General features: G+C 70.4%; 53 protein-coding genes and 2 pseudogenes (2 of these 55 only partly in view). 24 read left to right on the top strand and 31 right to left on the bottom strand.

The genetic code is table 11. From position 1 onward, the window contains the following. From ACF08B_RS30350 to ACF08B_RS30315, 8 genes are all read right to left on the bottom strand, one after another. A protein-coding gene (locus ACF08B_RS30350; protein WP_392320340.1) for an FAD-binding protein crosses the window boundary here: on the bottom strand, positions 1-638 show its 5' portion. It extends 796 nt beyond the left edge of the window; only the first 638 of its 1,434 coding nucleotides appear in the window; it begins with the start codon at positions 636-638; its stop codon lies beyond the left edge, outside the window. A 54-nt stretch (positions 639-692) separates the two neighbouring features. Continuing rightward, positions 693-1,283, bottom strand: a complete 591-nt coding sequence (locus ACF08B_RS30345) for a YciI family protein (protein ID WP_392320339.1) — start codon at positions 1,281-1,283, stop codon at positions 693-695. Positions 1,284-1,367: 84 nt separating this feature from the next. Further along, positions 1,368-2,357 (bottom strand): NAD(P)H-dependent flavin oxidoreductase, encoded by a 990-nt coding sequence (locus ACF08B_RS30340; protein WP_392320338.1) that lies wholly within the window; start codon positions 2,355-2,357, stop codon positions 1,368-1,370. Positions 2,358-2,668: 311 nt separating this feature from the next. Further along, the gene (locus tag ACF08B_RS30335; RefSeq protein ID WP_392320337.1) at positions 2,669-3,697 is read right to left on the bottom strand and encodes a LysR family transcriptional regulator; all 1,029 of its coding nucleotides are present in this window, start codon (positions 3,695-3,697) and stop codon (positions 2,669-2,671) included. A gap of 115 nt (positions 3,698-3,812) precedes the next feature. Next, positions 3,813-4,442, bottom strand: a complete 630-nt coding sequence (locus tag ACF08B_RS30330; protein ID WP_392320464.1) for a TetR family transcriptional regulator — start codon at positions 4,440-4,442, stop codon at positions 3,813-3,815. 84 nt (positions 4,443-4,526) lie between these two features. Then, positions 4,527-5,228: an HAD family hydrolase gene (locus tag ACF08B_RS30325; protein WP_392320336.1), complete on the bottom strand. Its 702-nt coding sequence runs from the start codon at positions 5,226-5,228 to the stop codon at positions 4,527-4,529. Next, entirely contained in the window at positions 5,225-6,421 is a 1,197-nt protein-coding gene (locus ACF08B_RS30320; protein ID WP_392320335.1) for an oxidoreductase, read from the bottom strand. Before ACF08B_RS30320 ends, ACF08B_RS30325 begins: the two co-directional genes overlap by 4 nt. Further along, complete coding sequence (locus ACF08B_RS30315) at positions 6,415-7,401, bottom strand: ScbA/BarX family gamma-butyrolactone biosynthesis protein (RefSeq protein WP_392320463.1); 987 nt, start codon at positions 7,399-7,401, stop codon at positions 6,415-6,417. The genes ACF08B_RS30320 and ACF08B_RS30315 overlap by 7 nt, the downstream gene beginning before the upstream one ends. A gap of 187 nt (positions 7,402-7,588) precedes the next feature. Here ACF08B_RS30315 and ACF08B_RS30310 point away from each other — a divergent pair, with 187 nt between their 5' ends. Continuing rightward, the gene (locus ACF08B_RS30310; protein ID WP_392320334.1) at positions 7,589-8,236 is read left to right on the top strand and encodes a ScbR family autoregulator-binding transcription factor; all 648 of its coding nucleotides are present in this window, start codon (positions 7,589-7,591) and stop codon (positions 8,234-8,236) included. Positions 8,237-8,340: 104 nt separating this feature from the next. On the opposite strand, the gene ACF08B_RS30305 is transcribed toward ACF08B_RS30310, so the two are convergent. Beyond that, positions 8,341-9,606, bottom strand: a complete 1,266-nt coding sequence (locus ACF08B_RS30305) for an MFS transporter (protein WP_392320333.1) — start codon at positions 9,604-9,606, stop codon at positions 8,341-8,343. 112 nt (positions 9,607-9,718) lie between these two features. Here ACF08B_RS30305 and ACF08B_RS30300 point away from each other — a divergent pair, with 112 nt between their 5' ends. Then, entirely contained in the window at positions 9,719-10,096 is a 378-nt protein-coding gene (locus ACF08B_RS30300; RefSeq protein WP_392320332.1) for an ArsR/SmtB family transcription factor, read from the top strand. A gap of 175 nt (positions 10,097-10,271) precedes the next feature. Here ACF08B_RS30300 and ACF08B_RS30295 read toward each other — a convergent pair. After that, positions 10,272-10,792 (bottom strand): annotated as a pseudogene (locus tag ACF08B_RS30295) (hypothetical protein); the annotation flags it as partial. Between the two features lie 217 nt (positions 10,793-11,009). On the opposite strand from ACF08B_RS30295, the gene ACF08B_RS30290 reads away from it, so the two are divergent. The 4 genes from ACF08B_RS30290 to ACF08B_RS30275 all read left to right on the top strand — a co-directional run bounded on the left by ACF08B_RS30290 (position 11,010) and on the right by ACF08B_RS30275 (position 13,659). Next, entirely contained in the window at positions 11,010-11,363 is a 354-nt protein-coding gene (locus tag ACF08B_RS30290; RefSeq protein ID WP_392320331.1) for an antibiotic biosynthesis monooxygenase family protein, read from the top strand. Between the two features lie 176 nt (positions 11,364-11,539). Next, positions 11,540-11,902 (top strand): MarR family transcriptional regulator, encoded by a 363-nt coding sequence (locus ACF08B_RS30285; RefSeq protein WP_308015619.1) that lies wholly within the window; start codon positions 11,540-11,542, stop codon positions 11,900-11,902. Next, on the top strand, positions 11,899-13,332 hold the full coding sequence (locus tag ACF08B_RS30280; RefSeq protein ID WP_392320330.1) for an MFS transporter: 1,434 nt from the start codon (positions 11,899-11,901) through the stop codon (positions 13,330-13,332). Before ACF08B_RS30285 ends, ACF08B_RS30280 begins: the two co-directional genes overlap by 4 nt. A gap of 33 nt (positions 13,333-13,365) precedes the next feature. Next, positions 13,366-13,659: a DUF1330 domain-containing protein gene (locus ACF08B_RS30275; RefSeq protein WP_392320329.1), complete on the top strand. Its 294-nt coding sequence runs from the start codon at positions 13,366-13,368 to the stop codon at positions 13,657-13,659. Between the two features lie 360 nt (positions 13,660-14,019). On the opposite strand, the gene ACF08B_RS30270 is transcribed toward ACF08B_RS30275, so the two are convergent. The 3 genes from ACF08B_RS30270 to ACF08B_RS30260 form a co-directional block, all read right to left on the bottom strand. Continuing rightward, entirely contained in the window at positions 14,020-14,376 is a 357-nt protein-coding gene (locus ACF08B_RS30270) for a hypothetical protein (protein WP_392320328.1), read from the bottom strand. A 54-nt stretch (positions 14,377-14,430) separates the two neighbouring features. Continuing rightward, positions 14,431-15,264: a PIG-L family deacetylase gene (locus ACF08B_RS30265; RefSeq protein ID WP_392320327.1), complete on the bottom strand. Its 834-nt coding sequence runs from the start codon at positions 15,262-15,264 to the stop codon at positions 14,431-14,433. A gap of 183 nt (positions 15,265-15,447) precedes the next feature. Continuing rightward, positions 15,448-16,689, bottom strand: coding sequence for a hypothetical protein (locus tag ACF08B_RS30260; protein WP_392320326.1), 1,242 nt, complete (start codon positions 16,687-16,689; stop codon positions 15,448-15,450). Positions 16,690-16,742: 53 nt separating this feature from the next. On the opposite strand from ACF08B_RS30260, the gene ACF08B_RS30255 reads away from it, so the two are divergent. Further along, the gene (locus ACF08B_RS30255) at positions 16,743-17,297 is read left to right on the top strand and encodes a hypothetical protein (protein WP_392320325.1); all 555 of its coding nucleotides are present in this window, start codon (positions 16,743-16,745) and stop codon (positions 17,295-17,297) included. Here the strand turns inward: ACF08B_RS30255 and ACF08B_RS30250 are convergent. The 3 genes from ACF08B_RS30250 to ACF08B_RS30240 all read right to left on the bottom strand — a co-directional run bounded on the left by ACF08B_RS30250 (position 17,228) and on the right by ACF08B_RS30240 (position 20,125). Further along, positions 17,228-18,577, bottom strand: a complete 1,350-nt coding sequence (locus tag ACF08B_RS30250) for a PQQ-binding-like beta-propeller repeat protein (protein WP_392320324.1) — start codon at positions 18,575-18,577, stop codon at positions 17,228-17,230. The two genes, ACF08B_RS30255 and ACF08B_RS30250, sit on opposite strands and share 70 nt — an antisense overlap. Then, complete coding sequence (locus ACF08B_RS30245; protein ID WP_392320323.1) at positions 18,574-19,125, bottom strand: SigE family RNA polymerase sigma factor; 552 nt, start codon at positions 19,123-19,125, stop codon at positions 18,574-18,576. Before ACF08B_RS30245 ends, ACF08B_RS30250 begins: the two co-directional genes overlap by 4 nt. Positions 19,126-19,315: 190 nt before the next feature. Continuing rightward, a complete protein-coding gene (locus tag ACF08B_RS30240) occupies positions 19,316-20,125 on the bottom strand; it encodes a hypothetical protein (RefSeq protein ID WP_392320322.1) in 810 nt (269 codons plus the stop codon). 70 nt (positions 20,126-20,195) lie between these two features. Here ACF08B_RS30240 and ACF08B_RS30235 point away from each other — a divergent pair, with 70 nt between their 5' ends. The 5 genes and pseudogenes from ACF08B_RS30235 to ACF08B_RS30215 all read left to right on the top strand — a co-directional run bounded on the left by ACF08B_RS30235 (position 20,196) and on the right by ACF08B_RS30215 (position 24,612). Then, a complete protein-coding gene (locus ACF08B_RS30235) occupies positions 20,196-20,906 on the top strand; it encodes an ArsR/SmtB family transcription factor (RefSeq protein WP_392320321.1) in 711 nt (236 codons plus the stop codon). A gap of 369 nt (positions 20,907-21,275) precedes the next feature. After that, positions 21,276-22,367 carry a PP2C family protein-serine/threonine phosphatase gene (locus ACF08B_RS30230; protein WP_392320320.1) on the top strand — a complete coding sequence of 364 codons (1,092 nt, stop codon included), beginning with the start codon at positions 21,276-21,278 and terminating at the stop codon, positions 22,365-22,367. A gap of 60 nt (positions 22,368-22,427) precedes the next feature. Next, a pseudogene (locus tag ACF08B_RS30225) lies at positions 22,428-22,622 on the top strand (DUF3592 domain-containing protein); the annotation flags it as partial. A 132-nt stretch (positions 22,623-22,754) separates the two neighbouring features. Then, entirely contained in the window at positions 22,755-24,155 is a 1,401-nt protein-coding gene (locus ACF08B_RS30220; RefSeq protein ID WP_392320319.1) for a DEAD/DEAH box helicase, read from the top strand. Positions 24,156-24,369: 214 nt separating this feature from the next. Further along, on the top strand, positions 24,370-24,612 hold the full coding sequence (locus ACF08B_RS30215) for a DUF5302 domain-containing protein (RefSeq protein ID WP_392320318.1): 243 nt from the start codon (positions 24,370-24,372) through the stop codon (positions 24,610-24,612). A gap of 189 nt (positions 24,613-24,801) precedes the next feature. Here ACF08B_RS30215 and ACF08B_RS30210 read toward each other — a convergent pair whose 3' ends face one another. Next, entirely contained in the window at positions 24,802-25,605 is an 804-nt protein-coding gene (locus ACF08B_RS30210) for an SDR family oxidoreductase (protein WP_392320317.1), read from the bottom strand. Next, positions 25,602-26,609: an NADP-dependent oxidoreductase gene (locus ACF08B_RS30205; protein WP_392320316.1), complete on the bottom strand. Its 1,008-nt coding sequence runs from the start codon at positions 26,607-26,609 to the stop codon at positions 25,602-25,604. Before ACF08B_RS30205 ends, ACF08B_RS30210 begins: the two co-directional genes overlap by 4 nt. 270 nt (positions 26,610-26,879) lie before the next feature. Here ACF08B_RS30205 and ACF08B_RS30200 point away from each other — a divergent pair, with 270 nt between their 5' ends. Together ACF08B_RS30200 and ACF08B_RS30195 are read left to right on the top strand one after the other, a co-directional pair. Then, positions 26,880-27,416, top strand: a complete 537-nt coding sequence (locus ACF08B_RS30200) for a DUF485 domain-containing protein (protein ID WP_392320315.1) — start codon at positions 26,880-26,882, stop codon at positions 27,414-27,416. Then, positions 27,413-29,029 (top strand): cation acetate symporter, encoded by a 1,617-nt coding sequence (locus tag ACF08B_RS30195; protein ID WP_392320314.1) that lies wholly within the window; start codon positions 27,413-27,415, stop codon positions 29,027-29,029. Before ACF08B_RS30200 ends, ACF08B_RS30195 begins: the two co-directional genes overlap by 4 nt. A 106-nt stretch (positions 29,030-29,135) precedes the next feature. On the opposite strand, the gene ACF08B_RS30190 is transcribed toward ACF08B_RS30195, so the two are convergent. The 5 genes from ACF08B_RS30190 to ACF08B_RS30170 are packed head-to-tail and all read right to left on the bottom strand — an operon-like array spanning position 29,136 to position 34,012. Beyond that, positions 29,136-30,413: an ABC transporter substrate-binding protein gene (locus tag ACF08B_RS30190; protein ID WP_392320313.1), complete on the bottom strand. Its 1,278-nt coding sequence runs from the start codon at positions 30,411-30,413 to the stop codon at positions 29,136-29,138. 5 nt (positions 30,414-30,418) lie between these two features. Beyond that, the gene (locus tag ACF08B_RS30185; protein WP_392320312.1) at positions 30,419-31,567 is read right to left on the bottom strand and encodes a branched-chain amino acid ABC transporter permease; all 1,149 of its coding nucleotides are present in this window, start codon (positions 31,565-31,567) and stop codon (positions 30,419-30,421) included. Next, the gene (locus ACF08B_RS30180) at positions 31,564-32,445 is read right to left on the bottom strand and encodes a branched-chain amino acid ABC transporter permease (RefSeq protein WP_392320311.1); all 882 of its coding nucleotides are present in this window, start codon (positions 32,443-32,445) and stop codon (positions 31,564-31,566) included. Before ACF08B_RS30180 ends, ACF08B_RS30185 begins: the two co-directional genes overlap by 4 nt. 5 nt (positions 32,446-32,450) lie before the next feature. Then, positions 32,451-33,257, bottom strand: coding sequence for an ABC transporter ATP-binding protein (locus ACF08B_RS30175; protein ID WP_392320310.1), 807 nt, complete (start codon positions 33,255-33,257; stop codon positions 32,451-32,453). Next, a complete protein-coding gene (locus tag ACF08B_RS30170) occupies positions 33,254-34,012 on the bottom strand; it encodes an ABC transporter ATP-binding protein (RefSeq protein ID WP_392320309.1) in 759 nt (252 codons plus the stop codon). Before ACF08B_RS30170 ends, ACF08B_RS30175 begins: the two co-directional genes overlap by 4 nt. 188 nt (positions 34,013-34,200) lie before the next feature. Between ACF08B_RS30170 and ACF08B_RS30165 the strand changes: the two genes are divergently transcribed. From ACF08B_RS30165 to ACF08B_RS30155, 3 genes are all read left to right on the top strand, one after another. Continuing rightward, on the top strand, positions 34,201-35,496 hold the full coding sequence (locus tag ACF08B_RS30165) for a PucR family transcriptional regulator (protein ID WP_392320308.1): 1,296 nt from the start codon (positions 34,201-34,203) through the stop codon (positions 35,494-35,496). Between the two features lie 62 nt (positions 35,497-35,558). After that, on the top strand, positions 35,559-36,158 hold the full coding sequence (locus ACF08B_RS30160) for a TetR/AcrR family transcriptional regulator (protein ID WP_392320307.1): 600 nt from the start codon (positions 35,559-35,561) through the stop codon (positions 36,156-36,158). A gap of 1,082 nt (positions 36,159-37,240) precedes the next feature. Next, positions 37,241-38,131, top strand: coding sequence for a glycoside hydrolase family 19 protein (locus ACF08B_RS30155; RefSeq protein WP_392320306.1), 891 nt, complete (start codon positions 37,241-37,243; stop codon positions 38,129-38,131). Here the strand turns inward: ACF08B_RS30155 and ACF08B_RS30150 are convergent. Continuing rightward, on the bottom strand, positions 38,128-38,418 hold the full coding sequence (locus tag ACF08B_RS30150) for a hypothetical protein (RefSeq protein WP_392320305.1): 291 nt from the start codon (positions 38,416-38,418) through the stop codon (positions 38,128-38,130). The two genes, ACF08B_RS30155 and ACF08B_RS30150, sit on opposite strands and share 4 nt — an antisense overlap. A 523-nt stretch (positions 38,419-38,941) precedes the next feature. Continuing rightward, the gene (locus tag ACF08B_RS30145; RefSeq protein WP_392320304.1) at positions 38,942-40,150 is read right to left on the bottom strand and encodes an Ig-like domain-containing protein; all 1,209 of its coding nucleotides are present in this window, start codon (positions 40,148-40,150) and stop codon (positions 38,942-38,944) included. A gap of 1,717 nt (positions 40,151-41,867) precedes the next feature. Between ACF08B_RS30145 and ACF08B_RS30140 the strand changes: the two genes are divergently transcribed. From ACF08B_RS30140 to ACF08B_RS30130, 3 genes are all read left to right on the top strand, one after another. Then, on the top strand, positions 41,868-43,085 hold the full coding sequence (locus ACF08B_RS30140) for a hypothetical protein (protein ID WP_392320303.1): 1,218 nt from the start codon (positions 41,868-41,870) through the stop codon (positions 43,083-43,085). Then, a complete protein-coding gene (locus ACF08B_RS30135; RefSeq protein WP_392320302.1) occupies positions 43,082-45,178 on the top strand; it encodes a tetratricopeptide repeat protein in 2,097 nt (698 codons plus the stop codon). Before ACF08B_RS30140 ends, ACF08B_RS30135 begins: the two co-directional genes overlap by 4 nt. A 198-nt stretch (positions 45,179-45,376) precedes the next feature. Beyond that, on the top strand, positions 45,377-46,204 hold the full coding sequence (locus tag ACF08B_RS30130) for a MarR family transcriptional regulator (RefSeq protein ID WP_392320301.1): 828 nt from the start codon (positions 45,377-45,379) through the stop codon (positions 46,202-46,204). On the opposite strand, the gene ACF08B_RS30125 is transcribed toward ACF08B_RS30130, so the two are convergent. Continuing rightward, a complete protein-coding gene (locus ACF08B_RS30125) occupies positions 46,170-46,502 on the bottom strand; it encodes a hypothetical protein (RefSeq protein WP_392320300.1) in 333 nt (110 codons plus the stop codon). The two genes, ACF08B_RS30130 and ACF08B_RS30125, sit on opposite strands and share 35 nt — an antisense overlap. A gap of 84 nt (positions 46,503-46,586) precedes the next feature. Beyond that, positions 46,587-47,705 (bottom strand): FAD-dependent oxidoreductase, encoded by a 1,119-nt coding sequence (locus ACF08B_RS30120; RefSeq protein ID WP_392320299.1) that lies wholly within the window; start codon positions 47,703-47,705, stop codon positions 46,587-46,589. 53 nt (positions 47,706-47,758) lie between these two features. On the opposite strand from ACF08B_RS30120, the gene ACF08B_RS30115 reads away from it, so the two are divergent. Beyond that, a complete protein-coding gene (locus tag ACF08B_RS30115) occupies positions 47,759-48,451 on the top strand; it encodes a TetR/AcrR family transcriptional regulator (RefSeq protein ID WP_392320298.1) in 693 nt (230 codons plus the stop codon). A gap of 156 nt (positions 48,452-48,607) precedes the next feature. Here the strand turns inward: ACF08B_RS30115 and ACF08B_RS30110 are convergent, their stop codons facing one another. The 4 genes from ACF08B_RS30110 to ACF08B_RS30095 all read right to left on the bottom strand — a co-directional run bounded on the left by ACF08B_RS30110 (position 48,608) and on the right by ACF08B_RS30095 (position 52,221). Continuing rightward, positions 48,608-49,480, bottom strand: a complete 873-nt coding sequence (locus ACF08B_RS30110; protein ID WP_392320297.1) for a YhjD/YihY/BrkB family envelope integrity protein — start codon at positions 49,478-49,480, stop codon at positions 48,608-48,610. Between the two features lie 143 nt (positions 49,481-49,623). Further along, positions 49,624-50,004 carry a glycine cleavage system protein GcvH gene (gene gcvH / locus ACF08B_RS30105; RefSeq protein WP_392320296.1) on the bottom strand — a complete coding sequence of 127 codons (381 nt, stop codon included), beginning with the start codon at positions 50,002-50,004 and terminating at the stop codon, positions 49,624-49,626. 359 nt (positions 50,005-50,363) lie between these two features. Continuing rightward, positions 50,364-50,960: a hypothetical protein gene (locus ACF08B_RS30100; protein WP_392320295.1), complete on the bottom strand. Its 597-nt coding sequence runs from the start codon at positions 50,958-50,960 to the stop codon at positions 50,364-50,366. Between the two features lie 340 nt (positions 50,961-51,300). Further along, entirely contained in the window at positions 51,301-52,221 is a 921-nt protein-coding gene (locus ACF08B_RS30095) for a Rieske 2Fe-2S domain-containing protein (protein WP_392320294.1), read from the bottom strand. Between the two features lie 165 nt (positions 52,222-52,386). Between ACF08B_RS30095 and ACF08B_RS30090 the strand changes: the two genes are divergently transcribed. The 3 genes from ACF08B_RS30090 to ACF08B_RS30080 form a co-directional block, all read left to right on the top strand. After that, complete coding sequence (locus ACF08B_RS30090) at positions 52,387-53,298, top strand: GNAT family N-acetyltransferase (protein WP_392320293.1); 912 nt, start codon at positions 52,387-52,389, stop codon at positions 53,296-53,298. A gap of 710 nt (positions 53,299-54,008) precedes the next feature. Further along, entirely contained in the window at positions 54,009-55,271 is a 1,263-nt protein-coding gene (locus ACF08B_RS30085; protein WP_392320292.1) for an MFS transporter, read from the top strand. Further along, on the top strand, positions 55,210-55,705 hold the start of the coding sequence (locus tag ACF08B_RS30080) for an amino acid adenylation domain-containing protein (RefSeq protein ID WP_392320291.1). Its footprint extends 3,281 nt past the window's final position; the window shows 496 of its 3,777 coding nt (coding positions 1-496); its start codon is at positions 55,210-55,212; its stop codon lies off the right edge, out of view. Before ACF08B_RS30085 ends, ACF08B_RS30080 begins: the two co-directional genes overlap by 62 nt.

Genomic DNA, 55,705 nt, shown 5'->3' with positions numbered 1-55,705 from the left:
CGGGTGAGCATCTCGGTGTTGCCCTCGAAGCCGCCGCACGCCAGGACGACGGCGTGGCCGGACAGGCGCTGGGTGCGCCCGTCGGAGGTACGAACCAGCACGCCGTCGACGGAGCCGTCGTCGGAGGTGGTCAGACGCAGTGCCTCCGTCTCGTAGCGGATGTCGACGCGCGGGTCGTTCTCCAGGGCGGCGCCCAGGTGTTCGACGATCGAGGCACCGCCGCCGCGGGGGCTGGCCGGCGGCGTCATGGACGGGGTGCCGCCGTCGAACGTGTGGGGCAGCGGGAAGTCCTCGAAGGCGATCTCGACGCCGTGCTTCTCGATGAAGTCGAGGGTCTGGGGGGTCTCACGCTCGACGGTGCGGCAGTACTCGATGTCGGCGAGGCCGCCGGAGACCCGGCTGACGTGCTCGGCCCAGTCGGTGTCCAGGTTCCTGTCCTGGGTGATCCGCAGGAACGCGCCGGTCCAGCGGGTGGCTCCACCGCGCTCGTCACGGCCGGCGCGCTCGAGGACGGCGATCCTCGCCGGGGTCTCGCGGTGTGCGGTGGCCTCGGCGAAGGACAGGGCGGCCGACAGGCCTGCCGCGCCGAACCCGATCACGATGAGGTCGTACTGCGGCGGGGTGTTCGAGCCTGACATGGTTTCTCCTCGGAAGAAGGCGGAAAGCTGTGGGTCCGTCGTGGGGGAGTGGGCTCAGCGGTTGGGCGTGATCACCCGGCTCGTGCGGTAGAGCCGGTACTTGGCGCCGGTCGTGGTCTCGGCGAACGCCTGGTAGCGGCGGGTGAATTCGGGGTCCTCGAAGATCGCGTCGAAGCGCTCCTGGTTCGTCCACGCCGCGAAGTTGACGATGGCGTCGCCGTCGACGCTCGTCAGCAGGCGGGAGCCGCGGAAGCCGTCGGCGGTGGCGGAGACGTGATCGACGGCGGAGGCGAGCGCCGCCACACTGGCCGCGGCGTCGTCGGTGGTGGCCACATTGATGAGCAGCACGCCGTCGTCCGGCTCCGGGGCGGTGATCACGCCCGGGCTCGCGTTGCGGCCCTCGAAGGAGAGCTGCTCGTACGAGGCGATGCCGAGCTTGTGCCAGGGGTCGCTCTCGATCAGCTCGCGCACCCGGGTCTCGTCGAGGTCGGCGGTCACGATGACGGCGCCGCCCTCGGGCCGGGGGCCGCTGAGCAGGATCCGGCCCTGGTCCGCGTGCTCGCGCAGCCAGGCCTTGTGCTCGGCCATGTGGGCGACGACGGTCTCACGCGGCGTGAGGTAGGTGAGGGTCAGTACGTGGATCATCGGGTCCTCTGCTTGGTAGGGGAGAGATCGGCGGATCGAACAGAACTGGGGGGACCGGCGGAAGGGGCGAGGAGGCCGGCCAGGTCAGGCACTGGGAACGCCGGCCCGGCGGGCGAGGTGGGCGAGGATCGCCTCGGCATCGGCCACGACGTCGTGGACGACCTGGGCGGCGGGCTGGATGTCCTGGATCAGGTCGAGGACCTCACCGGCGAACATGGCGCGCTGAGTGGTGTCGTCACGGGCGACGGCGGCGGTCCACTCGGGCTCGACCGTGGCCCGCTGGGCGGCGAGTTCGGCGTCACGGCCGGTCCAGGTGCGGGTGAACTCGTTGCTCACGGAGCGGGCCTGGTAGGCCTCGTCCCACGGGATGCCGCGCACCACGTCGAACGAACGGGTGTCGACGGTGTCCGCGGTGTGCGATGAGACCAGGTGGGACTTGAACCCGGCGGTGGCCAGCGACTCTTCGGTGGCGGCGAACCGGGTGCCCATCATCACCCCGTCGGCGCCGAGCGCGAGGGCCGCGGCCAGACCGCGGCCGTCCGCGATCCCGCCGGCCGCGACCACCGGCACCGCGCCCTGGGTGACGTCGAGTACGGCGGGGATGAGGGGCAGGGTCGCCAGCGACGCGTGGTGGCCGCCGGCCTCGGCACCCTGGGCCACGAGCACGGAGGCTCCGGCCCGCACGGCGACCTCGGCCTGCCCGGCGTCGTGCACTTGGACGATCACGTGGGACCCGGCGTCGGCGGCGGACGCCACGTACTTGTGGACCTGTGCCGCGTCGCCGAAGGAGAGGGCGATGACCGGCGGGGCGTAACCGAGCACCTTGTCCCACAGACCGGGCCGGGTGTCGAAGGTGAACATGACGCAGCCGACGCCCCAGACACCACCGGTCTCCGCGGCCCGCGCCACGTGCTCGTCGATGAACGCCGGGTCGCCGTAACTGACGCCGACGAGGCCGAGGCCGCCCGCCCGGGTGACGGCGCCGGCGAGCCGGCCACCGGACACGGAGCCCATCGGGGCGCAGACGACCGGGTGGTCGATGCCGAGCAGTTCGGTCAGCTTGGTCGAGATCACGATGCTCCTTGGTCGGGTCGATGGCATGGCACGGCCCGTCAGGCTGAAGAGGGAAAGATGCGCCAGGGAATTCCATAAGAATGTCCCGGCGAAGGAGAGGCGAGGAGTTCCACGGAGGGAGACCGCTTCGGAAGGAAGATCGCCTCCGTTTCGTTCAAAAGGCTATCTTCGGTCTCCGCAGCCGTCCAAGACGCAAACAGCGTGACGTCCATAAGCGGGCGATTATACCCGCTTGGCAGCAGAAACCGGAAAGGCGTGTGACCCGGGCCAGGAAGGCACGGGTCACACGCCGGACGGACAGGTGTGCGGAACTAGTCGGCGACGAACGCCCAGCCGCGCTCCGCCGCGACCTTCCGCAGGAGCCGGGCGGTACGGCAGTCGCTGGCGGCGATGACCGCGAGGCGCTCGCGCGGCGGCCGGCTGGTGGGCAGGGGCCGCCACACCAGGTGCGGCTCCCGCTCCACCGCGTGGTGGGGGCGCAGGGCGACGAGGTCCGCGGTGGTCTGCAACGCGTGCAGGAAGAGGGCGTGCTGATCCTGGTTGACAGGGTGCAGCACGGAGTTCCAGCCGAGCTGCGCCAGATGTGCCGGGACGGTCTCCGCGAATCCCGGTGCGCAGCCTTCCTCGTACCAGAGCAGACGCTGGCGGGCGAGGTCCCTCCAGGTGAGCTCCGGATGTGCGGCGAGCGGGTGTTCCCGCGCCATGACGAGGCCGAGGGGCTCGTCGCGGACCACGGCGCGCACGACGTGCGGCATCGGGATCGGCAGGCGCACGATGCCGAAGGCGATCTCGCCGTGCCGCAGCAGTTCACCCTGGTCCGCCGCGTCGACCGAGCGCATCCGCAGCTTTCCGCCGGTCTCGCGGCTGCCGTCCGGACGGCTCCCGGACAGAGCGTTCTGCACCTCGATGAGGACCTCCGCCGGGACTCCGCCGCACACACCGACGGGCCAGGCCTGCGGTGCGGGGGCGGCCGCCGCGATGGCGGAACGCAGTTGACTGGGAATTCCCTGAATTTCCCGGAGAAAGGCCCGGCCCCCGGTCGTCAGCTCCACTCCTCGTGAACTGCGGATGAACAACGCGGCACCTACGCGTTGTTCAAGGCGTCGAATTTGCTGACTGAGACTCGGCTGCGATATCCGAAGTTCCTGGGCGGCGGCCGATACGGTTCCGGCGCGGACCACGGTCAGGAAGTAACGAAGGTGCCGCATGTCGAAGTCGTCGACGCTGCGCGCGTCGGACATCGCGCGAAGTACGGCGTCGCCCGTCGGATCCGGGCCCTGCCTATCGGTGTCCGTATGTTCCGAGGCGATCCGGTCCGTCCACTCGTCCAGCACGCTCATCCGCTTCCCTCCCCAGAGTCGCCGCCCCTGCCCCGCGCAGGGATGCCACCACCCGGCCTCGCAGGCGCGAGACCCGGTGGAGCATGGCAGAAGAATTCGTTCCCGAAGGTATGTTTTATGGACCTGAAACAGCGTCGTCTCCCGCGCGCAAGACTCCTGGCCCGTCGGCCCCCGACAGTGCGTCGAAGAGCAGCCGCCACAAAGACTCCCCGCCGGCCGCGCGGTCGTCGTCGACGCGTCCGGGGGGCGCGTGCAGCAGCCCGTACATCACGATCATCACCAGTCGGGCGACGAGCCGCGGCGAGTACGCGGGAAACCCGCTGTCGCGCTGGGCTCTGCGAACCAGTTCCATCAAGGCGTTGTGCACCTCGACGAGGATGTCGGACAAGGCCCTCGCCAGGACCGGGCAGTCGGCGGCGAGCCGCACCGCGGCCCGCAGTCGCACATCCGACTGCAACCGGCCGGTGAACCCCATGACGAGGTCTTCGAGCACACCACCGGCATCGGCGCCCGGGGTGTCGTACTCGGTCCGCAGACTCGTCCACGCCTGTCGGGACTCGTCGATCAGGGCCCCGGCCAACGACCTCTTCGACGAGAAGTGGCCGTACAGCGCGCCCTTCGTCATTCCGATCCGGTCGGCCACCGAACTGAGTGTGGCCCTGCTGTACCCCTGGGAGGCGAACACCTCTGCGGCGGCCGTCAGCACTCTCTCCCTCGTGCGTCGTGCCCGCTCCTGTTTGATCATGTCTGTGCCCTTCGTCATGGAAAGAGAGCACATACATACCATTGGAGCGACACGTCGCCGCAGCGTTCCGGCCCGCGGGACATCTCACGTGCTCTCCGATCTGAACGGGCCCCGGCGAGCGGAGGCCACCGACCAGCCGAAGCGCTCTGCCTCGTCGTTCAGCAGGGGGGAATCTCCCACCACCACCGGATTCCCCACCGCGCGCAGCATGGCCAGGTCGCTCTCGTGGTCGCCGTACGCGAAACAGTCCTGCGGATCCGCGCCGCGTTCCCGCATCACCCGGACCACGGCCTCGCCCTTCGCCGCCCCGATCATCGGGCGGTGCACCTCCCCGGTCAGCACCCCGCCGGGTCCCACCACCAGTTCGGTGCACACGACCGTCGCCACCGCCAACTCGTCGGCCAGCGGGGCGAGGAGCGGGCGCATCGAGCCCGAGACCAGCACCACCTCCCGGCCGGCGGCACGGTGTGCGGCGACGGCGCGGAGGGCGGACCGAACGAAGGCCGTACCACCGCGGCGATAGCCGTCGTACCAGGTCCGGCCCGCGGCTTCGAGGTCGGCCAGGGCCACGCCCGCGTAGCGCCGGTAGTAGCCGCGGTTCAACGTCTCACGGTCGGGGGTCACCGCCGCCTCCGCCCGCAGCTCCAGCCAGTCGGTGGCGACCTGCGTGGGGTGCAGGCGCGACCAGTGCCTCCAGAACTCGATCATGCTCTTCTCGGCGATCAGCGTTTCGTCCACGTCGAAGAAGGCCAGTGTCGGACACCCCGTCCCGGTCACCGTCGTCATCGGGCACCTCCACTCGCCAGAGCCGCGTCCGCGTACGCGTCGGCCGCCGCGTCGAGGCCGAGGGCCCCGTGAGCCGCGGCCGTCGTGACATCCCGCCACGCCCGTTGCAGCCGGCTGTCCGGGGACTGTCCGTGCAGCCCCGAGGCGTGAAAGAGGTCATCGACCGCCTCACGGCACCATGCGACCGCGGTTGCCGCGTCCCGGCGGTTCTCCGCCACCGCGAGCGAGGTCGTCCCCTGCCGGTCCGCTCGGTCCGCTGCGCCCTCGAGAAGCAGACCCGCGGCGTGCAGCCGCGCGGACACCCGGGCCAGCAGCAGGTTCTGGCCCGGTCTGCGCCCCGGCGCCTGCTGCACGCAGTCGTCCGCCCAGGCCCGCAGCGCCGCACGGGCAGCCCCCAGGACAGGAGCCGCGAACATCAGCGCGGCGACCATCGGATAGGGAACGCGGTGGCAGCGGGCCGCGTCGGGCAGGGGACTCAACAGCGCGCCCAACGTGAGGGAACGGTGGGCGGGCACGACGATCCCGTCTGCCGTCACGCTGTTGCTTCCGCTTCCTCGCAGCCCGACGGAGTCCCAGGTGTCCAGGACGGAGAGCTCCTCGCGCGGCACGGCGAAGACCCGGTGCTCCCGTGCACCGTCCCCGCCCGGCGTCCAGGACGCCAGCAGGACCCATTCCGCATGGTCGACCCCGCTGGCCGTCCGCCATTCCCCATCGAGGCGCCAACCGTCGCTCACAGCCGTGGCGCGGCCCTGCGGCGGAACGACGGAGGCGGCGATGCGGACGTCGGGCCCGTTCGCCCAGAGATCCCGCTGTCCCTGCTCCGGAAGGTAGGCGGCGAGTCGGCCGTGCGCCGCGTAGAGCGCGGCGCACCAGCCCGCGGCGGCGCACGCCTCCGCGACCGCCGCGGCATCCGCGAGCAGTTGCGCGAAGGTCCCGGCCGCGCCGCCCCATCTCACCGGTACGAAGTGGCGCGGGAAGCCCGCGTCGACGACGGCCGCGGCCACCTGGGGCCCGAGCTTGCGCCGCTCGTCGGCCGCCTGGGCGTCCTGCCGGGCCACCTCGACGAGCAGGTCCCGGGCCGGCCGTCCAGCCTGGCTGCTCCGCACGCCCTGGCCGTCCGACGCAGCCTCACCACCCGTCGGTTCGCCGTCGGTTCGCCGTTCACCGGCGGCTCTCTGCCGCGCGGTCAGCATGCTGCCTCCAGCCGCATCCCAGAGGACTTGGGCACGCCGTGGCCAACCTCTGCGGAAGCGAGTTCACGCCCGGCCTGGTGGGCGCGGAGGGTGAAGACGGCCGCACCGCGGTCGGCCGGTTCCGCCGTGATCGACACCGGGACATCCGGCTCGCAGAACGCGGTGAACGTCACGTCCAGCAGCGTCGCGCCGCTCGCGCCGGGCCGGCTGTCCGCCGAGGCGACCCGGCCGGCCTGCCGGAACGCCTCCACGAGCGTCATGCCCGGTACATGGTCGGACTCGTGGTCGAACAGCACGGGGTGTGCGCGGTCGAGCCGCAGCCACCAGACGTTGCCGTCGGAGGAGTCGGCTGCGATGAGCACGTCCCGCTCGGCGAGCTGGCCGACGCGAGCCGGCGACAGGGGGACACGGGACGGTGCCGTACGGGGCGCCGCCTCTCCCGGTCCCTGCCCCCCGCGCCGGCGCAACAGGGCATAGCGGCGGGGCTCCATCGGCTCCCAGCGAACCCGTGTCCGCCCGACGGAGCGGTGCCGCAGCACGACGTCCGCGTCCAGTTCCAGGCGCAACCGCGCGCCCTCGGCGGGCTTGCGGCAGACGACGTCGAGCCCGACGGCCAAGTACTCCTCGCCCACCGGCGGAAGCGCTTCGAACAGTTCGACGGAGATTCCGCTCAGCACGAACGGCACCCCGTGCGCCACACCGAAGAAGCGGTGCGACAAGTAGATCGCGATCTGCCGCCCGGTCTCGGCCAGCAGCACCGGATCGGCCGCGGGACCGCCGTGGTGAGCGAGATAGTGGTCCCGGCGCCACGCGGCCCCGACCGCGAACCGGTCGTCGCCGAGCCGTTCCGCGTCCGTCAGCAGCACCTCCGCCGCGGCCGCCTTGTGGACGGTCTCCCGCGGGACACAGCGGTCGAAGTCCAGCCTCTGCCAGTGGCGCTCGGGCCCCGGTCGGCCGATGCCCATCCGCAATCCAGACATGGCGTGCACGCGCAACATCCTCCCCCTGGCCGCCGTGCGGATCGCGCCGGTATCGTCCCGACGCACATGGCGACTCCCGAAGAAATATACCTTCAGGAAGGTATGTTGCAGGGATTATTTTGCGCCACCAGGCACGGCCGAGCGTGCCCGAACACGTCAGGACAGAGACCTACAGAGGATGCCCCTCATGCCAGAGCCGCACGTCAACGCCTTCGCCCCGTGGAGAACTCCGTCCAGGAGGGGCTCCGACCCCAAACAAGAGCGTTCGGTCCTGACCCGCCTCCGGGTTCTGCGAGGAGCCGCGGAGCTCTTCACCGAGCGCGGCTACCGCCAGACGTCGGTCAAGGACGTGGCCGACCGGGTCGAGATGACCAAAGGGGCCGTCTACTTCCACTACCCGACCAAGGAAGCCCTGGCCCTGGCCATCGTGGACGAGCACTACGCTCGTTGGCCGAAAATCCTCGATGAGGTCATCGAAGAGGGACTCGGCCCCGTGGATGCCGCGGCACGCATGCTGGAACGTGCGGCGGTCGCGTTCCAGGACGACGTGATCGTGCAGGCCGGCGCCCGGCTACAGCTCGAACGCCCGCAGATCGAAGCCGAATTGCCCACTCCGTACGTCGACTGGATCTCGCTCCTGGAGTCCCTGCTCGTGTCCGCCCAGGAGGCGGGCGAACTCCGTCCCGGCGTCGAGCCCGGCCCGGCCGCGCGCTCCCTGGTCTCCGCGTTCTTCGGTTCCCAGCACGTGTCCGACGTCCTGAGCGGCCGCGCGGACGTGGTGCGGCGCTGGCGCGACCTGAGCGATCTGCTCTTCCGGGCGATCCGAGCCGACTGAGCACGCGTGTCCCCGACCGCGCACAGCACGCTCCCGGGGGTTGGTGCACCACCGCCGTCCAGCGGTGCACCACTCCCCGGGAGCGTGCCGTCCCTCACGGGCCGTCAGGCGGGGTCGGTGACCTGCCGCCCGGTGCTCAGGACCACCAGGCCGCCGATGACGGCGAGACCCATGAGCACGGCGCCGAAGATCGTGGCGCCACTGGTCAGGCCCACGGCGTCACTGAGGTAGCCCGCGGAGACGGGCAGGATGCCGGCCGGGATGTAACCGCCCACGTTGAGCGCGGCGTTGGCCTCGGCGAGGCGCTGCGTGGGCACACTCGAGTTGAGCAGCGACAGCCCGCCGAGCTGGCCCATGCCCTGGCCGGCGCCGGCCAGCAACGCGGAGATGATGAGGACGGCGACCGCCGAGGTGTGCACGGCGATGATCAGCGTGATCATGCTCATCGTGGTGCTCACCGCACCCGCCGTCAGGATGGTGCGGCGGCGCAGCCTCTGGACCGCGAACTGCACCCCGGTGGCGGTAAGGAACATGACGAACGCCATGGCGCCGGCGACGATCCGGTTCGTGGTGTCCAGAAGTCCCGACAGGAGCGAGGGGCCCAGCGAGAGCACGAAGGACGTGGCGGTGATACCCGGCGCGAACACCGCGATGCCGAGCGCGAGTTGACGGCCGTTGCCACGCGGCACGCCCGGTACCCGCACCCAGCTGCCCTTGGCGCGCGTCGCGGGACGGCGCACCGGCATCCGCAGCACGCAGAGCACCGCCGTGACCAGGAGCACGGCCTCGACGACGAAGACGGTGACGGTCGGCGCGGGCGCCAGCTCGGAGAGCAGTCCGGCGAGCAGCGGGCCCAGCCCGGCTCCGAACACCATGGCGCAGGAGGCGAGGAGGGCGGCGATCCGCTTGCGCTCGGGTCCGGCGACGTCGGTCACCGCGGCCATGCCGGCCGAGACGACGGCGCCGACCGCGATCCCGGTGAACAGCCGCGCCACGATCAGCGCGGCCACGCTGGTGGCGGTCGCGAAGATCAGGCAGGCGGCCAGCCCGAGCGCCAACGCCGGGATCAGTACGGGTTTGCGGCCGACCCTGTCGGAAACCACCCCGGACACCAGCAGCGAGCCGAGCAGGCCGACGATGTAGAAGGCGAACACAACGGTCAGCGTGCCCTTGGAGAAGCCGATGTCGCGCTGCCAGAGCACGTACAGCGGCGTCGCCGCGTTCGAGAGCACGAACACGGCCGTGACCGGCCATGCTGCCAGCCACACCCACCACAGCGGCGCCGCGGGCCTGCCGGCCTCCGCGTCCGCGGTGTCAGTACGTCGACCCCCGTCGATGGCTTGGACGGATGTGGTCCGGGTCTCGGACATGACTGCTCCTCCCGATCTTTCCTGCCGCGTCTCCAGCAGTACGAGTTGAGTCGAACTTAGCATGCAGTACGATGAGACTCGTACATAGGAATCGCGTTATGAGGAGTTGCCTATGTCTGCGACCAAGGCCGCCGCACCCGCCATCAAGGTGCTCCCCGAGCCGGACGAACTGCCCGCGCCACTGCCGGAGCCGGGAGTCGACGAGTTGCGTCTGGAGACCGTACTCGGCGCGCTCAGCGATCCCCTGCGCCTGACGATCGTCCGCAAACTCCTCCTGGAGTCCGAGGACTTCGACCACTCTTGCGGCTGGTTCGGGTTCGACCGGCCCAAGTCGTCACTCACCCACCACTTCAAAGCGCTGCGCGAGGCGGGAGTGACGCGTCAGCGCCAGTACGGTCTCGAACGGCGCAGTCATGTGCGCATCGAAGACCTCAACACCCGGTTCCCCGGCCTTCTCGACCTGGTCGCGGCCTGGACTCCGCAGGCCTGACGCAGCGCCGGCACTCGCTCCGGGGATGATGGGCGGTGGCTGCGAGGGGGAGTGGCCCCGCGGTGCCGGGCTTCGGCCGACCGGAGCCCAGCGGCGGGTCCCCAAGTGCCGGGCCCGCGCCGCGTGTTCTGGACGGAGGGGCTTCGGCGCCTTGTAGCGGCCGGGGGCGTCAGGTGCCGGCCGCGGTCAGCGCTTCCGCCGCCGCCCGCCGCAGCGCACGGTACGTGGTCCAGCGTTCTCGCCCGCCGGCCAGGTGCGCCACGGCCTGGCCCACCCATTGAGGGTCACCGAGGAGGTGTGGCTTTCCCTCGTCGATGAGCTGCCGCAGCAGATACTCCAGCCGGAGGGCGTCCAGTGCCCGGTACGGGCGCGCATGCTGGTCGAAGCGCAGCAGGTGGTCCTCGTACGGGTGACGCAGCGTCATGTGCATCCATCCGCCGTTACGCGAGGCGACCGATCCCCTCAACGTGTAGACGCCCCTGCCGCTCGTGTTCCAGGAGTGCTTGCCCCAGGTGATCCAGATGCCGGTCATGATCCTGGACCAGGGGATCACCGTCCCTCGGAGTCCGGCTCGTGCTGGTGGAGCCCGTCCGGGCGGAACTCCACCCAGTGGGTGTCCGGGCGCGTGGCGTCCCCGACTCCCCAGCGGCCGTCGGTCAGTTCCAGCGGTCCCAGATGTGTACGGCCTTCCCCCATGCGGTCATTGAACCATGTGTCCTACGAACCGTTCCTCCGGCTCGGCCGGGACCTCGCCGTCCGTAGGGCGCACACAACCTCTCGCCGAAGAAGGCGCCTTGACGGGCCACGGGCGCAGACGGTCGCAGGACGGCTTTGGTCAAGAACTGGATCCCGTACGTCTCCCGTTGCGGAAAGACGCTGGAGAGTGGGGCGCGGGCCGCCCTACGGTGACGCCATGACCAATCACTCGGAAGCACCTGTCACGCCCGTCGAGGCGTACGAACCCCCTTACTGCGCTGCTGTCTTCACCGCGGTGCGAACCCAGAACCAGAGCGGCTACAGCGAGACCAACGCCCGCATGGAAGACCTGGTGATGGACATCCCCGGGTTCCTGGGCATGGACCACGCGCAGACTCCCGGCGGGCTCGGCATCAGCGTCGCGTACTTCCGCGACGCCGACGCCCTCACGGAGTGGCGGACCAACGCCGAGCACCGAGCGGCGCAAAAGCGCGGGCAGGCCGAGTGGTACGAGAGCTACACGCTTCATGTGGCGAGAGTGGAGCGCAGCCACGGGTTCAAGCGAGCCTGAGGGGTGTCCCGCAGACGCCGTCGCCGCGAAACCGGGACCATTTCCATAAACTATGAATATAAAAATGCTATGCTTCGAGCATGAGTCGTCAAGACACCGCTCCGGGCGCGTCCGCCGCCATCGGGGCAGCCCTCTACGGCCTGGCCACCAGGGCCGCGAGACGCCTGCCCCGGGACATGAGCCTGACGTCCGCCGCCACCCTGGCCACCCTCGACCGGACCGGCCCGCGGCGCATCACCGATCTGGCCGCGGTCGAGGGCGTCACCCAGCCCGCGATGACCGCCCTGGTCCGGGTGATGGAGGAGTCCGGCCTGGTCGAGCGGCGGGGCGACGCGTCCGACAAGCGGGTCACGCTGGTGTGCCTGACCGAGGCCGGCGCCTCCTATGTCCGGACGCGGCGCCAGGCGGGCGTCCACGCGTTCGAGCGGTTGATCGGCGAGCTCACCGGCGACGAGATCGAGGCGCTGGTGGCGGCCCTTCCGGCGCTGAAGCATCTGGCAGAGCTCGAAAGCCAGGACCGCGAAGGGCCGAAGCAGTGACCGGGCAGCCGGGAGGCGGGGTCGCGGCGAAGGTGTTCCCGGTGGCGCGTTCCGAGGCGCGGCTGCTGGTCCCCGCCCTGTTGTTCATCGCTCTGGTCGTTGCGGCGGTCGCCAGCCTCGGGACGCCGCTCATCACCAGCGTGGCGACCTCGTTCCACGTCTCGCTCGGCAGCGCGCAGTGGACGCTGACCGTCGCGCTGCTCAGCGGCGCCGTCGCCACGCCGGTCCTGGGCCGGCTCGGAGCCGGCCCGCACCGGCGGGCCACGATCCTCGCCACGCTGGCGGTCGTCGTCGTCGGCAGCGCGCTCACCGTGCTGCCGCTGCCGTTCGCGTGGCTGCTGGCCGGCAGGGCTGCCCAGGGTGTCGGGCTCGGGCTGACGGCGCTGATGATGGGCGTGGCCCGGGACCACCTCCCCGAGGAGCGCAGCGCGGCCGTGATCGCCCTGATCTCGGTGGTCTCGATCATCGGGGCCGGCGTCGGCTACCCGCTGGCCGCACTGCTCGCCGAGCTCGGCGGGGTACGCGCCGCCTACGGCCTCGGCCTGGTCGTCACCGCCGCCGCCCTCCTGGCCGCGTGGCGCTCCATGCCCGAAGCCCCCGAAGGCCGCTCCGCCCATGTGGACGTGGCAGGCGCGGTCGTCCTGGCCGCTGCGCTGCTCCTGGTGCTGTTCCTCGCCGGCGAACGGAATCTGTGGAGCCGGCACCTCGCCGTGGCGGCGGGCCTCGCCGTCGTCGCGGCGGTGCTGCTCTGCGTCTGGGCCGTCATCGAGCTGCGCAGCACGACGCCCCTGGTCGATGTACGGGCGGTGCGGCACCCGGCGGTCGCCGGGGCGAACCTCGCCATGTTCGTCGGCGGGATCGGCATGTACCTCCTGCTCACGCTCATCACCCGGTACGCGCAGACGCCGCACGGCGCCGGCTACGGCTTCGGGCTGACGACCTTCGTCGCCGGGCTGGTCCTCATCCCGTTCTCGGTGCTGGGGTTCGTCGCCGGCAAGCTCACGCCGCGGGTCCGGACGCGGATCGCCGACACCCTGCTCCTGGCCGGCAGCGCCGTCGTGGTCGGCGGCGGGTTCGCCCTGTTCGCGGCGGCCCGGTCGGACCTGGCCGAACTGTTCGCGGCGATGGGCGTGCTCGGCTTCGGCGTCGGCGGCTTCTCGGCCGCGATGCCCGGCGTCATCCTGGCCGTCACCCCCAAGAGCGAGACGTCGAGCGCCATGAGTTTCAACTACGTCGTCCGCAGCGTCGGGTACTCCCTGGGCAGCGCCATCGGCGGCCTGATCCTCACCGCGGGCACCCGCCCCGGCCACCTCTTCCCCGACGACAGCGCCTACACCGCCGCGGCGCTGATCGGCATCGGCGCCATGGCGATCACGACGCTGACAAGCCTCGCTCTCGCCCGCCGACGCTCGTCCGAGGCCACCCCGTAAGTCAGACGCACTCATCCCCACACTGGAGGTTCCATGCCCAAGGGCTACTGGGTCAGCGCCTACCGCACCATTTCGGACCCTGAGAAATTGGACGCTTACAACAGGCTGGCCGGTCCCGCCGTCAAGGCCGGGGGCGGTCGGACCCTCGTCCGTGGCGGTCGGGTCGTGGCGCATGACGCCGGAATCGCCGAGCGCACCGTCCTGGTCGAGTTCGACAGCTTCGAGCAGGCCGTCGCGGCGTACGAGAGTGCTGCCTACCAGGAGGCGCTGGTCGCCCTCGCCGACGGCGTCGAGCGCGACTTCCGCATCGTCGAAGGCATCGACTGACCGAGGTCCGGTCGGATCTTCACTGAGGGACTCTGCCGGGAATCTTGAGGACCGACAGTCAACGATCGTGACGTTGCGTCAGTCTCGTAGGAACATGATGCCCATGTTCCGGGGGAGCCCGATATGTTCCTCCGGCCCCGGCCCCGGCCCGGATCGGAGACCCCGCCGCTGACCGCGCAGGTTGCCCGCGCCGGCAACCCCCACGGCACTACCGCGGTGTGGATCCGCGACCGCCTCGTCGACCTGTGGAACGACGAGGAGTCGAGCGGCGGGGTCAGCTCGAACAGCGCGGCGAGTGCGGCGGCCACCTCGTTACGTCGACCGCGCGGGCTCAGCCCGGTACTTCTGATCCGGGGCTCGTCAGCCGTCGCGCGCCTTCCTCCACCGGTAGCCGTAGTGGTCCAGGCGCTTCCGTTCGCCTATGACAAGAAGGCCTGAAAACGCGCCCATCACCATGCTGTAGAGGGCGATCTGAAGGTCCACCCTCCCAAGGGCCAAAGCGCAGAGGCCGCCGGCAAAGAGAGCGCCGGCGAACCCGCAGAGCAGCGGATGGCGCAAGAACCGCCCGCGCGGCCGCAGGGGTGGCCGATCGCCCCCGAAGTAGCGGTCGAGCGCCCAGAACGCCCGTTTGAGTGCCTTCACAACCACGCCCCCATCACCCCGAATTGCACTCCTGCGGCCTGAGTGATCGTAGAGCTCTGGGACGAGCACGGTCACGAGTCCGGCGTCGAGTGAGCCAAGCTTCCCAAGTGGGCCTGGAAGGCGGGCGGATCAGCGCAGGCCGGCGAAGAGGTCGTTCTCGGGTACGGCCGCTCCGGTGGTGTCCTGTACGCGCAGGAAGGTCTCGACGCCCATCAGCTCGGTGAACCTTTCCTTGCCCATCCTGAGGAAGAAGATGTTCTCGCCCTGGCTGGCGTGGGCGGCCAGGGCATCGAACTTCTGACCGCCGAAGGCCGCGGTGTCCACCCAGGTGGTGATCTCCTCGTCCGGGAGCCCGATCTCGGCCATCGCGGCGGCCTCGTCGGGATCCGGCTCCTGCCAGTCCCCACCGAACTCGCGCATGGTCTCCCCGAACCGCTGCATCATCGAGCGCGGCGCCGTCGTCCAGTACACCTTCGGCGTCGGCTCGGTCATCGCCAGCGCCGCCATCGTGATGCGGTTCGCCTGGATGTGGTCGGGGTGACCGTAGAAGCCGTTCTCGTCGTAGGTGACGACCACATCGGGCCGGTAGCGGCGCATGAGTTCCGCGAGTCGTGCGGCACCCTCTTCCACAGGCGTCCGCCAGAAGGAACCGGGCGCGTCATTGGTCGCCCAGCCCATCATCCCGGAGTCGGCGTAGTCCAGCGTCTCCAGGTGGCTGATCTTCAGGATGGCGCAGCTCTCCTCGAGTTCCTGACGCCGCATCGAGGCGACGGCTGCGGGATCGTGCCCGGGGTCGCCCGGCTTGACACCCCCCGGTCCGTCACCGCAACCGCCGTCGGTACACGTCACGAGGATCGTGCGGATGCCTTCCGCCGCGTAGCGCGCGAGGACACCTCCCGTTCCCGTGGCCTCGTCGTCGGGGTGGGCGTGCACGGCCATGAGCGTCAAGGGCCGGTCGTTCATGAAACAGTCCTCCTGTGGGACAGAAAATGCCGCCGGAGTCCGGGGCAGGCGAATGAACAGTCACTTCGATTATCGGGTGACCGGGGTGCCGGCCCCCTGGGGGCGGGGTGGGCGGACGATCTTCTGGTCTCTTCACTCCGCGTCCGGTAAGCCCTCGGCCGACCGACGGCTTCGGGCGGTGCGTCAGCCGGGCATCCGGTAGCGGACCACTACGGCGCGGCTGAAGTTCGCGTCGCCGTGGGCGCCGAGTTCGATCTGGCCGGCTGCCCATACCTCGTCCGTACCGGGGACGGGGGTGATCTCGTTGAGCCAAAGCTTCTGCTTGCGGTCGACGGCGGTGACTTTGCCGGTGACGCCGGGAACGTACGGGGGATGGCCGATCTTATGGGTGCGGCCGACGCCGTCCCGCATCTTCTTGGCGCTCAGCACCGCCGCGGGCGGGTGTTCGCCGCCCTGGGGGACGCGCCAGCGGGAGCCGTCGAAGAGCAGGGTGAAGGGCCGCTGATCGGCGGGGTAGTAGTCGCCGTCCTCCGAGGGTTCCGGTTCGGTGCCGGAGTTGCCCGTCGCCCACACCTCGTCGGCGGAGACGGCGGTCGTGCCGGTGATGAGTGAGCTGAAGTCGTATCCGTCGGTCAGGGTGAGATCCGTCGGGATCGGTACACGTTGCCATCGCGTTCCGTCCCAGCGGGCCGAGGCAGGCTGCTGGGAAGTGGGCGCGTCCGGGTTGGCCGGCTTTTCGGTTCCGGGCTTGGGCTCGCTGCCGATGGCCCACACGACGGTGCCATGGGGATCGGTGACGAGGCGCTGGGCTTCGAAGGGCAGCGCGCTACGAGTCCAACCGCGGCCCGTCCAGTGCCAGGCGGTCCTGCCGGAGCCGGAAGCCCACACATCTGCCGGGCCCAGCACGAGCACGCCGCCGATCCCGTGCTCGCGGTCGGGCAGTGGGACAGCATGCCATGTGGTTCCGTCGAAGCGCGCGACGAAGGACGTGTTGGTCGAACCAGGTCCGTGCGAGACCGACGCGATCAGCCAGACGTCGCCTGACGGATGGGACGTCAGCGACACCCTCTCCATGCGCCCGTCGGCAGCTTCGGTCACGTCCCTCGGCAGCGCATAGGGCTGCCACGTGGAACCGTCGTAGTGCAGCAGCGCCTGCGCCGAGCCGGCGCCTTGGCGAAAGGCCCAGGCGTCCTTGGGGGACACCACGGCGATGTCCGCCACATCGGTGCCGTACTCGAACTCGTCGGACACATACGTGTACGTCCAGGCTTCCGGCGCCCCGTGTCCGGCGCGGCTGCCGGAATCCTTCGGAAGAGGCTCAGCATGCTGCGGAGCGTCCGCCCCGCAACCGGCGACCAGAACGAGGACCAGTCCAGCGAACACACGTCGAGCGGTACACGGCAGGCGCATCGCCGGATCGTACATGAGTACGGCCGGAACGAGGCAGTCCTGCCTGGTGGCGCTGACGGGTGTGCACGGTGCTGAACTCCACTGTCGGCGTCCGGTGTTTGCATCGCCGGCTGGATGACGAACAGCTTCAGACCGTCGTGGCCGGGACCCTGTGGCCTGACTTCCGTGACCTGGTCTGCGGTGAGGACGGGCATGCGCCAGGTCATGTCCGCCTTCCCGTCGCCGGTCGTGCCGACCTGGGCAATCTCGTCGAGACGTTCGGCGACGGCATGTTCGACGGTTTCCACTGCGTGTTCATGCTCGACGAGCTGGTAAAGAACGCCGAGTTGGCGGCGGGACTGGGGCAGGCGTCCTGGGAACCGCATCCACCGTTCCCGGCCCCGGGCGGGCTGGTGCCCTGGATGGGCAACGAGCACGAGCAGTCGTTCCAGTGGATCACACAGACATCGACCCGGAAGCGAAGTGCGCCGGTGCCGTCCGGATCGACGCGGGTCGGCTTCGCGCCGGTACGTCGGCCGGGGCGCGGGTGGTGCCCCGGCCGACGGTCCTCGCGTCAGGCGCCGATCCGCGGCAGGAGCGAGAAGATCCTGCTGCCGTTCCTGGCGATCAGCACATCCTCGTAACGCAGGAGTTGGGGCGCGTCGTTGACGCCGGGCTTCGGCTTGCCAATGTCGACGCGACCGCTCCACAGCTGCTTACCGGTGCGCAGGTCGAGGCCCGACATGTCTCCGGTGGCACCGAGGAAGTACACGATTCCCTGCCTCGTCGACCCGACGGGAGACGCGAGAGACGTCATCGCGTTCTTGTCGGGCATCGTGACGCCCACCGGACCGGTCCACAGAGTCCTTCCGGTGGACAACGAGTAGGCGGACGCCTGGCCCTTCCAGGACACGGCGATCAGACGATCACCGACGAGAGCCAGCTTGGCCATGTGTCCCTCGATCTGCCCGGGCAGTGAGGTCCGCTTCCCGGAGCTGGTGAGAGTGGTCAGTCGAAAGTTGTCTCCGGTCGTGTCCTCGGCTCCGATCAGGACCATCCGCCCCTCTGAGGTCCCGAGCGGCTGCTGCCTGCCGGGAAGGGTCGTCACCTTGTGGACCTTCCCGGTGGCGGGGTCGAGACGGAGGACGTCGGTGTCATGCACTTCCTCGGTGTCCGGCGTGCACAGGAGGTAGGGCACACCGCTCAGCACGGTCCGCTCACATACGATGCCCTTCGCCCAGGTGTAGTGCCACTTCTCCTGACCGGTCAGCGGATCGAGGGCCGACATCGTACGCAGCGACGGGGTGTTCGCCCACACCGCTCCGTCGATGAGCATGGCGGCCTGGTCGGTGCGGTCGTCCTGCGGCATCTTGACCGTCCACAACCGCTTGCCGGTGCCGGCGTCCACGGCCATCAGATCGGTGCCGCCGGCGTAGTCCCCGTCAGGCAGGTTCTTCGCGGTGTGGTTGCGGTACGCGTACACCACGCCGTCGCGCACCCCGAAGGGGTGGTCGATGCCGTCGCCTTCGCGATTGACCTTCACCGTCCACAGCCGCTTGCCGGTGTTGGCGTCGATCTTCGCAACGTCGTCATCGGACCCGCTGCAATACAGTGCGGAACCGTCCGCCACACAACCCCGCTCACTGGCTCCCGCAACGCCGCTCTGCCACGGCTTCCAGCCCTCCGGCGCCACCGCCGACTGCACAGGCCGGCCCCGTTCGGCCACGCCTCCGTCCCCGAGGCCGAGCATCGCCCCCGCCGCGATCGCGGCGACGGCAACCGCAGCCCCGGCGGCCTGCGAGAAACGACGCCGGCTGCGCCGCCGTACCACCTGATGCGCGAGGTCTCCCGGTGCCCGCACCTGGTCCAGGGCGACCGCTCGCAGGGTCTCCCGGACCTTGTCCTCCACCCGCTCCGTCGTCATGCCTGCATCTCCTTCGCCGTGTAGCCGAGCGGCAGTTGCTGTTCCCCGGGCCCACCCGGGTCGAGGTCCGGTACGAGCGCCCGGAGCTTTGCCAGCGACCGGTGTGCCGTGCTGCGCACCGTGCCGACCGGGCATCCCAGGAGTGCCGCGACCTCGGCCTCCGGCAGGTCCTCGAAGTAGCGCAGTACGACCACGGCTCGCTGCCGCTTCGACAGACGGCCGAGCGCCGCCCACAACGCGACACGCAGTTCCAGGTCCGCGCCGGCACCCTCCTCCTTGCCGGACTCGGGCAGCACCGGCACCGTGACCTCGGCATGGTGCCTGCGCAGCCGCCAGCGATTGACCTGCTGGCGGTACATGATCTGGCGGACATACGCCTCGGGCTGTTCGATGCGCGCCCACCGCCCGTAAGCCTTCATCAGCGCGATCTGCAGCAGATCCTCCGCGGCATGCCGATCCCCGCCGGTGAGCAGCACCGCGAGCCGCAGCAGCGCTGTGGAGCGCATCGCCACGAATTCCCGGTACTCATCCTGTCTCGAGGCCTCCATCGACCCTCCCCTTCTGTACGACCGCTACGACGTGGTGCGTCAGCCGTGGCTATCCCTCCGCGGGCGAGTTCGTGTGTTCCTACCAAGTCGGCGTCGAGGAGCGGGCGATCGGCCACCCCACGACGCGGCAGGATCATCGGCGGCCGTGGCGATCGAGCGAGGGGCACCAGAGTGTCGGACAGCCGGGCCTTTACGGCGTGCCCGGTCGCGGGTGGGTCGCGTACATCCGTTCCGCGATGACCACGCCGGCGGCGGCGGTGAGGGTGGCGACGGCCCAGACGGCCCAGACGGCCCAGACGGCGCCGGTGAGGCCGTAGGCGTCGGCGAGGGCTCCGGCGAGGAGCGCGCCGACGGCGAATCCGCCGTCCCACCAGAGCCGGTAGCCGCCCACGGCGCGGAGGGTGGGCGTGCGCTCGGCTCCGGGCGGGGCCGAGCGGAAGGAGCCCGCGCCGTGGTGGGCCGGACGGCTGCGGTGTCCGGCGGTTCGGTCGGACGGCGCAGGGAGCGGTACCGGGCGCGGGCGAGTTCTTCTGCCCGGTCGGCGCCCTGAAGGCCGGTGCGGGGCGGCCGGGCCCACGATCGACGACCCGCCGCTGAAGCCCCCCAACTCGCTGCCGCCGTCGAGGAGCAGGAAGGCCAGGTGCTCGCCGGTGTGACCGGGAGTGCTCAGGGCTCGCAGGGTCGGGCCGCCCAGGTCCACCTCGTCGCCGTCGCCGAGCGCGGTGTGCGGGAAGGTGCGTCGGCCGGCTGCGGAGGCAAGCACGCTTGCGCCGTCGTCTGCGGCGAACTGGAGCGCGCCGGTGCGGAAGTCCGTGTGCGGGTGGGTGCCGGCGGCGAACGCCACGCTCAGCCCCCGGGCCTCGGCGCCCTCGCGCAGGGTCCGCAGGTCACGTGCGGCGTCCACGGCCAGGGCGCGGCCGTCGCCGAGATCGACCGGGCAGGCGCTGCCGCCCGGTCCCTCGTCGACCAGAGGTATCAGGCGCTCGTCGGCGAAGCCCATGCGTCCTCCAGCAGTGTGGCGAGACGGATGGCACTCCCACCGAGCCACTAATACGGTATTCCATGGATTTATGGAGGATGCGTTGGGAGACCCCGCCCGCAAGGCCGCCCTGTTCGACTCCCTTGCCACGGCCGGCAAGGCGCTGGCCAACGGCAAGCGCCTCGAACTGCTGGACCTCCTCGCCCAGGGCGAGCGCAGCGTCGACGCGCTGGCCAAGGCCGCCGGGCTCGGTCTGACCACCGCTTCGGCGCACCTGCAGGCCCTCAGGCGAGCAGGGCTCGTCACCACACGCCGCGACGGGGTGCGCATCCACTACCGGCTCGCCGGTGACGACGTCGCCGCCCTGTACGTACTGCTCCAGCAGGTAGCCGGTGCCCACCTCGCCCAGGCCGAGCACGCCCGCGCCGCCTACCTCGGCCCCCAGGACACCGAGCACCTCACCCGCGAGGAACTGCTGGAGCGGGTCAAGGCCGGTACCACCACGCTGATCGACGTCCGCCCGGCCGAGGAGTACGCCGCCGGGCACATCCCGGGCGCCCTCTCCGTCCCCCTCGACCAGCTCGACGCCCGGCTCGCCGAACTCCCCGCCGACATCGAGATCGTGGCCTACTGCCGGGGCGCCAACAGCGTCCTCGTCCATGACGCCGTCCGCCTCCTGGCCGAGCGGGGCCGCAGGGCGAAGCGCCTGGCCGACGGCATGCTCGAGTGGCGCCTCGCCGCCCTCCCCGTCGAGACCGCCGCGGCGTGGCCCGTACCCGGACCGCCGGCCAGGAGCCACTGATCGTCGACGGCAGCGGCATGCAGTGCGCCACCTGCTGCTGCACCTGCGCGAGTGGCTCCCCAGCACCCCGGCGGGCACGGTCGTCCTCGTCCTCGTCGTCGCCACCGCCCCGGCCGACCGCTCGACCTTCCCAGGTTCGGGCCTGGATTTCCGTGGTCATCGTGAGCCTTCTCCGTCGAACGCTGGGTGATCGGGGGCGTACGCCCTTCTTTCGTGCCTCTCGTCCATCGGCAGGGGTGGTGGGGGCCGCCATTTCCGGGGCCGTGCCGAACGAATGCGGTGTCAACGAGGCACACGAACCGTGCGCACTGGGGCCGCGCCTGGTCCGCCAGGGCGCTATGTCCCTGTTGCGTAGATATTCTGTGAAGCGTGATCGAGTCTGGAGGGCCGAGGCTGCGTCGTCGCCCCGGCCTGGGCAGGTTCGTACGGCTGTCGCCGGTTCTTCTGACCGTCGTCATTGCCAGCCTGGCGTACACCACCCCGCCGGAGGTGGCATTCAGTCGCCTCCTGCCCGCGGCGCCGGCCCTCGCCGCCGCCATGTGGCCGGTACTCCCCACCGTTCTGCTGGGGACGGTCTGCCTTCTTCTGATGATCGGACTCAGCCTCGTGTTCCCCGGTCTGAACGCGTGGTGGACGTCGGCGGGGATCATCGCGGTCACCGTGGCGGCCGCATACGGAAGCCACGTCAGGCTCCAGCGGGAGCGGACCCTGATCCAGGTGCGGCTCGTCGCCGACGCGGCACAGCAGGTGGTGCTGAGTCCGATGCCGCATCGCTGCGGGAGCATCGAGATCGAGTCGCTGTATCTCGCGGCCGCGGCGGAGGCTCGTATCGGCGGAGACTTCTACGAGGTGGTCGACACGCGGTTCGGGGTCAGGCTGCTCATCGGTGACGTGCGCGGCAAGGGCCTGCCGGCGGTGGGGGCGGCCGCGGCGATCGTCAACGCCTTCCGCGAAGCAGCCCACGACGAGGCCGAACTGGTCGGCGTCGCGCGGCGGCTGGACGCCAGCAGCATCCGTTACAACGCCGCGTTTCCCCTGGAGGGGACTTTGGAGCGCTTCGCCACCGCCCTTCTCGTCGAGGTCCCGCACGGGGGCGGGCACCTCGAGATCCTCAACTGCGGGCATCCCCCGCCACTGCTCCTGAACCGGCGGGAACTCCGTGTCCTCGAGCCCACCGCACCCTCACCCCTGCTCAACCTCGCGGAGCTGATCGGCGATCAGTACAGCGTCGACAGCTTCGACTTCACGCCAGGTGACCTGCTGTTTCTCTATACCGACGGGGTCATCGAGACCCGCGCCGGCGACGGCGCGTTCTTCCCGCTGGCGGCCTGGATGCGCCGACAGCCGCCGATGCCGCCGCGCGAACTGCTCACGGCCCTTCACGGCGACCTCATCCGCTACAGCCGAGGACGCCTCGACGACGACATCGCGGCCCTCGCGGTGCGCCTGTGCGAACCCTGAGGCCGGCCGCGCGGTCGCCACGGCTCCGGAACCCGGCCCACTCGCAACCGACACCCCCGGTTCGGCCGCGGGTCCTCAGGAAGGCGTCTCGGCGCAGGAGCCACTGTCACCGTGCGCTATGACCCCGAGCACCCGCGCCGGTTCGCCATCCAGGGCTGGGACACAGCGGTGGTCGACAAGGTGTTCACCGTGGTGGGGGCGGTGCTCACGGCGGGGACGCTGGTGGTGCTGCTCGTCCGAGTCCTCACTCTTTGACCCGGGCCGTGTGTTAGTGTCATGCGTTTGCGTGGTCGTCGCGGTGGCGATTCTGCTGTTCGGTTCCGCTTGTGCGTAGCTGTTCGATCCTGCCGGGCCTTCCTCGGTACGTTCCTCTGCGGAAGGCTGTTCATGAAGCACCCCGATGGCTCAGGCATCGCTCACGGCGGTCCCGCCCAGCCCGGCGCCACGGCCCCGGCCGTCTCCTTCGCCGACCTGGACCTGCCGGTCGAGGTGCTGCGGACACTGAGCGGACTCGGGGTGCGCGAACCCTTTCCGATCCAGGCAGCCACCCTGCCCGATGCCCTGAAGGGGCGCGACGTCCTGGGGCGCGGGCGTACCGGATCGGGCAAGACGCTCGCCTTCGGCCTGCCGCTGCTGACACGTACGGCCGGGCGGCGTGCCGAACCGAAGCAGCCCCTCGCTCTGATCCTCGTGCCCACCCGTGAGCTGGCCCAACAGGTCACCGAGGCGCTGGCACCGTACGCGGAGGCACTGCGGCTGCGGATGGCCACGGTCGTCGGCGGCATGTCGATCGGCCGGCAGGTCGCCGCGCTGCGCGAGGGAGCCGAGGTGGTCGTCGCCACCCCTGGACGCCTGCACGACCTCATCGAACGCAACGCCTGCCGCCTGGGACGGGTACGGATCACCGTCCTGGACGAGGCCGACCAGATGTGCGACCTGGGGTTCCTGCCACAGGTCGTCGACGTGCTCGACCAGGTGCACCCCGACGGACAGCGGATGCTGTTCTCGGCCACCCTGGACCGTGACGTCGATCACCTGGTACACAGCTACCTCCGCGACCCCGTCGTCCATTCGGTCGACCCGTCCGCGGGCACGGTCTCGACGATGCGGCACCACGTCCTGGTCGTCCACGGCCCCGACCGCTACGCCGTCACCACGGAGATCGCCGCCCGTGACGGCCGCGTCCTGCTGTTCCTCGACACCAAGCACGCCGTCGACCAGCTCACCCGGCATCTGCGGGCCAACGGGGTGCACGCCGGGGCCCTGCACAGCGGCAAGTCCCAGCCGCAGCGCACACGGACCCTCGCGCAGTTCAAGGACGGCCAGATCACCGTCCTGGTGGCGACCAACGTCGCGGCCCGTGGCCTGCACGTCGACGACCTCGATCTCGTGGTCAACGTCGACCCGCCCACCGACCCCAAGGACTATGTGCACCGGGCTGGCCGCACCGCCCGCGCGGGGGAGTCCGGCAGCGTGGTCACGCTCGTGCTCACGGGCCAGCGCCGCGAGACGAGCCGCATGATGTCCGAGGCCGGCATCGAGCCGACCGTCACCAAGGTGCGCTCCGGCGAGGCGGAGCTGAGCCGGATCACCGGCGCCAAGGCTCCCTCCGGCACCCCGCTCGACGGCCCCGCCGTCCCCCGCCAGAAGAACACCAACGCTCCTTTCCGCGGCCTCGGCACCAGCAAGGACACCTCCCGCGGCGCGGGCGGCAAGTCCCGGAAGGCCGGCGAGGCCCGCAAGCTCGCCGAGGCCCGCCGGGCCGCTCAGGTGCGCCGTAACGGCTGAGAGCGGTTGCCCCGTCGGCTGACGGACCCCGGCCACTGGCTCGCGCATACTCGGCCCGGCCGCACGACCGTCCTGCGCCCCCCACGCCCTGGGGCGAACGCTCCGCGCAGGGAGGGGATTTCCGCCGAAACGGAGCAAGATGATGTTGCACGGCCCCGCGCTGCGCCCGGCATGACAAGCTGTGCTTGTCCACCCCCGAACCCAGGAGGTCACCATGACCGCAGAGCCCGTCTCCACGGAAGGTTCGGAGCCGGTTGACCCGGAGACTTCGCCCCTGGCGCCGGACAGCGACGGCAACTACGACCTCAAGCGCAAGTTCCGCGAGGCCCTGGCGCGCAAGCGCGGTGCCCAGGCGGACGGCGCTGATGCCGCCGCCAACCCCAACGCGTCGAAGGTGCGTGCGGCGCACGGTCCGGCCGCGAGCCAGCGGTCGTTCAGGCGCAAGAGCGGCGGCTGAGTCCGATCGGTTCCGGGGCGGAACGCCTCACCGGCACTCGTGCTCCCGCGCAGTCGCCCGCAACGTGCATCCCCGTATGCGCGTTGCGGGCGCCGTGCATACGGGGATCACGTCGCACGGGGCCAGGACGTGGCCGGCGGCCCCTGATGCGGCGTGGCTCCACCGACCGTTCTCAAGCCCCCGAGCGACTCATACGCCGGCGGGCACGCCCGGGCCGGGGACATTGCGGAAGCGGAACGGCTCCGGTTCGCGACCGGGCTGGATGAACCAGCACTCACCCGTGCCGTCACCGGTGAGGATCCGCAACACCGTGTCCGCGACGGTCTCGGCCGGGATGACCGGCATACCCTGCTCGGAGAGCATCCCGCGCAACGGGTCGATGATGCGCGATTCGGCGAACCCGGGGCAGACGGCGTTGAAGCGCACGTTCTCCGGCGCCAGAGCCGGCCCCAGGGAGCGGGCAAGTCCCACGACCGCATGCTTGTTGGCCGCGTACAGGGGATCGAGCGGTACGGCCGCCAGACCGGCCAGGGACGCGGTCGCCACGATCGATCCTCCGCCGCGGGCCCGCAGCGCCGGCAGTACCGCGTGGGTACCGAAGACCACGCCGTCGAGGTTGGCCCCCATCGCCCGTCGGTAGAGCGCGGGGGAGAAGTCCTCACCGACGCCGCACCCGGTCGCCACGCCCGCGTTCAGCAGCGCGATGTCGACACCGCCGTACGTCTCCCGGGTGAACTCGACCAGCGCGTGATTGGCGTCGAGGTCCGAGACGTCGCAGGCGCGGAAGTGGCCGCCGACCAGGTCGGCCACCTCCCGGCCACCTTGCGCGTCGAGGTCCGCGACGACCACGCGCGCCCCCGCCTTCGCCAGCCCCAGCGCCGTGGCCCGGCCCAGCCCGCTGGCGGCGCCGGTGACGATCGCCACCTTCCCCCTGAGCGGGCTGTCGTCGTTCTGTTCGCGCCGCCGGGCGCCGACGTCCCCCGCCCCGGTCACGCCAGCTCCAGCACGAGCTTGCCGACGTTCTCGCCGCGGAAGAGCATCTGCAACGTCTCGGGGAAGTCGTCCACGGTGCCCCTCACCACATGTTCCTTGACCTTGATACGGCCGTCGCCGATCCAGGCGGCGATCTCCTGCGCCGCCTCCGCGTAGCGCTTGGCGTAGTCGAAGACGACGAAGCCCTCCATCCGGGCACGGCGCACCAGCAGCGTGAGGTAGTTCGAGGGCCCCTTCACGGGCGTGGCGTTGTTGTACTGGCTGATCGCGCCGCAGACCACGACGCGCGCGTGCATCGCCAGCCGGGTCAGCGCGGCGTCGAGGATGTCTCCGCCGACGTTGTCGAAGTAGACGTCGATGCCGTCGGGTGCGTGCTCACGCAGCGCCTTCCTGACGTCGTCGGCCCGGTAGTCGATCGCCGCGTCGAAGCCGAGTTCGCCGGTGAGCAGCGCGCACTTCTCCGGCCCACCCGCGATGCCCACGACCCGGCAGCCCTTGGCCTTCGCGATCTGCCCCACGATGGTGCCGACCGCACCGGCGGCCCCGGACACCACGACGGTCTCGCCGTCCTTCAGCGCTCCGACGTCCAGCAGGCCGAAGTAGGCGGTCATGCCGGGCATGCCCAGCGCTCCCAGATACGTCGAGGGCGGGGCGAGCGACGTGTCGATCTTCATCGCGCCCCGGCCGTCGGAGACCACGTACTCCTGGACGCCGAACGTGCCGACCACGTGATCGCCCGGCTGGAAGTCCGGGTGGTCGGAGGCGGTGACCTCGACGACCGACCCGGCCCGCATCACCTCGCCGATGCCCACGGGCGGCAGGTAGGAGGGTCGGTCGTCCAACCAGCCCCGCATGGCCGGATCCAGTGAGATGGCGACCGTCCGGCCCGTGAACCGGCCCGGACCCGGGTCCTCAAGGGGTTCGCAACGGTGCTCCCAGTCTTCGGGTTTCACTTCGCCCACGGGGCGGGCTGCCAGACGGATCTGCCGGTTGGTCGCGGACATCGCGCCTCCTGTCGTTGGCGGTTCCCCGAGACCATACCGACCAGTAGGTCGGTCGGGGGGAGTGATCTTCCCCACAAGTCGCCCGCGTACCCCAGAGGCTACGGTCCCGGGGCGAGGACCGCCACGGGTCGAACGATCACCGCTTCGACCTCGAAACGTGACACTCGGCAGCCTTATCAGGCATTCCAACCAGTCGGTATCGTGCGCCGTCACACAGCGAGCTTCACCGCCGACCTCCCACGCACCCGAGCCGCACCGGAAGGCCTTGCGATGACATTTCCCGACGACAGCCCGTACCCGTACCCACCCCCGGCGCGGTCGGGATGGCAGCAGCCGCAGACCGAGCCCCCTGCCCATGCCCCCTGGGGCGGGTCCCCCGGGCGGCAGGCGCCGTACGGACCCGGCGTTCCGCAGGACAACTCGTATACATACGACGAATACTGGCCCGACCCGTACGGGCAGACGCCCCGCTACCGGCCGTCCGCGTCCGGGACGGACCGGCACGGCGGCGACCTCGACGCCCTGCGGTCCGCCTACCGCGTGCTCCGCCGCGTCTCCACGCTCACCGCGCTCGGTTCCTTCGTGGTGTACGTCCTGCTGTCCTGCTGGGCGCCGGATCTGATGGGGGCCGAGATCACCGGTGATCTGAGCCTGGGCATGGCCCTGGGGGTCCTCCAGCTCGTCGTCACCTTCGCGGCGGTCCTCTGGTACGGCCGCAGCGCCGAACGCTCCGTGGACCCGCTCGCGCGCGCCGTGCGAGAGCGGGCGGTCCCCCGGACGGACCTGGAAGGCGGGGCGGCGAGATGAACGACTTCGGCACGGGGACGCAGACCGTCGTCCTGGTCCTCTTCACCGCCCTGGTGACCCTCACGCTGCTGATGTGCGTGCTGGCGGGCTCGGACCGCGACGACCTGACGGACTTCTACACCGGCTACCGCACGCTCACGCCACTCAAGAACGGCCTGGCGATCGCGGGCGACTACATCTCGGCGGCCACGGTGCTGAGCACCACCGGCATCATCGCGCTCGCGGGATACGACGGTTACGTCCTTGCGGTCAGCACCGCCCTCTCGCTGGTGCTGCTGATGTTCCTGCTGGCCGAACCGCTGCGCAACGTCGGCAGTTTCACCATGGGCGACGTCCTGGCCCGCAACATGCCCGGGCGTGCGACCCGTATCGCCTCCTGCGTGGTGACGCTCAGCGCGACCCTTCCCTTCCTGGTCGTCCAACTCTCCGGAGCCGGATCACTGCTCACCTTCATCCTCGGGCTCCCGCACGTCACCGGCGCCAGGACGACGTGCATCGTCCTCGTCGGCAGCCTGATGATCATCTACGCGGCCCTCGGCGGCATCAAGGGAACCGCGCTCATCCAGATGATCAAGATCGTGCTCCTGCTCGGCACCAGCGCGGCCGTCGCCGTCCTCGTCCTGAACCGCTTCGACTGGAGCCCCGACGCGGTGCTCCAGGCCGCCCGGCGCGGCAGCGGAGCGGGCCCCGCCTTCTTCCAGCAGGGCCTGCAACTGGGTACCTCGGCCGTCGACCGGCTGGACTTCGCCAGTCTCCAGATCACCGTGATCCTCGGCGCGGCCTGCCTGCCCCACATCACGATGCGTCTGTACTCCGCACGGGACGTGCCGGCCGTTCGTCGCTCCATGTCGTGGGCGGTCGGTACGGTCACCACGTTCTGCCTGCTGGTGATCATCATGGGTACGGGCGCGGCGGCCCTGGTGGGTTCGCGGTTCATCACCGCGGCCGACCCGCACGGACGGGCGTCGGTGCTCATGCTGTCCCGGGCGCTCGGCGACGGCCCCGGCACCGCGGGCACCACGGTTCTCTACGCGGCCATGGCGGGCACGGTGTTCATCACCCTGCTCTCCTCGGTCGCCGGAATGACCCTGGCCGCGGCCTCGTCGCTCGCCCACGACCTGTTCGCGCACGCCGTGCGGCGGGGACGGGCCGCGCCCCGTACGGAGATGACGGTGGCGGCGTGGACGAGCGTGGCCGTGGGCATCGCCGCCATCGCGCTCTCCGTCCTGGTCCAGAACTGGGACGTCGCCGTACTGACCACGCTGGCCATCTGCATCGGGGCGTCGGCCGTGGCCCCCGCGCTGACGTACTCACTGTTCTGGCGCGGCTTCACGCGCACGGGCCTGCTCGCGAGCCTGTACGGCGGCGCGGCCTGCGCGCTGGTGCTGATGGCCTTCTCCAAGGCCGTGTCCGGCACGCCGGCCGCGGTCTTCCCGCACGCGGACTTCCACTGGTTCCCCATGCAGTCCACCGGACTCGTCTCCATCCCGTTCGGCTATCTGGCGGGCTGGCTGGGCAGCCGTCTGGAGCATCGGCGCCGCGCCGCCGACAGCCAAGAGAGCCGTCGCCTGTACGAGGAGAGCGAGGCACGGCTGCTCGCCGCGGCCGAATGACCACAGCGGCGCGGGCGGGCCACGCGGGCGGCCTCGGAGCCGCCGCCGTGGTCCGCCCGGCCCCTGAGCACCGGCGGACCCGGCACTCAGGGGCCGCGCCGCCGGCTCACTTCGTCAGCGGGCCGAACTCCTCGCGGGTGTCCACCGGCTTGCCGAACAGGTGCCACCGCTCGCCCTTGAACCGCATGAGCTGCATCGTCTCCAGCGGGAAGGCGTCACCGTGGCCGGTGGACATGGTGACGCCGGGCAGCAGCATCCCCACCCGCACGTCCTTCAGGTTCCGCACCGCGTCCCGCAGCCCTTCCCTGGTCGGGCACTTCATCGAGTCCAGCGCCTTGTGCAGGCTGGAGGCGACGGCCCAGCCGTAGGCGTTGAACTGGTTGTCCGGGTCGGTGTCGGGGGCGTACTTGTGCAGCGCCTCCTTGTACGTCTTCACGTCGGGGTCGTCCGCCCATTGCGGATCGGCGGGGTCCTTGAAGTAGGTCGCGGAGACCACGCCTTGCACGTTCTTGAAGCCGACGGGCTTGAGCACGGCGGCGGACGAGGACACGTTGTTCACGATGTGCAGCGGGTTCCACCCGGTGTTCCTGGCGTCGGCGGCGAGGGCCTGGCTGCCGAACTTGGGGGTGGTGACGTCCAGCAGCACGTCCGCCCTTGAGCGGGACAGGCTCGCCATCGGTGCCGACACGGACGGGTCGGTCACCTCGTAGCTCTCCCTGGCGACCACCTTCACACCGCTGCCGGCGACCGCCTTCTCGAACCCGCCGAGCAGGTCCTTGCCGAAGTCGTCGTTCTGATAGAGGACGGCCACCTTGGCCTTCGGCTTGGTGTCCTTGAGGTACTTGGCGTACACCCGGGCCTCGGCCACGTAGTTGGGCTGCCACCCGATGGTCCAGGGATGCCTGTCGTCCGTGCCCCAGACGGAGGCACCCGTGGCGACGAAGGGCTGCGGCACCTTCTGCTTGTCGAGGTAGTCCCACACGGCCGCCGTGGACGGGGTGCCCAGCGTCTGGAAGACGGCGAAGACCTTCTCCTGCTCGACGAGTCTGCGGGCCTCCTCGACCGCCTTGGGCGGCTGGTAGCCGTCGTCCCGGACGATGAACCGCACCTTGCGGCCGTCTATGCCGCCCTTGTCGTTGACATACTCGAAGTAGGCACCGACCCCCTTGCTGATCGTGCCGTACGCGGAGGCGGGTCCTGACAGCGGGTAGATCCCGCCCAGTTTGATCGCGTCGTCGGTGATGCCGGTGGTCTGCTGACCCTTGCAGGCACCGTCGACGGCGGTGTCCTGCTCCGCCTTGTCCCGGCGGCTGCTGCAGGCGGTCACGGTGAGCAGGGCGGCGGTCGCGGCCGCGGCCGCCCGCAGAGCGGTCGTCTTGCGCATGTGATTCATTCCTTTTCCGTGCGGGGCGGAGCGCCCACGGTTTCGGCGTCGACAACTGAGGGATCCGCGGCGGGAAGCGGCGCGGAGGGTGCGGATCCGGCCCCAGACTTCGGCTCCGCCTCCGTCGCGGGGGCGGCCTCCGGCGTCCCGTCGAGCGGGGCGGCGGTGCGGAGCGGACGACGGGTGACAGCGCTCAGGACACGAACCGGCAGACCGGCCAGCCCGGTCGGGGCGACGAACATCACCATGATGATCAGCAACCCGAACACCACGCCCGGTGCCGCCTCGCTGATGTCCTGCGAGACGCTCGGCACGTACATCACGAACGCTCCGCCCAGCAGGGGCCCGTACAGCGAACCGAGCCCCCCGACCACCAGACCGGCGAGCAGGGTGATGGACAGCACGAAGCTGAAGGAGTCGGGCGAGACGAAGCCGATCACCCACGTGTACAGACACCCGGCGATCCCCGCGAACATCGAACTCCACGCGAAGGCCAGGGTCTTGTGCAGCGACAACCGCACGCCCATGACCTCGGCGGCGCTCTCGTCGTCCCGCACGGCGCACAGTGCCCGGCCGACCCGGGACGCCAGCAGGTTGCGGGCGAGCAGCAGGGCCAGCGCGGCGACGGCCAGGACGACGAAGTACGTCCACTGGTCCTCGGCCAGCCCGCTCCACACGGGCGGCCGCATCTTGTCCACCGTCAGGCCCATGGAACCGCCCGTCACCGGTTCGAGCCGCTTGAGCAGGGGCGGCAGGAACACCGCGAACGACAGGGTGACCAGGGCCAGGTGCAGCCCGCGCAGTCGCAGGGCGGGTACGCCGAACCCGAGGCCCAGCAGGAAGCATCCGGCGGCCGCCACCGGCAGCGTGGCCAGGTGGCCGGTGCCGTAGCGGTCGAGCATGACCGCCGCCGTGTAGGCCCCCGCAGCGAAGAAGGCGCCGTGCCCGAGCGAGATCTGCCCGCCGAAACCGACCAGCAGGTTCAGGCCGGCCAGTGCCACGGCGTACAGGAGCACCATGGTCAGCTGGAAGACCTGGAAGGGGGCGAGGTAGAACGGTGCGTAGACGACGACCGCCGCCACGACCAGCGTGGTGAGCGCGGCCCGCAGCCGCCGGGCCCGTTCGGTGCCGAGCGCCTCTGTGATCGTGCTCATGCCCGCTCCACCGCCGCCCGTCCGAACAGGCCCTCGGGCCGCACCAGCAGGACCGCAAGAATGATCACCAGGGGGACGCCCACCTTCAGATCGGCACCGACCACGTCGACGTACGCCCCGGTCAGCGTCTCGGCGACGCCCACGAACAGGCCGCCGACGACCGCACCGACGGGGCTGTCGAAACCACCGAGGGTGGCCGCGGCGAACGCGTAGATCAGCACCCCGCCCATCATGTTGGGCTCCAGGAACAGCACCGGGGCGACGAGCACGCCCGACACCGCGCCGACCGTCGCGGCCAGCCCCCAGCCGAGCATCAGCACCCGGCCCACCCGGATGCCCGACAGCCGGGCGGAGTCCGGGTTGCAGGCGACCGCCCGCATCACCAAGCCGACGGAGGTGTGCTGGAACAGCACGTACAGCAGCCCCATCACGACGGCCACCACGCCGAGGATCCCGAGCGTCGACCAGTCCAGACGCACCCCCGCCAGATCGAGCCCGCCGTCGGGGAACGGCTGCGGGAAGTCCTTCACCGTGAACGACCACACCAGGCCGGCCAGCGCGTTGACGAAGACGAACAGACCGACCGTGACGATGACCACCGTCAGCTCGGGCGCACCCCGCACGGGGCGGATCACGATCCGCTCGACCAGCATGCCGCCGGCGAAGGACACCGCGAGGGTCACCGGCAGCGCCAGCCAGAACGGCATCCCGGACGCGACCAGCTGCCAGGCGACGTACGTCGAGAGCATGGCCAGCTCGCCCTGCGCGAAGTTGACGATCCCCGTGAACCGGTGGATCAGCACCAGGGCCAGCGCGAGGCTGGCGTACACGGCACCGGATCCGAGCCCTTCCACCACTTGCTGGAGAAGATCGGTCACCGCGCTCACCCGGCCTTCCGCGCACGGACGGAGACACCGAGGTACACCTCGGCGACCTGCCCGTCCTCGCGGATCCGTGCGGCCGGTCCGGACAGCACCAGGCGGCCGGCCTCCAGTACGTGCGCCTGGTGCGCGATGTCCAGCGCGAGCTGGGCGTTCTGCTCGACGACTACCACGGTGGTGCGTTCCTCCTCGTTGACGGCACGGACGATCTCGAACAGCTCACGGGTGACCAGCGGCGCGAGCCCGAGGGACGGCTCGTCGAGGATCAGCAGCACGGGTCGCAGCATCAGCGCCCGGCCGACGGCGAGCATCTGCTGCTCCCCGCCGCTGAGGCTGCCGGCCGCCTGCCGCGACCGCTGGCGCAGTCTGGGGAAGTGGCCGTAGATCCGGTCCAGGTCGCCCGCCACGGCCGCGCGTTCGGCGCGGCCCCGCGACCGGGAGCCGGTGCGCAGGTGGGCGCCGATGCGCAGGTTCTCCTCGACGGTCAGGTCGTTGAAGGTGCCCCGGCCCTCGGGGACGTGCGCCACGCCGAGCCTGGCGGCCTGCTCGGGCGAGCGGCCCAGCAGCTCGGAGCCGTCCAGGGTGACCGAACCGCGGCCGCGGACCATTCCGCACAGCGCCCGCAGCATCGTGGTCTTGCCCGCGCCGTTCGGTCCGAGGATCGCGCACACCTCGCCACGGGCGACGGAGAAGTCCAGCCCCTGCAACACGCGGGCCTGGCCGTATCCGGCGTGCAGACCGCGGACCGTCAGAAAGTCCGGCTGCGCGTCCGCCCGGGTCTCGGCGGGTTCGCCGGTCCGCGCGCTCATGCGGCGACCCCCAGGTACGCCTCGACGACCGCCGGGTCGCGCTGGATCGCCTCCGGCGGCCCTTCGGCGATCTTGCGGCCGAAATCGAGGCAGACCACCTTGTCGCACAGGCCCATCACGAAGCCCATGTGGTGTTCGACCACCACGAGCGTGAGGTCGAACTCCCGGCGCACCGACCGGACCAGATCCGCGAATTGTCCGACCTCGCCGTGGCTGAGGCCGTTGACGGGTTCGTCGAGCAACAGCAGCCGGGGCCGTACGGCGAGCGCCCGCGCGAGTTCGACCCGCTTGAGTGTGCCGAACGGCAGTCCCGAGGCCGGATGCTCCGCGATGTCCGCCAGACCGAGCCGGTGCAGCAAGTCGTCCGCCTGGTCACGCAGTTCCCTCTCCTCCCGCCGTACGCGGGGCAGCCGGAGCGCCGCGGCGAGGTGTCCGGTGTGCCCCCGGCTGTGGGCGCCGACCATGACGTTCTCCCGGACCGTGAGCCGCGGGAACAGACCCAGGTTCTGAAAGGTGCGGGCGATGCCACGCCGGGCCACGGCGTACGGAGCGAGGGCCAGCAGGTCCTCGTCCTCGAATCGAGCCTCTCCGCCGACGGGAGTGCAGCGCCGGGTGAGGCAGTTGAACAACGTGGTCTTGCCGGCTCCGTTCGGCCCGATGAGCCCCACGGCGGTGCCCGGCTCGACGGTGAACCCGACACCGTCCAGTGCCGTGATCCCGCCGAAGCGCACGGTGATACCGTCGACAGCGAGCATGAGTGACGCCCCTTCCGAGGTGCTGGGAGTTGGGCGAGCGTCACAGTAGGTGGGGGCTTCCCAGGCGCACATTGGGTGCGAGCACCCAACTTCCCGGTCGCCGAACTGTGCGCCGCGCACAGGTCGCGGGAGATGTCTCACCCCGAGCCTGTTGACGCGGCACGAGTCGGGCGACGACGATCGGCGCCATGCCTCGCGGTCCCGCCCTGGGCCCCCCTCAACTCTCCGAACCGCTCCTGCGGGAGCGGTGGCGGATCCTGCACGCCGTCCACGACCGGGTCGAGGAGGTGGCGGAGACCGCCGTCGACGTGATGCGCGCGGAGATCCCGTCGTACGCGTTGCAGGACGAACGGTTCTTCGACGACGTCCGCGAGCAGGTGCTGGAGCACTACCGGATGCAGTTGGCGGCGCTCGCCGGTGACCGCGACATCGCCGCCGAGGACCTGGTCTTCAGCCGCGCGGCAGCCATGCGCCGGGCCCGCGCGGGGTTCGCCCTGGAGGACTGGATCAGCGCCTTCCGCGTCGGCCGGCAGGTGATGTGGGACGCGTTGCTCGACTGCGCGGGTACGTCAGCCGAGGCCCAGCAGGCCGCTCTGTCGCTCGTCACCCCGTTGATGCGCTACGTCGACTACGCCAGCACCCACGCCGCGCAGGCCTACGTCGAGTACCAGCAGCATGTGGTGGCGGACGCGGACCGGGAACGCAGGGACCTCCTGGACCAGCTCCTGGCGGGCGTGGCACCGACGCGCGGTCCGCTCCTGGCCGCGGCCCAGGCGTACGGCCTCGGACCGCGCTCGCCGATGATGGCGGTCGTGGCGGTGTGCGTGGGGGACACACGCACGGGCGACCACGCCTCGGCCGAGAACGGGTATGCCACCAGCGCGTCGATCAGTGTCGCGGGGCCCTGGGCCGGCCGGACGCTGGTCGTCGTGCGCCATGGCGAGGTGGTGGCCGTACCCGTGCTCCGGGCCGGCATGGACGCGGTCGACATATGCGCCCACTTCGAGGCCGTGCAGCAGCGGCTCGCGCGCCAGGGCACCAAGCTCTGCATGGGCATCAGTACGGTCGCCCGGGGTGCCGCCGAACTGCCCCGGGCCTACGAGGAGGCGCGGGCCGCCCTCGACCTGGTGCCGAGCGCGGGCGGGGTGGCGGCACTGCCGCGACTGTCGCCCTTCGACTACCTGGCTCTGCGCGCCGACGACCTCGCGCGTCAACTGGTCGATCCCCGCGTGCGGGCGCTCCTGGAGGAGGACCGCGAACGCGGCGACACACTGGCCACCACCATCCGGGCCTTCGCGGAGGCGGACCTCAACCTGCGGCTGGCCGCCGGCCGGCTGCGGGTGCACCACAACACGGCGCACTACCGGCTGCGTCGGATCGAGGAACGCACCGGCCGCAATCCGCGCCGGATCGCCGACCTCCTGGAACTGCTGGTCGCCCTCGCCATCCGTGACGGGGCCGGGGAGAGTGAGGAGTGCCAGTGAGCGGGATCATGGAGTCCGCGGGGACCGAGGCCGCACGTCAACTGCCAGGTGCTCGGGGGAGCATGGACCTCCCGGAGGGGGCCGCAGGGCAGGACCGGTCGACGCGGCACGCGCTGCTGGAGGCCGCCTTGGACGTGTTCACCGAGCGTGGTTACACCGACGCCGGCCTCACTGAGATCGCGGCGCGCTCCGGCATCCCGGTAGGCACCCTCTTCCAGCACTACGGCGGAAAGCGAGGGCTCTACCTCACCCTGTGGGAGGAGTTCCGGGAGGAACAGGAGCACCGGACCGCGGCCACGCTGGCCGCCGAACGCAGCGAGGGTACGGCCGACCCCATCGCCCTCTTCGTGGCGGGAGCGAGGGCGTACCTGGAGGGCGCCTGGGACAACCGGAAGCTCGGCAGGCTCTTCGCGGACGACGACGGCCCCGCCGGTTTCGACGCGCTGCGCAGGCAGTGGGACCGCGCATGGGTACGGCGCAACGCCCGGCTGCTGGAGGTGGACGAGCGGCGACGCGCCGGCCGCGTCCGGGTGAGCGTGCTGACGACCGTCATCGGCGGGGCGGCACGTGAGCTGGGCGACTGCGGGGACGAGACGGAGGCCCGGGAGATCGTGGACGAAGTGTGCGGCATCCTGATCCATCTGTCCGCACGGGCCGGCTGAGGTCGCCGGAGCCGGCGGTGCGTCAGCCACCACCGGCCTCACCCGTGCCGCTGGGCGAGCCACTACTGGTGGGAGAGGTGCTGGTACTGCCGGAAGGGCTGGCGGAAGGGCTGGTGGAGGGCCTCGTGGAAGGGGCTGCCGTCCGCGGAGGCGAACTGGGGCGGCGGCTGCTGCTGGAGGCTCGTGGGCTCGGCGTCGCCTTCGCCGGTGAAGACGCGGGGGCGGTGGCGCGGGCGGAAGGCCGAGAGGTCGGCACAGTACCGCGAGTCGCCGGCAGTGGACGCCGGACATCGTCACCGCGACTGTCCCGGACGCCCTTCCGGGCCGGGTGCGTGCTCGCGCGCTCCGGTGAAGCCTGTTCATCGGGAACACGGGCCCCGGGCTCGTCCGTGGATGGCTGGTCCGGGATCGAGGCTGCCCGGGGGGCCGTCGACTGGGAGAACACCGTGGCGGTGCCCAGCCCTCCGAGGAGGGTGAAGGCGGCCGCGGCGAGCGACCGGAAGGCGTACTTCTTCAGGAGCGCCTGACGGTCGTACCGGTCGGCCGGCAGGTCTTTTGAGACAGTCGGTGATCCCGGAGGGGGCGACCCGGGGGAGTTCGACCCGTCGATCAAGTAGGGCCCCGGCAGTGTGGTTTCGACGGCCGGAGCACCGTCACTCCGATCGCTCGGCTGTGCCACGCCGGGGTCGTAGGCCCCACACTCCGGGCAGGTCACAGCGCCGTTGAGCGTGCGGCTGCACGGGCTGCAGTAGTCCATCAAGCGCCCCTTTCGGTCCTACTGGGGCCAACGGGGGGCATCGCACGGGTACTCATCCGCGGGAGGAAAAGTGGGGCAAGTAACTCTGCCGAATGGGTTGTTGAATACCGGAGTGCGGTGGTCGGGCGGCTGAGCGCACGCCGAGCGGAGCCGGTGACTGGTCTACACCCTTGACTGGTACAGACCAAAGCGGTTGAGTGTGCTCCCACACCCCCCACCACGGCCGCACCCACGCAGTCGCCGGTCCGATCGGCACGTTTCCACGAGCCCCGGCTCCGCGCTGCCCTCGACCGGTGCGGCCGTGCTCCACAAAGGAGTTGACCCTGTGTCGAAACGCCGCCTCTCCGCCGTGGTCACCGCACTCGTCCTGGGAAGCACCGTGCCCGTCCTGCTGCCGGCCGCCGACGCGTCGGCCGCCGCGTGTTCGAGCTACCCGAGCTGGGTCGCCGGAAGGCAGTACAGGACCGGCGACATCGTGCGCTACTCCGACGGCAAGGCCTACATCGCCGAACACGACAACCCCGGCTACGACCCGATCATCAGCACCTGGTTCTGGGAGCCGTACGGCTGCGACACCGGTTCCGGGACCCCCGTCGGCACCTTCGTGGTGAGCGAGGCGCAGTTCAACCAGATGTTCCCGAACCGGAATTCCTTCTACACGTACAGCGGCCTCACCGCGGCTCTCAGCGCCTACCCCGCCTTCGCGAACACCGGGAGCGACGCGGTCAAGAAGCAGGAGGCCGCGGCCTTCCTCGCCAACGTCAGCCACGAGACCGGTGGTCTGGTGTACGTGGTGGAGCAGAACACCGCCAACTATCCGCACTACTGCGACTGGAGCCGGCCGTACGGCTGCCCGGCCGGACAGTCGGCCTACTACGGACGAGGCCCCATCCAGCTCAGCTGGAACTTCAACTACAAAGCCGCGGGCGACGCCCTCGGCATCGACCTGCTCAACAACCCGTGGCTGGTGCAGAACGACGCGGCCGTGGCCTGGAAGACGGGGCTCTGGTACTGGAACACCCAGACCGGGCCCGGCACGATGACGCCCCACAACGCCATGGTCAACGGCGCCGGCTTCGGCCAGACGATCCGCAGCATCAACGGCTCGCTCGAGTGCGACGGCAAGAACCCGGCACAGGTCCAGAGCCGTGTGGACGCCTACCAGCGGTTCGCCCAGATCCTCGGGACGTCACCCGGCGGCAACCTCTACTGCTAGCAGTTCCACGCGCGTGCGAGGTCGACGGGGGCGAAGCGGGAGCAGTCGTCGGTGGCCGGATACGCGTCGGAGCCGACGAACCCCCATCCGGCGCCGGGAGCGCGGCGGAAGAACTGCAGGCCCGAGCCTTCGTCCTGGAGTTGGACCCGGTCTTCGCCCGCCGCGCCGGCACCGGCTTCGAAGCGGACGGCGGCGTACCGCGTGGTGCCGCAGCCGCCGTAGTAGAAGTTGCCCGGCTTCGGCTGGATATGACCGACCCCCTTGGCGTGCTCCCAGGCCTGGGTCACAGCCAGCTTCACGTCCGCGGGGGCCGGCAGGTTCTCGCACGGGGCGGCGGCAGCAGCCAAGCTCGGCGCTGCCGTCGGTCGAGAGGCCTCGGCCCCCGCCTTGGTGGTGGGGACCGAGGGCGTCCTCTGCACCACGCTCGGACCGATGGAACCGGTGACCGGCCGCGACTTCGTCGGCGTGGGCGAGGCCGCGGACGTCGCGGATGCCGACGCACTCAGCGCAACCGTGGGCACGACGCTCGGGCTCGCTGCCGAGCCGGGGCCGTCGTCGCAGGCCACAAGGCCGGCGCAGGCTACGAGCGTCAGAGCGGCTGTGGCCGCGGCCCGTCCGTGGCCGAAGATCATGGGACCCCCCAGTCGTCGACACGAGCTCTCGCGCCGCAGCTTTCTCGCCGCAGACTATAAGCCACGAGCGGTGTCACTGGCGGCGCTCCCAGGGGTCGCGCGGGCTGTCAGCATCCTGCGCTGACAGCCGCTCGCAACGACGACGACCCAGCGGACCCGCCAGCGGGAGTGGCCTGGGTCAGCCGGTCGCGCTGCCCGCGACCCACGCGCTCCACGGCATGTTCCAGTCGCTGAGGCCGTTGTCCGGGGACAGCGTGCTCTTGTCCTCGGAGTTCTTGATGACGACGACGTCGCCGATCATCGAGTTGTCGAAGAACCACGCGGCGGGCTGCTTGCCGTCGCCTCCACCCCTGACGTCCTTCAGGCCCACGCAGCCGTGACTGGTGTTGAGCTTGCCGAAGACCGACTTGGCGCCCCAGTAGTTGCCGTGAATGAAGGTGCCCGAGTCCGTCAGACGCATGGCGTGCGGCACGGCTTCGATGTCGTAGGAGGGCTTCCCGTCCTTCTCCGTGAGGCCGACGGTCGCGCCGTTCATACGGATCTGCCGGAACTTCTCGGAGATGACCATCCGGCCGTTGTACGTCGGGTGCTCGCGGCTGCCGGACGAGATCGGGATGGTCTTGATCGTCTTGCCGTCCCGCACGACGGTCATCTGCTTGGTCTTGGCGTCCACGGTGCTGATCTGGCTCCGGCCGACCTTGAAGGTGACCGTCTTCTGGAGACCGAGGCGGGTGAGCTTCACGGTGACGGTGGAGCCGGCCTTCCAGTAGGTCTGAGGCCGGAAGTCCAGGCGAGTGTCGTTGAACCAGTGCCCGACCACCTGCTGTCCGCTGCTGGAACTGACCTGGATCTCGGACTGCACGGCGGCCTTGTCGGTGATCGCCCTGTCGAAGTTGACCGTCACCGGCATGCCCACTCCGACGGTCGAGCCGTTGGTGGGGGAGAGGTGCCCGATGAAGTCGTTGGCCGGGGAGACCGTGGTGATCGTGGCGTTCCCGGCTGCGGAGCGCCCCTTGGTGTCCACGGCCTTCGCGGCGATCTGGTACTTGGTGGCCCGCTGCAGCGGACCGTTCGGCTTCCAGGACGTGCCGTCGGCGGAAGGGGTGCCCGTAACCTCGGCACCGGTCGCGACTGCCGTCATGGTCACCTTGGCGAGTTTGCCCTTGCTGACGGTGACCCCTACCGGGTCCGTGGTCCCGACGTTGTGGGAACCCTCGCCGGGCGTGATCGTTATTCGGGCGTCGGATGCGTCCTGGGCGGGATCCACCTGCGCCTGCGCCGACGGCTTCGGGTCGCTGCCGGCGTCGTTGCTGCTGGTCGCAGCGCTGCTGGTGCCGCCGAGGGCCGTAACTGCGAGTACGCCGCCGAGTGCGCCGGCCAGAGTCACCAGCCCGGCGTGTCGTTTACGTGCCGTGAGCAAACGCTTCTCCCGTGTCCATGGTCTTTGTGTGCCCGAGCTGATCGCCGGACGAACGGTCCTGGCTCCATAACCATATATAGCCCGGCATCTATCCGAAAAAGGGCAAATTGTGGTGCAGGCCACGCATGTTTTCGAGCGCCTCGCCCCCAGTCGTGGTATGTCACGGCTCCACGATTGCCACAGCACCGAACCCGCAGGTCACACCCCTCGCACGGCGCCTGGCCCCGGCGCCGGGAAAGACCCGGTCCGCCATGCCGTGGCACCAGTCGCCCCAGGTCCCTGTCACCTCGCCGGGCGTCCGTCGGTGAGTAGGAGCGGTGGCCATGCCGGAGCCGCCGACGGTGTTGGTGAGGGGCACGGTGGCATCACGACAGCCCGTCCGCCCCGGCCGGGCGTCCGTGCCGGTTCACGGGGACACCGAAGGTCTGCCGCGGACAGTGCGGCCCTTCGGTCGGTGCGGACAAGGTGCGGCCCCGACCGTACGGGGAGGCGGACGTAGCCGAGGAGGTTGGCGCGTTCTCGTCGCCGAGCGGCGCGCCGCGACGGCTCAACGGCGCTTTCGAGACGCGGGTGATGCTGCCCGCGCCGCAAGGGCACGCCCGTGTGCGTCGTTCCGGCTGCGAAGCCGGCCACGGTCTCCGGGCAGCGGTGGCAGCGGGCGGGGGACATGGGCGTCCGATCGTGATCCCTCGCGCCGGTCCGGAGTCGGAGGGCTACGGCTGGTGAGGGCCTGATCCGGGCGTCGATCGGGACCGGCCGCCGCCCGGGGTGCCCGCCCCTCGCGCATGGCCGCCATGCTCGCCGTGCGGCGGGGCACCTGACGCCGGCGGACGCAGGTGCGTATCCCGGCGTACCGCACCCGCGCCGGAATGTGCGGCCCGGAGGTCGGCGTGGGCGCCGCCCCGATCCCGCGTCCAGGGCCTCGCGGGACGTCCGGCGAAGGTGGCGGGCCGGTCGTGAAGCGGAGGTGGGGGGATCACCGTCCTGACATGCGGTTCAACTTTCAGCAAATCGGGCGACGGTATGTCCTCGCCGGGATCGCACAGAGCACGCCCCGAAAGTCGCACCACCACGCACTCCGCATTTTGCGTCCTCTTGGCCGGGCGCGAAGTATTGCGGCGGTATTTCACGAGAAACGGAATGTGGTGCGGAGAGTTCCACTTCTGATCATCGTCCTGGCATCCTCCGGAATCCGTAGCGTCGGCCGCGGTGGCCGGAAGTGCGGAAACGCCGTTCCCGGGCCAGCTGGCAACGATGTCCGCGGCATGTCCGCGACGGATTCCTGGCCGGGCCGCGAATTTTCCCTCCGTCTCACCGTGCGGAAATCGCTTTCCCGGCGACTTTCGGGCAGGGATGGATTTGCCCATGACCCCGTGGCGGAAAAGGAGCCTTGACCCCCGTGTGCGCCTGGCCCAGCTTTGATGCCGCCGACCGCCGGTCGGTTGCACATCCCGCTGAGAAGGGACCTGCTGTGAAGTCGACTGTCGCCATGAGCAAGAAGGCCGGCACCAAGAAGATTGCGGTGCGCCGCACCGGCGATGTGCGTCTGACGTCCGCCGCCTGTCAGTGCCCGTACTCCGTCCAGGCGTAACGATTCGCCTGCCGCTAGTACGAGTCCGTGCTCGGGTGCGCCGCTGGCCGGCGCGCCCGAGCACGGGCCGGCTCCGGGTCCTGAGGAGGGCGTGTGACCGCTGACGGTCTTCTGTTCCACGAATTGAGCTTCGTGCGCGAAGGCGACGACGTCGTGGTCGGCCGTCTGGACACCGGGTCCTACGCGGTCTTCCCCGCCGACGGGGCGGAACTGCTGAAACAGCTGACGGAGGGCATGCCGCTGACCGCCGCCGCGGACTGGTACGAGACCACCTTCGACGAGGAGGTGGACCTCGACGACTTCGTCGAGACCTTGCACGACCTGGGTTTCGTACGCGAGGAAGGTGGCCGGCATCCCACCACCGTGTCGGCCCCGGTACGCCTGCGCGGGCTCGGGCGCGCCGTGTTCTCCCCGGTGGCCTGGTGCCTGTACGCCGCCGTCGTCGCGGGGTGGGCGTGGGCCGCGGCCGTCCACACGGACCTGGCCCCCCATCCCTCACAGATCTTCTTCGTGCACTCGCTGCTGGTGGTCCAGCTCGTCATCACCCTCGGACAGGTGCCGCTCCTCCTCGTCCATGAAGGTTTCCACATACTCGCCGGCCGCCGTCTCGGTCTGCCCACGCGGTTGAGTCTCAGCAATCGTCTGACGTATATCGTCGCCGAAACCCAGATCAATGGACTCCTGAGCGTTCCGCGAGCGAAACGCTATCTTCCGTTTCTCGCCGGGATCGTGTGCGACGGAGTTGTTTTCGGTGCTTTCGGACTCGTCGCCGAGGTGACCCGTCGTCCGGACGGAACATTCTCCTTCGCCGGCCGGCTCTGCCTTGCCCTGGCATTCACCGTCGGCGTCCGGATGCTCTGGCAGTTCCAGCTCTATCTGCGCACCGACCTCTACTACGTGGCCGCCACCGCCTGGAACTGCCACGATCTGCACGACGCGGCCATGACGTTGCTGAAGAACCGGTTGTGGCGCCTGACGAACCGCCCGGAACGCCTCGTCGACGAGGAGCAGTGGACCGCCCGGGACCGCCGCGTCGGCACCTTCTACGGCCCCTTCATCGTGCTCGGCTATGGCGCACTCGCGGCCATCACGATCTTCGTCAGCGTCCCGGTGACCGTCCAGTACGGCAGCATCGCCGCACGAGCGATCGGCTCCGGTGAACTGGACCCGGCCTTCTGGGACGCCGTGCTCTCCCTGTGCATGAACATCGCCCAGATCGTCGCTCTCGTGGTGCTGTCCCGAAGGAAACGCCGGAACAGCAAGCCGGGGCCCACCCACTCGTCGTCGTCCCCGGAGGTCGAACTCTCATGACGCGCCATCTACGGATCGTGGGCGAGAGGCGTGAGGACCGCCTCCGCACCGTCGCGACCCACACCGGCAAGGCACTCGTGGTCCGCTGCCACCAACGGCTGCGCGGCCCCTACACCGGTGTGGACACCGTGCTGCGTGCCATCCTGCCCGAGGCCCGACTGCGCTGGCCCGACCTCGTGGACGAGCATCGTGTGGCCCTCCTGTACGGCATGCCCGAGCTGGCGGAGATCATCGGGCCGCCACCGCGGACCCTGGCCGACGACGCGCCCTACGAGGAACGGACACGCTTCTTCGGCGCCGGCTGGATCCGCGCGATGAACCAGGGAATCGTCACGTTCCTCCTCGAGTACGCCCAGCGCCTCCAGACCGACGGGACCCCGGCCGACGAGCCCGCCGTACCCCTGGAGGTCGCGTTCGACGAGGTCCACGCCGCCGAGGCGACCACGAGGGAACTGCTCGCACTGCTGGTGCGCCGGGCCGACGCGCGCGTCCTGCGGATCGTGGTCGCGGCGAACACCGGCACGCTGACCGAGGAGTTGGACGCCGCACTCGGCGACGCGGTCACGCTCCCGGCCCCCCGTGACGGCGGGCGTACCCCGGTCCACCGAACCGACGCCGAACGGGTGGCCGCCTACGTCGACGGCGACTGCACCGACGACGACCCCGCGCTGGTCCGCGCCTACCAGCAGGCGGACCCGCGGGCGGTCGCACTGCTCCACGACCGGCGCGCCGACGCCCTGGAGGAGGTCGCCACCTGGGGTGCCCGCATGAGTGCGCTCACCCACCACCGGGAGCACGGCAGCGATCCGTCCGGCTCGGGACGGGCCGCCCTGCTGGCCGCACAGCGCCACGCGGTGGCCAAGGGGTTCTCCGCCGCCGTCGTCGACCTCGGCCTGCGCGGCCGCGGCCTGAGTGACCCACGCGAACACGAGCACGACTACTGGGAGTTCACCCGAGAGGCGGCGGCCGCCTGCATCCCGATCGGCCGCCTGGAACAGTCCATGGAGCTGTACCAGGACCTGCTGCGCCGCTTCACCGACCCGAAGATCCACATGATGACCAGCTACGCCGTCGCCATGTTGCACACGCGCTTCCTGAGACCGCGTAACCACGAGCTGGCCGTCCAGTGGCAGCACAACGCGGTCGCCATCGCCGGCATCCTGCCCGACCCGGCCGAACGCCTCACCTACAGCGTCTTCCACGACAACGGCCTCGCCCTCGTGGAGATGCACCGCGGCAACCGGCACCGGGCCCTGGAACTGGTGGAGTCCTGCATCAGCCGCCTCGACGGCCGCCTGGAGGACGACCGCTGGGTCCTGCACCGCTCCCAGCTGCTCTACAACAGGGCCCGCCTCCTCGTCGCCCTGGGCCGCCCCGACGAGGCCCACGCCGACTACTCCCGCCTCGTCGACCTCGATCCGTACTACACGGACTACCTCTCGGAACGCGCCAGGATCGAACGTGACCGCGGCGACCTCGACGCCGCCCTGGCCGACTACGACCGCGCCGTACGCCTCGCGCCCCCCTTCCCGGAGCTGTACTACAACCGGGGCACGGCGCGGGCGCAGAACGGTGATCACAAGGGTGCCCTGGACGACTTCACCCGCGTCCTGGAGATGGAGCCCGACGACCTCGAAACGCGTGTCGCCCGGGCGGAGTTGCTGCTGGAGGCAGGTGATCTCGACGGAGCCGAAGCGGACACCGACACCGGCCTGGCCCGGCACCCCGACGAGGTGCAGCTGCTCTGCCTGAAGGGCACGGTCCTCCTGGAACGCGGCACGCTCGACGCCGCCCTTCTCGCCTTCGACGGAGCCCTGCGCAAGGACCCCCGGTATCCGGCCGCGCTCGTCAACCGCGCCGTCGTCCACTACCGGCAGGCGCAGCCCGGCAGAGCCGTGGCGGACCTCTCCGTGGCGCTCGACGTCGTCGGTGACGATCCCGACATCCTGCTCAACCGCGGTCTCGCCCACCTGGCCGACGGCCGAACGGAGAGCGCACTCGAAGACTTCGACCACGCCCTCACTCTGCCCGACGCCGATGTCGCCGAACTACGGCGGCAACGCGAGCTGTGCGGCGGAGGGGGCGCCCGGTAGCCGACGTGGTGCCTGCCGGGGCGGGAGTGCGGTCGTGTCACCGAACGGGGCCGGCACCACGGCTTGGTCTCGTGGCCGAGGAGAAGGCTGCCGTGGCGCAGTCGCTTGAGGTGTGCCGGCCGGGTTCCCCCTCCCCCCCCAGGGGGGTCCGTCGCCGTACTGCTCCAAGGGGTGTGACCCGCGGGCATGATGGGGGCCATGACTCACACCGCCCGCCGGATGTTCGAGCTCCTGGAGCCGATCTGCCTCGTCACCTACTTCGCCGAGGAGTCCAACGAGGAGCTGGCCGCGCTCGGCCACCGCACCTACTGGGACGGCTACTTCGCCAGCCGAGCCGCACCGCTGGGGCGGGTACCCGCGCAGGTCGTGCACGCCGCGTTCTACAGCTTCGCCGACGGGGAGGCCGCGCGGCACATTCCCAGTGCCTGGGAGACGATCCCGCCCGAGGCGTCCGTCGCCGCGCGGGAGCGCGGCAGCGCTGCCTCCGTACGACGGATCCTCGGCGACGAACTGGCCGGCTCCCCAGGCCTGGTGCGCGCCGCAGACCTGACCACCAAAGCCGCGACCAGTGCGCCCATCGAAGGCCGGGTGATGTACGCCGGAATGCGCGCCCTTCCGGTGCCGAGCGACCCGGTCGCCCGGCTGTGGCATTCCGCGACCATGCTGCGCGAGCACCGGGGTGACGGCCATGTCGCCGCGCTCGTCGGCGCGCGCATCGGCGGCACGGAGGCCCATGTGCTCTGGGCGCTCGCGAAGGACATCCACCCGCCGGAGTCGTTCGGGCGCATCCATCACCTGCCGAAGGAGCGGCTGGCCGCGGTCATGGACGGCTTGCGCGAGCGCGGACTCGTCGACACCGAAGGCCGGTTCACCGACGCCGGCCGCGAGACCAGGCGACGCATCGAAGCCCTCACCGACGAGCTCGCCGCCGCGCCGTACGACGCCCTGTCTCCCGCCGAGCTCGACGAGCTGGTCGCCGAGCTCGAACCCATCACCGCGAAGCTGGTCGCCGCGGGATCGCGGTGACGAGCGGCGACTGACGGGACGAGGAATCCACCGTAAAGAAGGGCGAGTTCACGGCCCGGTGGTCGCGCCCGAGGTGCTCGACCAACTGAAGCGTCTCCTGGCCGTTGGAGGGCGCCCATCGCGCCGCTGACGGTCGTCGCGGCGCCCGGTGGTCAGCCGGACGTCGCCATGTGCGCGGGATCGGGATGGTGATCCGCTGCGCCTTCTCGACCAGGGCGTCGGGCCAGTGCTGACCGAAGACCGCGGCCGTGATCCGGGGTTCGACGGCCACGAACGGCACGCCGATCGCCGTGCCCATGTTGACGCGCGGTCGACGACGGCAGCCGGGGACCAGAGGACGCCAGGGACATCGCCCCCCGCGAGATGTTCTCGCGCTTGGCCATCAGGATGGCTGGACTTGGTCGAAAAGAGCGAGGGCTTCGGCCGGGTCCGGGCTGACCAGGCGTTCCAGACCGGCCGTCGTGATCTTCGCCCACCTGCCGGCCCGTGCCCACATCTGCTCCTCGAAGGCGCGGACGGCGTCGTCGAGATCGTCCGGTCCGGCGGCTATGGACTCTGCGAGTTCGGCGCCTTCGAGCATCGCGAGGTTCGCGCCCGCCCCCAGCGGGGGCATCAGATGGGCGGCGTCGCCGAGGAGCGTCACCCCGGGGGCGTGGGGCCAGGTGTGGGACACGGGGAGGACGTGGAGGGGGCGGTGGACGAAAGTGCCGCCGTGGTGGAGGAGTTCGAGGACGGGAGCGGCCCAGCCGTCGAACAGGGCGAGCAAGGTCGACCGCAGGGCCTCGACGTCGGCCGGGTCCAGGTGCGTGTGCCAGTCCAGCGGCGCGCGGAACTGGGCGTACACCTTGACGTGGCCGCCGCTGTTCCGCTGGGCGACGAGGGCTCGGTTCACGCCGTACACGGCCAGGGAACCGTCGCCGATCAACCGGGCGAGGTCAGGGTGCCGGGTGTCGACGTCGTCCAGGGCGGTCTCGACCGAGGTGACACCGGTGTAGTGCGGGGTAACTGATGAGACTGCCGGCCGGACGCGGGACCACGCGCCGTCCGCGCCGACCACGAGGTCGAACGCCTCCTGCCGCCCGTCGGCGAAACGGACCAGTGCCCCGTCACTGGTTCCCGGCACCACCTGCGTCACGGTCCGCCCCCACCGGACGTCGAGGGTGCCGAGCAGCAGGTCGCGGAGTCGGCCGCGGTCGATCTCGGGATGGGCCCGGTCGTCCGGGCGGGGTCGCCAGTCGCGCAGGACGGTCCCGTCCGTGTCCAGGATGCGCATGGCCTGACCCTCAGGCCGAGACAGTGCCTGGAACTCCGCCAGCAGCCCGGCCTTGTCCAGTGCGAGCTGGCCCAGCTGTTCGTGCAGGTCCAGTGTGCCGCCCGGCGGGCGGGCGTCGGGGGCGGGATCGCGCTCGAAGACGGTGACGGGGCAGCCATGGCGGCGCAGGACGCGGGCGAAGGTCAGGCCGGCGGGGCCGCCGCCGATCACAGCGATGCGGTGTCTCATGTCGATACACTGTATTGATCCAGTACGTTGTATCGCAACAGTACGATCTACTCATGACTGTGTGGGACCGGCCGGAGCCGCCGACTCGCCCTGTGCCGCTCGACCGGGAGCGCATTGTCGCCGCCGCCATCGCGCTGGCCGACGAGGGCGGGCTGGAGGCGGTGTCGGTGCGCAAGGTCGCCGCCCGGCTGAACGCCGGCCCGATGCGGCTGTACGGCTACATCTCCACCAAGGAAGAGCTGTTCGACCTCATGGTGGACGAGGTGCAGGCCGAGATTCTCCCCGAGGAGCAGCCCGGTGACTGGCGGGAGGCGCTGCGCACCCTCGCCCACCGCACCAGGCGCGCCGCTCTTTGTCATGAATGGCTGGCCGACCTGCTCGGCGGCCGCCCGACCCTGGGTCCGAACGGCCTCGCCGTGGCCGAGTCCACGCTGGCCGCCCTCGACGGCCTCGCCGACATCGACACCGTCATGCGCGCCGTGGAGACGGTCAGCGCCTACTACACCGGCGCGATCAGGCGCGAGATCGCGAACCTGCGGGCCGAGCGTGCGACGGGCCTGTCCAAGCGCGACTGGCAGCGCGCCTCCGGCCCGTACATCACGAGGATGCTGGCCACGGGCCGCTTCCCCGCGCTGAGCAAGGCCGTTCACGACGGCACGGAGGTGGACGCCGAGACGTCTTTCGCGACCGGCCTGGACTGGGTCCTCGATGCCGTGGCCGCCAGACTCGCCCTGCCTCCGGCATGACTCGTCCCTGCCCGCTGCGCGGTCGTAGCCTCTTCTGAGTGCTTCCGTGCCGGTGGGTGCGCGGGGCGTCCACCTGGGGCGTCGAGCCGCGTTCGCAGGGTTCCACCGGCTGCTGGGCTCCGGAAAGCCGAGGGCCGGTGGTGGCAGGGCGCGCCGTCAGTGTTTCGAGCCCTTCGGCTGACGATGCGACACCTGCTTCCGAACCGAGCGCCACCGTGACCGCGTCTGCTCGACCACCGCGTCCCACTGCCGGCGCACCTCACGGTCGGACGGACGGTCGCCCGCACGGATCCGGTGCAGCTCGTCCCGTACCTCTCGTCCCAGTGCCGCCGACGCGACCAGGGCGAGCATGGCCGTGAAGAGGGCGGAGATCATCGCGAAGACCGCACCGACCACCCCGTAACGGGCCGCGGAGGAGTTGAAGAGACGTGGCATGTAGATGCCCGCCCCCACGGAGTACGCCGCTGTCAGAACGGCGCCGGTGACACCGAAGGGAATCAGGTCCGGCCAGCCGATCCGTTTCGCCGACAGCACCCAGCCGCTCCAGACGAGGAAGGCAGCGGTCACCGGGATCTCGCACACCACCGCGGCCAACCCCAGCGCGTGCCCGCCGAGAAGCGCGGACAGCACGGTGATGACCACCGCGTAACAGCCGAGGGTGAGGATCCACCACAAGCCGTTGCGCGTGTTGCGCACACTGAGGGGCTTGAGTTCCCACGCCTGCTCGAAGAGTCGCTGCGCGGCTCGCGTGAAACTCAGCACCGAGATCGTCAGAAAGACGAAGCCGAGGATGCCCACACTCGCGCTGGTCTCCTCGGCGGGGGAGAAGAGCGAGCTGACCGCCTCGGCGCCCGCACCGGTGAGGTTGTAGCGCTTGATGATCTGCTCTGCCGCGTCGTAGTGCCCGAAGGCGGTGCCCAGGATGATGGAGACCGGGACCAGTGCTGTCAGAGCGCTGGAGGCCAGGGCCATCGAGCGGTCGAAACCCACGATCTTCTGGAACCGGTTGACGACCCGCAAGGCGAACACCGGCCGCAGCCAGAACGTCAGTGTTCTGAGGAGGCGCTCTCGGTTGATCTCCGTCCCCCTGCCTTCCGCGAGGATGGGGCCATTGCCGCGAACTCAGGAACGACCCGGGGGCGCTCGACCGACCGTCGGGCGCCCCCGGAGTCTCACTCCCCGTCGACGAGTTTCTGGTACGCCTTGGCGTCGAGCAGGCCGTCGAAGGATCCCTTGGCGGTCTTGATCTTGAAGAGCCACATCTCGTACGGGTCGCTGTTGACCTCTTCGGGACTGTCCACGACCTCTTCGTTGATCTCGATGATCTCGCCGCCCACCGGGGCGTAGAGGTCCGACGCCGCCTTGACCGACTCCACCGTGCCGACGGCGTCTCCCGCATCGACCACCTTGCCGATGGAGGGCAGGTCGAAGAAGACGATGTCGCCGAGGGTCTTCTGGGCGTGGTCGGTGATGCCGACGGTGACGGTCCCGTCGTGGGTGCGGATCCACTCGTGGTCGTCGGTGTACTTGAGATCGGCGGGCACGTGGGACATGTCAGCTCCATCAGCCGTGGGGGATGCGGCACGGCCGCCTCTGTCGGCGACCGGCAGGGACAGCTTGCTGTACCGCCTGGAGATGACGTGTATTTCGGCCCTCACGGTCCGCCGAGCGGGTGACGCGGGCGCACACCGGCGCAGCCCGTCGGGTTGTGCTCGCCTTCGCACTCTTCTCAAACCGCGACATCGGCTCCATGCCGGGCGAGGCGCCCGTGGTGGCTGCCTTCCGGATCGGGTATGGCCGCCTTCGATGTCGATGTCGATGTCGATGTCGATGTCGATGTCGATGTCATGTCGATGTCACGATGCTGCCGTACTCAGCGCGGCCTCCGCGATCGCCAGGGTTTCCCGTCCTCCTACGGAGCCGAACCGTGCGCAGATGCGGATGCACCCTTTTCGTCATGGTCCGCATGGTCCGCGCAGGCCCGCGCGACCCGCTTCAGTGCTGAGGCGGTGGCAGGGTCACCAACCTTGGCGGGCTGCTCGTGGCCGTGGTCTTCGGCACGGTCGTGGTGGAAATGGGAGGGCGCCAACCGGTCGCCGGGACCCTGGTGCTCCTGTGCCATGGTCGTGCCGGCCGACGCCGGGGCTGGGCCGGTGCCGGCCGCGGTGGACGGCTCGTGGGGCCGGGGCGCCTTGCCCTGAACGCTTCGAGCCCGGCTGTCCGAGGTCGTGTCGTCGTACACGCTTACCGCGGGTCGCGGCTGGGTCAGCCAGGCGACGGCCGCACCGGCCAGGGCGAGGGGCCATTCCACCACCCCGGCGAAACCGAGCACACCGGCTCCGGTGTACACCGCCAGTCGACGACCGCGGGGAGAGATCGCTCCGATCCGGTCCAACGCGCCGTCGGTGATCTTGTTCAGCTGCTCGACGCCGGGGATGCGGCGCAGTCCGGAGCTGATGGTCTGCAAGGGCTGGGGCAGCTCCGATGCACTCGCCGTGACATGGCTCATAGCGGGCTCCCTCCGCGCGTCGTTCGAGAGTTCCACCCCCGAGTTTCCAGATCTCACGCTGTATACGCCCCGCGCGTCGCTGCCAAATTCCGCGACGTGCCTCCCGCTCGCGCACCCGATCCGGGGTCCGGTGGCGTTGCTGCCCAACGGCTACGCGTGTACTCGGGTGGGGGCGGGTGGCGTCGAGGGGGGTGACGGCCGTCCGAATGCCGCGCCGGCTGCCCTCCGGCTACGCGCCGCTGTACGGCCGCGTCGAGCCCGCCCCCGCCGCGGCGCCCCGGCACGGCCTGGGTGCAGCAAACCTGCCTCGCGGCATGTGAGCGTCCAGCTGCCCGTGCCGCTACCGGCGGAGTCTGGCCTCCACTCGACCGCCGGTGACGCGGGTGTCGAAGGCGGGCTGCGGCGCGGTGGCGGGACCCTGGACGTTCCAGCCGTCGGTCAGCCGGAAAAGGCTGCCGTGCCACGGGCAGCGCAGGCAGCCGTCTTCGAGGACGCCTTCCGACAGGGGGCCGGCGAGATGGCTGCAGTGCTCGGCCAGCACGTGCACCGCGTCGTCCGGCCGGCGTACGACGACCACGTTGACGTCCGCGACCGTGCGGCGTACCGGTTTGTCGTGGGGCAGGTCGCGCAGCTCGGCGACGTGGTGCCATCCCGGCCCCACCAGCTGCGCAACGGCTTCGGCGTGGTTGGCTCCGGCGGCCTGCCGGTAGGCGAGATGTCCGCCGAGCGCACCGCCCGCACCGATGACCGTCAACCCCGCCCAGCCGAGCATCCTGCCCGCGGTGTGCCGTCCGCGAAGGCGTGCGCCGAGCGAGGTGGCGTACAGGGCCACGCCGGCGGCGTTGGCCGCGGCATGAACGAATCCGATCCGTTGCTGCGGACGGTTGCAGTCCGCCCAGTCCACCCAGCCCGCCAGCGCGGCCGGTGCGGCCGCCATGAGGCCGGTGGCGACGAGGGTGCCCGCGGCGCGTCGCTGTCCGGGCAGTACGTCGAGCAGAGCTGCTGACAGCCAGCTGCCCACCGGTACCTGTACCAGCAACGGGTGCACCGGGTGGCCGAGCCAGCGGCCGTGCAGCCCGTCGCGCGCCCGGCCCAGCGGTGCCGCCTGGATCACCCGTTGCACGGCGTCGAGCAATCGGTCCGCGCCGGAGAACCGCTCCACCCGGTCGACGGCTTGCAGGAACCGGCCCGGGCCCTGGGAATCAGGCGAGAGGCGCTCGGCCGGCGGAGCTGTCCGATGCAGGACGTCACTGAGTTTCATCTGCTGCGAGTAGCCCCTACGACGGCGCGTAATCCGTCGCGGTGCGAGGCGAGCCATGGGTGCGGGCTGATGTGCGAACACCGGCGCGGGCATTGGGGCAGATGAGGCGGCCTCCTCCCCGAAAATGCCAGCTCAGGTTCATGACAACGCGACTAGTGTGACCCGGTGACAGAATTCAGCGTTCTCAGTGACAGCACGGAATGGCGGAAGCGCTTCGAGGAGCGGCTGCGCGCCTCGTACACGGCGGCAGGGCTCGGTGCGGCCGCGGCGGAGCGCATGGCCGAAGAGGCGTGGTCCGGCAGCGACTGGACCGTCGCCGAGATCACGGACGCCGGTCGCCACGCGGGGTACGTCGCCGTGGCCATGACCGAGGTCAACGGCACGCTCGCGGGCCGCATCGGCGATCTGCACGTCGACGCGTCCCATTCCGGCCGAGGGCACGAGCAGGCCGCGCGGAACTGGGCCGAGGGCTGGTGCGAGCAGCGCGGCGCACGCCGACTGGACATACGGCTCACCGAGCCCGCCGGTGAGCTGTTCGACGGCTACGGCGTCCGCGGCCAGTTGAGAGCGCGTCGCGTCGGTTCTGCGCCGGAACCCGGCGACGGGATCACCGGACGGCCGATGACGCAGGCCGAGTATCCCGACTGGCTCGACTTCGAGAAGGCCGCCTATGTCGGCGACATCGTCCGGGCGGGAGCCCTGAGCCCCGAAGAGGCCGTACGCAAGTCGGACCGCGACTTCGCCAGGTTGCTACCTGAGGGCCTGTCGACGCCCGACAACACGTTCCTGGTTCTCGAGGCGGCGGGGGAGCGGATCGGCACGGGCTGGCTGAAGCACGGGCACGTCCCAGGAGTCAGCTACGGCTATTCGCTGCACGTCGAGGAAGCCCACCGCGGCAAAGGGTACGGGCGGGCGGCGATGGCGGCCGGTGAACAGGCCACGCTCGCGGCCGGCGACTCCGTGCTGATGTTCACCGTGTGGGGCGGCAACGAGGTGGCGATGAACCTCTACACGAGTGCCGGGTACCGAATCGTGGAGGAAAGCCGTTCCCTCGGCCTTCCCCGCTCCTCGGTCTGACGCGACGCTACTTGTCGTAGGCGGCCGATTCGTCATGCGTGGTGCCGCGACAAGTCGTCGAATGGCGCGTTCCGTGCTGGGCCGCGCGCGTGGTCGTCTCTGCGAGCGAGAAATGCGCGCGGCCGGTTGTGGCTCGTGTCCAACCGGTAAGGGCCTCAAAAGGATCTCCCGGTCCGCCGCCTCCTCGACGGCCCCCGGCGCATCACGCGCGGCGGCACATATTCCGTTTCGCTTCTTGTCCAGCGCAGGCGGCCGTTGCATGCGCAGTCGGCCTCAATGGGGCGGCGGTGAACATGCCGCGGCCTTTTTGAGCCGACCAAGTCTCGGCAAGTCGAGAACCCGCCAAAAACGCGGTGCGTGCATTGCTTGACTCGAACTCGGCGAAACTGTTAGAACATGTGACGGAAAACGGGGGACGCCGCCCAGGGCGGTGAAAGCAGGGCGGGGGGCGCTGCGACAGGTATTTCTCATCCGGGGGTTCCGGGCGTCGGCCCGATGTGTGCGCGTATCAGTGGCTCAGATCATTTCGGCACCGTACTTGGTGTCGTCATTCGGTCTGTCCGCATTCCAGGTGAACGGGTCGCTTCGGCGCACCCTTTTTCTGCACCACTATACGGGAAAGTTGGCGTGAACAACACGCCCGCCCGTGCACTTCTGTTGCCTACAGGCTCATAGAACGGTGCGGTTACGTGAAAGCATATTTAGCCATTTTGCAGCTCAGGGACTACCGTCTGCTGTGGTCGGCCCTGGTATTGAATCTCCTGGGTGACGGCGCCAGTTACGCCGCGCTCGCCTGGATCACGCTCGACAAGGCCGGCGCCGCCGGTCTGGGCGTACTGGGCGTCTGTCTCACCCTCCCCGTGATCGTGGGAGGCGCGTTCGTCGGACCGCTTCTCGACCGGTTCTCCCGGCGCAGACTCTTCATCTCCGACTCGGTGTTCCGCGGCTTCGTCGTCGCCCTGGTGCCGCTGCTGGCGCTGGCCGGCGCACTGCATGTCTGGGTCCTGTACGCGGTCGCCCTGGTCTACGGACTGCTGAAGATCATCCCGCTGGCCGGTACACCGGCCGTCCTGCCCGAACTGGTCCCCGAGGACAAGCTCCAGGCCGCTTCCGGACTCGAAGCCACCGCCATGGGCGCCGCCAACGTCGTCGGACCCGCTCTCGGCGCTCTGCTGATCACGGCGTTCGGCGCCCAGAACGTCCTGCTGCTGGACGCCGCCACCTACTTCGCCTTCGCCCTCCTGATCAGCATGATCAACGCGCCTCTCGGCCGTCCCGAACCGACCGGCGACGCCGTGGGCGAGAAGCCCGGCTGGAAACCCGTGTTCCGCCTGGTCAGCCGTGACCGCTTCCTGCTGGTGCTCACCCTCTCCTTCGGAGCCTTCAACGTCTCCGCGGGCGCCCTGGTGGTCGCCCTGCCCTGGCTCGCCAAGGACGAGTTCCACGGTGGCCCCGGCGTGCTCGGCCTGATGCTGGCCGTGATGGCGGCCGGTGAGCTGATCGGCTCCCTCGTCTCCGGTGCCGCGAAGACCTCCGAGAAGCAGATGATGCGCATCGGCGCGCTGCAACTCCTGTCCGGCGCGGTGCTGTTCCTGCTCGTACCGAAGGCGCTGCCGTTCATCCTGATCGGTCTGGTGCTCAACGGCATTCTGTCCGCGCCCATGACGGTCCTCGGCGGCGTGGTCCGCATGACCCGCGTGCCCAACGCCATGCGGGGGCGGGCGATGACCCTGATGCGTACCGTCATGGCCGGTGCGCTGCCCGCCGGCTCCGCCCTCGGCGGTGTGCTGCTGAGCGGCGACCACTACAGCGTGCTCATCCTGGTCGTCGCCTCGCTCGCCGTACTGCCCGGTGCCCTCACCCTGTTCCTGTTCCGCAACCTCGCCTTCCAGTTGGGGGTGACAGCAGCAGATGACCAGCGTGCGCAGCGGGACACCGACCCGGACGCCGACGCCGTCCCCGCCGGTTCCTGACACCCGCCCCGACACCGACGGCGACGCCGTCCTCCTCGTCACCGACCACCCGCGCACCCGGGACGCCGCCGACGCCGCGCTCGCCTCGCTGCGCCTGCCGAACGCGGCGACCCCGCACGACCTGGCGGCGTTCGCCCTCCTGCTGCACCGCTACACCGGTCAGCGACGGCTGCTGCTCGACGTCGATCTGAGCGAACGCGGCGCGGGGGCGCTGACCCTCACCGTCGAACCGGACGAACCCGTCTCCGCCCTGCTGGCCCGGACCGCGCATGCGGCCCCGCACCAGCGCCCCGCGGACACCGCCGTACGCTACGCCGACCACCCCGTTCCCGCGGGTCCGGCGGAACTCGAGCTGACCCGGGACGGCACCGATCTGCTCCTCGGGTACCGTTCCTCGCTCTTCGACGAGCCGACCGTGCGGCGCCTCGGCGATC

It is taken from the genome of Streptomyces sp. NPDC015139 (assembly GCF_043079785.1).
GTDB lineage: Bacteria > Actinomycetota > Actinomycetes > Streptomycetales > Streptomycetaceae > Streptomyces > Streptomyces albidocamelliae.
The sequence above is the reverse complement of the archived record's forward strand: the minus strand, read 5'-3'. Positions and strand labels throughout refer to the sequence as shown.

Bases quoted from the DNA above. Each gene is read 5' to 3' on its own strand.
- ACF08B_RS30345 (WP_392320339.1), bottom strand. From the start codon at position 1,283: ATGATCCACGTACTGACCCTCACCTACCTCACGCCGCGTGAGACCGTC.
- ACF08B_RS30335 (WP_392320337.1), bottom strand. From the start codon at position 3,697: ATGAGCGTGCTGGACGAGTGGACGGACCGGATCGCCTCGGAACATACG.
- ACF08B_RS30330 (WP_392320464.1), bottom strand. From the start codon at position 4,442: ATGATCAAACAGGAGCGGGCACGACGCACGAGGGAGAGAGTGCTGACG.
- ACF08B_RS30325 (WP_392320336.1), bottom strand. From the start codon at position 5,228: ATGACGACGGTGACCGGGACGGGGTGTCCGACACTGGCCTTCTTCGAC.
- ACF08B_RS30320 (WP_392320335.1), bottom strand. From the start codon at position 6,421: ATGCTGACCGCGCGGCAGAGAGCCGCCGGTGAACGGCGAACCGACGGC.
- ACF08B_RS30315 (WP_392320463.1), bottom strand. From the start codon at position 7,401: ATGTCTGGATTGCGGATGGGCATCGGCCGACCGGGGCCCGAGCGCCAC.
- ACF08B_RS30310 (WP_392320334.1), top strand. From the start codon at position 7,589: ATGCCAGAGCCGCACGTCAACGCCTTCGCCCCGTGGAGAACTCCGTCC.
- ACF08B_RS30305 (WP_392320333.1), bottom strand. From the start codon at position 9,606: ATGTCCGAGACCCGGACCACATCCGTCCAAGCCATCGACGGGGGTCGA.
- ACF08B_RS30300 (WP_392320332.1), top strand. From the start codon at position 9,719: ATGTCTGCGACCAAGGCCGCCGCACCCGCCATCAAGGTGCTCCCCGAG.
- ACF08B_RS30290 (WP_392320331.1), top strand. From the start codon at position 11,010: ATGACCAATCACTCGGAAGCACCTGTCACGCCCGTCGAGGCGTACGAA.
- ACF08B_RS30285 (WP_308015619.1), top strand. From the start codon at position 11,540: ATGAGCCTGACGTCCGCCGCCACCCTGGCCACCCTCGACCGGACCGGC.
- ACF08B_RS30275 (WP_392320329.1), top strand. From the start codon at position 13,366: ATGCCCAAGGGCTACTGGGTCAGCGCCTACCGCACCATTTCGGACCCT.
- ACF08B_RS30265 (WP_392320327.1), bottom strand. From the start codon at position 15,264: ATGAACGACCGGCCCTTGACGCTCATGGCCGTGCACGCCCACCCCGAC.
- ACF08B_RS30260 (WP_392320326.1), bottom strand. From the start codon at position 16,689: ATGTACGATCCGGCGATGCGCCTGCCGTGTACCGCTCGACGTGTGTTC.
- ACF08B_RS30250 (WP_392320324.1), bottom strand. From the start codon at position 18,577: ATGACGACGGAGCGGGTGGAGGACAAGGTCCGGGAGACCCTGCGAGCG.
- ACF08B_RS30245 (WP_392320323.1), bottom strand. From the start codon at position 19,125: ATGGAGGCCTCGAGACAGGATGAGTACCGGGAATTCGTGGCGATGCGC.
- ACF08B_RS30240 (WP_392320322.1), bottom strand. From the start codon at position 20,125: ATGGGCTTCGCCGACGAGCGCCTGATACCTCTGGTCGACGAGGGACCG.
- ACF08B_RS30235 (WP_392320321.1), top strand. From the start codon at position 20,196: ATGGAGGATGCGTTGGGAGACCCCGCCCGCAAGGCCGCCCTGTTCGAC.
- ACF08B_RS30220 (WP_392320319.1), top strand. From the start codon at position 22,755: ATGAAGCACCCCGATGGCTCAGGCATCGCTCACGGCGGTCCCGCCCAG.
- ACF08B_RS30215 (WP_392320318.1), top strand. From the start codon at position 24,370: ATGACCGCAGAGCCCGTCTCCACGGAAGGTTCGGAGCCGGTTGACCCG.
- ACF08B_RS30205 (WP_392320316.1), bottom strand. From the start codon at position 26,609: ATGTCCGCGACCAACCGGCAGATCCGTCTGGCAGCCCGCCCCGTGGGC.
- ACF08B_RS30200 (WP_392320315.1), top strand. From the start codon at position 26,880: ATGACATTTCCCGACGACAGCCCGTACCCGTACCCACCCCCGGCGCGG.
- ACF08B_RS30195 (WP_392320314.1), top strand. From the start codon at position 27,413: ATGAACGACTTCGGCACGGGGACGCAGACCGTCGTCCTGGTCCTCTTC.
- ACF08B_RS30190 (WP_392320313.1), bottom strand. From the start codon at position 30,413: ATGCGCAAGACGACCGCTCTGCGGGCGGCCGCGGCCGCGACCGCCGCC.
- ACF08B_RS30185 (WP_392320312.1), bottom strand. From the start codon at position 31,567: ATGAGCACGATCACAGAGGCGCTCGGCACCGAACGGGCCCGGCGGCTG.
- ACF08B_RS30175 (WP_392320310.1), bottom strand. From the start codon at position 33,257: ATGAGCGCGCGGACCGGCGAACCCGCCGAGACCCGGGCGGACGCGCAG.
- ACF08B_RS30170 (WP_392320309.1), bottom strand. From the start codon at position 34,012: ATGCTCGCTGTCGACGGTATCACCGTGCGCTTCGGCGGGATCACGGCA.
- ACF08B_RS30165 (WP_392320308.1), top strand. From the start codon at position 34,201: ATGCCTCGCGGTCCCGCCCTGGGCCCCCCTCAACTCTCCGAACCGCTC.
- ACF08B_RS30160 (WP_392320307.1), top strand. From the start codon at position 35,559: ATGGACCTCCCGGAGGGGGCCGCAGGGCAGGACCGGTCGACGCGGCAC.
- ACF08B_RS30135 (WP_392320302.1), top strand. From the start codon at position 43,082: ATGACGCGCCATCTACGGATCGTGGGCGAGAGGCGTGAGGACCGCCTC.
- ACF08B_RS30130 (WP_392320301.1), top strand. From the start codon at position 45,377: ATGACTCACACCGCCCGCCGGATGTTCGAGCTCCTGGAGCCGATCTGC.
- ACF08B_RS30125 (WP_392320300.1), bottom strand. From the start codon at position 46,502: ATGGGCACGGCGATCGGCGTGCCGTTCGTGGCCGTCGAACCCCGGATC.
- ACF08B_RS30120 (WP_392320299.1), bottom strand. From the start codon at position 47,705: ATGAGACACCGCATCGCTGTGATCGGCGGCGGCCCCGCCGGCCTGACC.
- ACF08B_RS30115 (WP_392320298.1), top strand. From the start codon at position 47,759: ATGACTGTGTGGGACCGGCCGGAGCCGCCGACTCGCCCTGTGCCGCTC.
- gcvH (WP_392320296.1), bottom strand. From the start codon at position 50,004: ATGTCCCACGTGCCCGCCGATCTCAAGTACACCGACGACCACGAGTGG.
- ACF08B_RS30100 (WP_392320295.1), bottom strand. From the start codon at position 50,960: ATGAGCCATGTCACGGCGAGTGCATCGGAGCTGCCCCAGCCCTTGCAG.
- ACF08B_RS30095 (WP_392320294.1), bottom strand. From the start codon at position 52,221: ATGAAACTCAGTGACGTCCTGCATCGGACAGCTCCGCCGGCCGAGCGC.